A 57539-nucleotide genomic window follows, 5' to 3' on the forward strand; every position below is an offset into this window, starting at 1 on the left:
CCGGCTACTGGGACGAAATCGTCTCGCGGATCGGACCTGGTGTCTCGGAATGAGAAGGGGCGTGGCAGTGTTACGAGACATAACCAGCCTCTTGAAGCCCCCGCACGAGCGGGGATGACCCTGGAGTTTTCGTGTCGCTGCCACCCCTGGTCGAGCCGGCTGCCGAGCTCACCGTTGACGAGGTCCGTCGGTACTCCCGCCACCTGATCATCCCGGACGTCGGGATGGACGGGCAGAAGCGCCTGAAGAACGCCAAGGTGCTCGCCGTGGGCGCCGGCGGCCTCGGGTCTCCCGCTCTGATGTACCTGGCCGCCGCCGGAGTCGGCACGCTCGGCATCGTCGAGTTCGACGAGGTCGACGAATCGAATCTGCAGCGCCAGATCATTCACAGCCAGGCCGACATCGGCCGCTCGAAGGCCGAGTCCGCCAAGGACTCGGTCCTCGGTATCAACCCGTATGTGAACGTCGTCCTGCACGAAGAGCGGCTCGAAGCCGAGAACGTGATGGACATCTTCTCCCAGTACGACCTGATCGTCGACGGTACGGACAACTTCGCCACGCGCTACCTCGTGAACGACGCGTGCGTGCTGCTGAACAAGCCGTACGTCTGGGGCTCGATCTACCGCTTCGACGGCCAGGCCTCCGTCTTCTGGTCCGAGCACGGCCCCTGCTACCGCTGCCTCTACCCGGAGCCCCCGCCGCCGGGCATGGTCCCCAGCTGCGCCGAGGGCGGCGTGCTCGGCGTGCTCTGCGCGTCCATCGGCTCCATCCAGGTCACCGAGGCCATCAAGGTCCTGACCGGCGTGGGCGACCCGCTGGTCGGCCGCCTGATGATCTACGATGCCCTGGAGATGCAGTACCGCCAGGTCAAGGTGCGCAAGGACCCCGACTGCGCGGTCTGCGGCGACAACCCGACCGTCACCGAGCTGATCGACTACGAGGCCTTCTGCGGCGTCGTGTCCGAGGAGGCCCAGGAGGCGGCGGCCGGCTCGACGATCACTCCGGCGCAGCTCAAGGAGTGGATCGACGCCGACGAGAAGATCGAGATCATCGACGTCCGCGAGCCCAACGAGTACGAGATCGTCTCGATCCCGGGCGCCAAGCTGATCCCCAAGAACGAGTTCCTCATGGGCACCGCCCTGGAGAGCCTGCCGCAGGACAAGAAGATCGTCCTGCACTGCAAGACGGGTGTCCGCAGTGCGGAGGTCCTCGCGGTCCTGAAGTCGGCGGGCTTCGCCGACGCCGTGCACGTCGGCGGCGGTGTGATCGGCTGGGTCCACCAGATCGAGCCGGAGAAGCCGGTCTACTAGACCCCACGCGCTTCCACCGGGGGGCCGGGCGGCCGCAACGGCTGCCCGGCCCCCTCGGCATACCACCGCCGGTGCGGGGGCCGGTACCGGCGGTGGGCCCGCCGCCCGGTTTGCCGCGGGGGCCGGCCGGTCGGTCCCGGGGGCCGCCCGGTCAGGAGCAGACCGTGCCCGACGCCGGTATTTTCCCGTCCAGGAAGTACGCGTCCACGGCCTGCTTCACGCACGTGTTGCCGGACGGGTACGCGCCGTGCCCCTCGCCCTTGTACGTCAGGTGCACCCCCACGCCCCGGCCCAGTTCCCCGGCCATCTTCAGCGACCCCTCGAACGGCGTCGCCGGGTCGCCGGTCCCTCCGACGACCAGGATCGGCGCGGCCCCGGGCGCCGACACCTCCGGCGTCTCGTACGCGCCGGGCACCGGCCAGGAGGCGCACCAGCCCGCCAGGTCCCAGGCGAGGTAGGGGCCGAACGCGGGGGAGACCTTGCGGAAGTCCGCCAGGTGCTGGGCCCTGACCTCCTCGGCACTCACCCTGCCCTTGGTGTCGGCACAGGAGATGGCCCGCTGCGAGTGGCTGGCGGTGGAGTAGTGACCCCGCGCGTCCCTGTTGTTGTACGAGTCGGCCAGCCGCAGCAGCGGTGCCCCGTCGCCCCGCTCCGCCGCCGCCAGCGCCTGGGTGAGGGCGGGCCAGCTGCTCTGGCTGTAGAGCGGGGCGATGATGCCGGTCAGCGCCAGGCTCTGGGTGAGCCTGCGCCCGCCGCCCGTCGTGCCGGTGGGCAGCGGCGCCCGGTCGAGAGCGTCGAGGAGCTTCACCACGCGCGCGGTGCCCGCCTTCGGCGACGTACCCCCGGAGCGGAAGTAGTTGTCCAGGGCGCGCTGGAAGCCGAGGGCCTGGTTGCGGGAGTGGCCCACCAGGCCGGCCGACGGGTCGACGACCGCGTCCAGGGTCAGCCGCCCCACGTTCTTCGGGAACAGGTGGGCGTAGACGCCGCCCAGCTCGGTGCCGTACGAGAAGCCGAAGTAGTGCAGCTTGGCGTCGCCCAGCACCTGGCGGAGCACGTCCATGTCGCGGGCCGCCCCGGTGGTGCCCACGTGCGGGAGGATCTTGCCGGAGCGCCGTGCGCAGCCCGCCCCGAACGCCTTCGCGTCGTCGAAGTACGCCTTCTCCTCGGCGGGGGTGTCCGGGGTGGAGTCGAGAGCGAGGGAGGCCTCCGTCGCCGCGTCGTCCCGGCAGACCACCTCCGAGCTCTCCGCGACGCCCCGGGGGTCGAAGCCCACCAGGTCGTACCGCCCGCGCAGCGAGGTGAAGAGGTCGCTCATGCCCGGCAGCGCGGCCACCCCGGAGCCGCCGGGCCCGCCGAAGTTGAACAGGAGCGAACCGATCCGCTTGCCGTCGCCGCCCGTCGCACGGGCCCGGATCAGGGCGATGCCCACCGTCTCGCCCGCCGGTTTCGCGTAGTCCAGCGGGACCTTGGCGGTGGCGCACTGCCACTCGGCGCCCGGCGGCACGGCATCGCTGCCGTGTGCCTTCACCGGGGCCGCGCAGTCCTTCCACGCGAGCTTCTGCCCGGTGACGGCGGCCGGCAGCGCGGACGGGGCGGCGGGCGCGGACGGCGGGGCGGTGGAGGCCCGCCCGCCCGGAGCCCCGGACGCCTCGCGCGTCGGCGCCGGGGCGCTCCCGTCCCCCTGGCCGCACGCCGTCGCGGTGACGGCGGTGGCCACCACCGCCGCCAGCAGGGCCCCCGCCCGTGCGTACCGTGTCCCGCGTCGTGCCATGGCCGGCCCCCGTCGCTCCGCTCCCCGTACCCGCCCCGTGATCGAAAGCAAGTACCCATATCCTAGGGGCGACCACTGACAGTGACCGAAAGCCCGTGCGGTGACTGCTACTCGCAGACCTTCCCGGCCGCCGGAACCTTTCCTTCCAGCAGGTATTCGTCAACGGCCGTCTTCACACAGGCACTTCCGCCGTTGTACGCACCGTGACCCTCGCCCTTGTACGTCAGCTCCACGCCGACGCCCTTGCCGAGTGCGTCCGCCATCTTCCGCGCCCCCTCGTAGGGCGTCGCGGGGTCACCGGTGTTGCCGATGACGACGATCGGAGCCGCGCCCGGGGCGCTCACGTCCGGGGTCACCCACTGGCCGGGCACCGGCCACGTCGAGCAGCCGGACAGGCCCCAGGCCAGGAAGTCGCCGAAGACGGGCGAGGCCTTGCGGAACTCGGCGACCTTCGACTTGGCGTGGGCGAGGTCGTAGCGCTCCTTGGAGTCCACGCAGTTGATCGCCGCGTTGGCGGCCCCGATGTTGCTGTAGGAGCCGTCCTCGTTGCGCCCGTTCATGGAGTCGGCGAGGACCAGCAGCAGTGAGCCGTTGCCGCCGTCCGCCTCGTCGAGGCCCTGCTCCAGGTACGGCCAGAAGTCCTTCGAGTAGAGCGTCTGGACGATGCCGTTGGTGGCCTGGCTCTGGGTCAGCTGCCGGCCGCCGCTCGCCGGGATCGGCTGCTTGTCCAGGCGCTGCAGGAGCGCGACGATGCCCGCCTCGATCTCCGCGGGCGTGCTGCCCTGCAGCTTGCAGTCGTCACCGCGCGCCACGCAGTCCTTGGCGAAGTTCGTCAGCGCCAGCTGGAAGCCCTTGGCCTGCCCCAGTGAGCCCTGCTCGGACGTCTGGGTGGGGTCCACGACCGCGTCGAAGACCGCCCGGCCGACCTTCTTCGGGAACAGGTGGGCGTACACGCCGCCCAGTTCGGTGCCGTAGGAGATGCCGAAGTAGTGCAGCTTGTCGTCGCCGAGCACCTGGCGCATCAGGTCGAGGTCCTTGGCCGCGTTGGTGGTGCCGACGTGCGGCAGTTCGGTGCCCGAGTTCTTCTCGCAGGCCGCCGCGTACTTCTTCAGGCTCTCGGCGTACGCCTTCTCCTCGGCGGCGTCGTCGGGGGTCATGTCCTCGGCGTAGTAGGCGTCGAGTTCCTTGGCGTCCTGGCACTCCACGGGGGCGCTGTTGCCCACGCCGCGCGGGTCGAAGCTCACCAGGTCGTACCGGGAGCGCAGCTTGTCGTAGTCCTTGCCGAAGCCCGGCAGGCCGGTCACCCCGGAGCCGCCGGGCCCGCCGAAGTTGAAGATCAGCGAGCCGATGCGGTTCTTCTTGTCGGCGGCCTCGGCGCGGATCAGCGCCAGTTCGATGCGGTCGCCGTCCGGCTTCGCGTAGTCGCGCGGCACCTGCATCGTGGCGCACTTCCACGGGGTGCCGCCCGGCAGCGGCGACGGCTTCGTCCCTTCGCCCTGTGCGGCACTCGGGGCCGGGCAGTCCTCCCACTTCAGTTCCTGGGCGGAGAGGTCCTGCTTCTTGTCGCCGTCGTCCTTGCCACCGTCCTTGCCGCCGTCGGAACAGCCGGCGAGACAGAGCAGTACGGCGGCGGAGACGGCCAGTGCCGGGGCGCGCAGTGCGGAAGGGGTAGACATGCCCCCCATCGTGCTCCGGGCCGTCCCGGACCGCGCGGCCCGGGGGCCAAGCGGGTGCCGCGGGCGGGCGGCGCGCGGGCCCGCGCCGCCGTACCCGGGGCCCCGGCGCGCCCCTAGAGCGCTCCCTTGCGCGTCAGGCTGTTGAAGAACAGCCAGCCCGGCAGCACCGGCAGCCAGAACGTCAGCAGCCGGTACAGCATCACCGCGGGCGTCGCGATGGACGGCGGCAGCCCGGCCAGCGTCAGCGCGCCGATCAGGGCGCCCTCGACCGCACCCACACCGCCCGGCGTCGGCACGGCCGAGCCCACCGCGTTGGCCGTCAGGAACACCACGGCGACGGTGGCGTAGCTGAGGTGGTCCTCGTCGCCCTGGCCGAACGCGCGGATCGACGCGTCCAGGCACATCACGAACACCACCGTCAGCAGCACCATGCCGCCGATGCCGGTCACCAGCTTCTTCGGCCGCTGGAGCACGTCGAGCATGCGGGGCACCACACCGGCGAACAGCGAGCGCACCCGGGTGACGACGAACTTCCGCAGGAACGGCACCGCCGTCACGATCATCGCCAGCACCGCCGCCGTCAGCAGTCCGGCGATCACCGTCCGGGAGGGGTTCTCCCAGGAGGTCTGCTCGGTCCCGGTCACATAACCGAAGATCATCAGCAGTGAGATGTGGCTGGCGAGGCCGAAGAGCTGTGCCGCGCCCACACTCGCCACGGCGAGGCCCGGCCGTACCCCCGCCCGTTGCAGGAAGCGGGTGTTGAGGGCCACACCGCCGATCGCGGCGGGCGCCACCAGCTTCACGAACGAACCGGCCACCTGCGCCTTGACCGTCTGCCAGAACGACACCTTCTCGGGCACGAAGCCCAGCAGGCTCATCGCCGCCGCCACGTAGCTCAGCGCGGAGAACAGCACGGCCAGTGCCACCCAGCCCCACTTCATCTCGGCGAACGCGTCGGTGATCGGGTTCTTCAGCAGCGAGGAGATCAGGATGTACGCGGCGAAGGCGCCCGCCAGCATGCTGACCAGGGTGCGCGGCTTGATCCGTTCCAGCCGGACCGGCTCGACCGGCGCCTGCGGACGGATCAGCAGCACCTGGTGGCGGATCTGCGTCAGCAGGTCCTCCTCCCGGGCGTCCTCCAGCGCCTCGTCGATGGCCTCCTTCTCGGCCTTCTTCTCCGCGCGCACGGCCTTGCGTCCGGGGACGTCCTCCGCGCCCTTCTCCCGCGCCCTGGCCTCCTTGGCGGCCTGCGAGGCCTCCAGGACCGCCTCGCGCTGCCGCTGCGACCGCTCGCGTCCCAGGCGGCGCAGCGTCGCGCGGGTGGAGCGGCTGAGCGCGATCGGCTGGAGCAGCGGCAGGCTGTCGGCGACCGTGTCGGGGCCGAGCACGTCCACCGCCGCGGCGACGGCCCGCTCCGCGCCCGCGCGCAGCCCCAGGGTCGTCAGCAGCTGCGCCACGTCCATCCGCAGGACGATGTCGCCCGCGGCGATCTCACCGCCGCGCAGATCCGTGATGATCACCGTGCCGGAACGATCCACCAGAATGGCGTCACCGGCCAGCCTGCGGTGTGCGATGCGGCGCGACTGGAGCGCCTTCACCTGGTGCCAGGCGTCCCGCAGCAGCTCGTCGGTGATCTCCTCGTCCGGCAGCGAGTCCAGGGTGCGCCCGCCCAGGTGCTCGTACACGAGCATCACGGCGTCCGGGCCGAGCTCGGAGGTCGCGATCAGCTTGGGGGCGTTGGCACCGGCCGCGATGGCGGCGTACGCGAGCAGCGCCTCCTGTTCGAGCGCCTGCCGCAGGGACTGGATCGAGCGCCGCTGGGTGATGCCGCGCAGGGTCACCCGGCGCCACACCCGGTAGAAGAAGCCGTGCGCCTGCTGCTCGCGGTCCACGACCGTGATGTCGAGCGGCGGGCCGTCCTCCAGGGTGACGATGTAGCGACGGCCGCGGTCGCCCTGGTCGGACAGGTCGAGCGACTCCTCGGCGCGCATCGCCGTCACCGGGCGGAACCCCACGTGCCGCAGCCCGGCGAGCAGGGTCTGCCCGGTGGGCCGCACATTGGGGGAGCCGACCGCGTAGAGCGTCGCGTACGCCACCGTCCAGCCGATCAGCACGGTCACCACGATCGACAGCGGGGTGGTCTGCCCGCCGACCAGCACCGCGAACGCGTTCAGCAGCAGCACCGCCCACAGGGCGACCCGCCAGCGCGGGCGACGGGCCATCCCGACCGCCGTCATGTACGCGATGACCGGGGCGAGATAGCCGTGCACCGGATCGGTGAGCTGGCCGGAGCCGTCGCTGGAGATCCGGGTGAGTGCCTCGCGGATGGCCTCCGGGGCCGGCCCGGAGACCCACAGATCGGTGGCCAGGGCCACCCCGTGCGCGAGGACGGCCGCCAGCACGCCGTCCGCGATCCGCAGTCCGTCGCGTTTGATCAGCCGCTCGATCGCGAAGCCGACGGGGAGGATCAGCACGGCGATGCTGGAGATCAGCCCCGCCAGCCGGACGAAGACCACCGGCGTCTGCTTGGTGCCCTCCAGGATGTCCTTCTCCAGGCCGGAGGCGGTGCCGTGGGCGAACGCGGCCAGCGCGATCACACAGATGATGCCGAGCAGACCGGACAGCAGCCGCACCAGGTCGGCCGGGCGGTGCACCCGGGCGGCGAGCAGCGGCTCGTCGCCCGAGACGCGCTCCACGTGCCCCTCTTCGGCCAGGTCGTCCGCCTGCGCGGAGTCCTCCCCGGGGACCACCCGGGTGGCACCCCCGTGCGGGCCGTCCGATTGCTCCGAACCGGTCCGCCGGGGGTCGTTTCGTGGGCCGTCCGTGTCCGGGTCCGCCTGCGGCTCGTTCGCCTGCGGGGCGTCCGTGTCCGGGCGTGGGACGGCGTCAGGAGCGCCTGCCGCCGGTCGAGGCTGCACGTCCTGCTCCTTCGTCGTCGTCTCTTCTTGGTCTCGTCTCACCAGTCATTGCCCGGATGATGGTGGCATGGCCGGATGCCACGGGGGGCTGCCAGGGTGCAACGCCCGCAATTGCGTCGCACCTCACACGCGCGCGTGGAGCGGGCCGCGGACTGTCGGTGGCGTGCGGCAGGATGGGCCGGATGAGCGAGAGTCCTGCCGGGAGCGAGACGCTCCCGGAGTACGCGGAACGGGTCCTGGCCGTCGCTGAACGGATCCCGCCCGGCCGGGTGATGACGTACGGGGACGTGGCCGAGTGGCTGAACCAGGAGGCGGACCCCGGCGACGGCAGCAGTGGTGAGCGCCCGGCCGGAGGCGGGCCGCGCCAGGTCGGCCGGGTCATGTCGCTGTACGGGGGCGCCGTCCCCTGGTGGCGCGTGGTCCGCTCGGACGGCCACCTGCTGCCCGGCAACGAACTGCGCGCCCTGGAGCAGTACCGGGCCGAGGGCACCCCGCTGCGCACCGCGGGCCCGAGCACCGAGGGCCACCTGCCCCGCGTCGACATGCGGCGGGCCAGGTGGGACGGCAGCACGGAACCGGGCGGCGGCGGGGACGGCCCCTGAGACCGCAGGGACGGCCCCTGGGACCGCGGGGACTTCCGCGCGCCCCGGGACTGCTGCGCACCTCGGGAATTCCGCGCTCTCCGGGAGTGCTGTGCTCCCCGGGACCTCTGCGGTGCCGGGGGCGGGGGCCGGGGCGCGGCGGGTGGTACGGAGGGTGGTACGGCTCACACCGTCCAGCTTCCGCCATCGCGGGCCCGTCCGGGCTGTCCGAGGACCGTACGGAGTACGCGCCCGCGGTGCGGAGCCGCGCGGCCGGGGAGACGGCCCGGGACGGCGCGCGTGCGGAGCCGCTGCGTCCAGTACGTCGCCTGGCGTAGCGTCGACCGCACGCGGTACGTCCGGCTCGCACGCCGCGGCGGCCCCGTGCATCCCGTACCGCACAGTCATCCTCCACGGCCGCAAGGCAACCAGCACACCACCCACCAGGACCGGCGATCCACGTGAGCACCTCCAACTCCTCGGGCCCCACGGGTTCCCCAGGGACCTTCCGGCAGCGGCCGCACCAGCCCTACCGGCAGAAGCGGCAGGGGACCCCGGGCGCGTACCGACTGGTCCGTACCGCCCCGGGAAGAGTGGACCCTCCTCTGCTGGACGCACACCAGCGCGCCGTGGTTGACCACGGGCAGGGGCCCCTGCTCGTCCTCGCGGGCCCCGGCACCGGCAAGACGACGACGCTCGTGGAGGCCGTCGCCGCCCGGATCGCGGCCGGTGCCCGCCCCGAACGGATCCTCGTCCTCACCTTCAGCCGCAAGGCCGCCGTCGAACTGCGCGACCGGATGGCGCTGCGGCTGGGCTCCCGGCAGGCACCGCAGGCCACCACCTTCCACTCGTACTGCTACGCCCTGGTCCGCGCCCACCAGGACAGCGACCTGTTCAGCGAACCGCTGCGGCTGCTGTCGGGCCCGGAGCAGGACGTGGCGGTGCGCGAGCTGCTGGCCGGCGAGATCGACCTGGAGAAGGCCGGGCTGGCCCACGTCAGCTGGCCCGACGAGCTGCGCGCCTGCCTCACCACCCGGGGGTTCGCCGACGAGGTGCGCGCGGTGCTCGCCCGCACCCGCGAACTGGGCCTGGGCCCCGGAGCCCTGCGCGACTTCGCCCGGCGGATAGGACGCCCCGACTGGAAGGCCGCGGCGACCTTCCTCGCCGAGTACCTCGACGTCCTCGACATGCAGGGCGTCCTGGACTACGCCGAACTCGTGCACCGCGCGGTGCTGCTCGCCGAACGCGAGGCGGTGACCGGCCGGCTCGCCGCCTCCTACGACGCCGTGTTCGTCGACGAGTACCAGGACACCGACCCCGCCCAGGTGCGACTGCTGCACGCGCTCGCCGGGGCGGGCCGCACCCTGGTGGCGTTCGGCGACCCCGACCAGTCGATCTACGCCTTCCGGGGCGCCGACGTCGGCGGCATCCTCGACTTCCCGCAGACCTTCCGCCGCGCCGACGGCGGCCCCGCCCGCGTCGAGGTCCTCACCACCTCGCGCCGCTCCGGCGCCGACCTGCTGGCCGCCACCCGCCTGCTCACCCGCCGCATGCCGCTGACCCGGCTGCCGGCCGCCGCCGTCAGGGCGCACCGGGACCTGGCCGCCGTGCGGGACGGCGGCCGGGTCGAGGTCTGCACCTACCCGACGGCCGGTGCCGAACTGGACAACGTCGCGGACATCCTGCGCCGGGCGCACCTGGAGGACGGCGTCCCGTGGAGCGAGATGGCGGTCCTGGTCCGTGCGGGCGGGCGGACCATCCCCGCGGTGCGCCGGGCGCTGACCTCCGCCGGCGTACCCCTGGAGATCGACGGCGACGACCTGCCGCTGCGCCACGAACCGGCGGTGACGCCCCTGCTGACCGCACTGCGGGCGGTCGCGCGGGCGGCGCTGGAGCAGGCGCCGAGAACGCCGTTCACGACGACGGGGGAGGCCGCGGACGAGGCCCTCGCGCGCGTGGCCGAAGCGGCGGCCGAAGGAGCGGCGGACGCGGGCCGGGACCACCCGGACGGGACGGGCCCGGACGGGACGGATCCGGACGAGACGGGTCCGGGCGGCACCGGGGAAGGCTCCGAGGACGGGGCGGCGGACGGGGAAGGCTCCGCGGACGGAACGGCTGCCGTCGACGGCGGCGCGGACCGCGCACGCGTGCCCGGCTGGCTCGGTACGGAGACCGCCGTCGAGCTGCTCTCCTCGCCCCTGGGCGGCATGGACGCCGCCGACCTGCGCCGTCTCGGACGGGCACTGCGCGACGAGGAGCGGGCCGCGGGCAACCGGGTGCCGCCGCCCTCCGACGTACTCCTCGCACAGGCACTCGCCGAACCCGAGCGGCTCGCCGCGCACGACCCCGCCTACGCGCGCGGGGCGCAGGTCCTGGGCACCCTGCTGCGCAAGGCGCGCGAACTGCTCGCAGGCGGCGGCACCGCCGAGGAGGCCCTGTGGACCCTGTGGGACGGCACCGGATGGCCGTCCCGGCTGGAGCGGTCGGCCCTGCGCGGCGGGCCCGCGGGACGCAACGCGGACCGTGACCTGGACGCGGTGTGCGCGCTGTTCGACACCGCCGCGCGCGCCGAGGAGCGGTCCGGGGGGCGCGGCGCGCTCAACTTCCTGGAGGAGGTGGACGCCCAGGACATCGCCGCCGACACCCTCAGCAGGCGCACCGTGCGCGCCGAGGCGGTACGGCTGATGACCGCCCACCGCTCCAAGGGACTGGAGTGGCGCCTCGTCGTCGTCACCGGGGTGCAGGAGGGGCTGTGGCCCGACCTGCGCCGCCGGGGCTCCCTCCTGGAGGCCGACCGGATCGGCCGCGACGGGCTCGCCGAACCCCTCACCCCCGGCGCCCTCCTCGCCGAGGAGCGCAGGCTCTTCTACGTCGCCGCCACGCGCGCGCGCGAGCGGCTCGTCGTCACCGCCGTGAAGGCCCCGGCCGACGACGGCGACCAGCCGTCCCGCTTCCTCACCGAACTGGGCGTCGAGCCGCGCGACGTCACCGGGCGCCCCCGCCGCCCCCTCGCGGTCTCCGCGCTCGTCGCCGAGCTGCGCGCCACCACCGTCGACCCCGAGGCCTCCGAGGCCCTCCGGGACGCCGCCGCCCGCCGCCTCGCCAAGCTCGCCGCGCTCAGCGACGACAACGGACAGCCGATGGTGCCCGCCGCCCACCCCGACTTCTGGTGGGGCCTCAACGAGCCGACGCACAGCACCGTGCCGCTGCGCGACCGCGACCAGCCCGTCGCGCTCTCCGGCAGCGCCCTCGACCAGCTCGCGAACACCTGCTCCCTCCAGTGGTTCCTGGGGCGCGAGGTCAAGGCCGACGCACCCGCCACCGCGGCCCAGGGGTTCGGGAACGTGGTGCACGTGCTGGCCGACGAGGTCGCCTCCGGGCGCACCCCCGCCGACCTGGCCGTCCTCATGGAACGACTGGACTCCGTGTGGGACGCGCTGGCCTTCGACGCGCCCTGGAAGTCCCGGCAGGAGAAGGAGCACGCGCGCGTGGCGCTGGAGCGGTTCCTCCAGTGGCACGTCACCGACCGGGGCGGGAGGACGGCCGTCGCCACCGAGCACGACTTCGACGTGACGCTGGAGGCGGGCGGCGAGTACGAGGTGCGCATCCGCGGTTCGATGGACCGCGTCGAGACGGACGCGCAGGGGCGGGCGTACGTCGTCGACTTCAAGACCGGCAAGTCGGCACCGACCCGCGACGAGGTCGCCCAGCACCCTCAGCTGGCGGTCTACCAGCTGGCGGTACGGGAAGGCGCGGTCGACGGGGTCTTCGGCGGCAGCCGCCCCGAACCGGGCGGCGCCGAACTCGTCCAGCTGCGGCAGGCCGCGACCAAGAAGGACGGCGGCGAGGCACTGCCCAAGATCCAGGCCCAGGAGCCGCTGGCGGGGGAGTGGGTCGGGGACCTGCTGGCCACGGCGGCCGGGCGGGTGCTCGACGAACGGTTCGCACCGAGCACCGGGACGCAGTGCACGCACTGCTCGTTCCGGGCGTCGTGCAGCGCGCAGCCGGAGGGGCGGCAGGTGGTGGACTGAGCGGGACCGGGCACCGGCGGGGAGGAGTGCGGACGCCTGTCGGGCGGGGCGAAGCACCAGTTGGCCGGGACGCGGCGGGCGTCTGCCCGGTGGGGTGAAGTGCCTGTGGCGGGGATGCGGCGGGCGCCTGGCCGGTGGGGTGAAGTGCCTGGTGGCGGGCGTGCGGCGGGCGCTGTCAGTGGGGCCGGATAGCCTTTTCGGGGTGACCACCAGAATCACCGAGCCCGAGCAGCTCAAGCAGCTCCTCGGCATCCCGTTCACCCCGGAGCAGCTGGCGTGCATCACGGCACCCACCGCCCCGCAGGTCATCGTGGCCGGCGCCGGATCGGGCAAGACGACGGTGATGGCCGCCCGGGTGGTGTGGCTGGTGGGCACCGGGCGGGTCGCCCCCGAGCAGGTGCTCGGCCTGACCTTCACCAACAAGGCCGCGGGCGAACTCGCCGAGCGCGTCCGCAAGGCCCTGATCGCCGCCGGCATCACCGACCCCGACGCCCTTCCCCCGGAAGGAGCCTCCCCGGGCTCCCCGCTCGCCGGCGGGGGAGACCCCATGGGCGAACCCCGCATCTCCACCTACCACGCCTTCGCCGGCCAGCTCCTCACCGACCACGGGCTGCGCATCGGCCTGGAACCCTCCGCCCGGCTGCTGGCCGACGCCACCCGCTACCAGCTCGCCGCCCGCGTCCTGCGCGAGGCCCCCGGCCCCTACCCCGCCCTCACCCGGTCCTTCCCCACCCTGGTCAGCGACCTCCTCGCGCTCGACGGAGAACTGGCCGAGCACCTCGTGAGCCCGCAGACCCTCCGCGCGTTCGACACCGAACTGCTGCGCGCCCTGGAGGGCGTCAAGCTCACCAACCCCGACCTGCGCAAGGTCCCCGAGGCCGCCGGGGCCCGCCGGGAACTGCTGGAGCTGACCGTCCGTTACCAGGAGCAGAAGCACCGCCGCGACCTCCTCGACTTCGGCGACCAGATCGCGCTCTCCGCCCGGCTCGCCGCCCTGCCCGAGGTGAGCGAGGCGCTGCGGGGCGAGTTCCGGGTCGTCCTGCTCGACGAGTACCAGGACACCTCGGTGGCCCAGCGGCTGCTGCTCTCCGGACTGTTCGGCGGCGGCACGGGGCACCCGGTGACCGCGGTCGGCGACCCCTGCCAGGCCATCTACGGCTGGCGCGGCGCCTCCGTCGCCAACCTCGACGACTTCCCCGAGCACTTCCCGCACGCCGACGGCCGCCCCGCCGACCGGTACGCGCTCAGCGAGAACCGCCGCAGCGGCGGACGCCTCCTCGACCTCGCCAACTCCCTCGCCGCCCCGCTGCGCGCCATGCACCGCGGCGTCGAGGCCCTGCGCCCCGCCCCCGGCGCCGAGCGCGAGGGCACGGTCCGCTGCGCCCTGCTGCGTACGCACGACGAGGAGATCGAGTGGATCGCGGACTCCCTCGCCCACCTGGTGCGCACCGGCACCGCCCCCGGTGACATCGCCGTCCTGTGCCGCACCGCGGGCGACTTCCCCGCGATCCAGGGGGCCCTGGTGGCCCGGGACGTCCCCGTCGAGGTCGTCGGCCTGTCCGGGCTGCTGCACCTGCCCGAGGTCGCCGACCTGGTCGCGGTCTGCGAGGTCCTCCAGGACCCCGGCGCCAACGCCTCCCTGGTGCGGCTGCTCACCGGCCCCCGCTGGCGCATCGGCGCCCGCGACCTGGCGCTGCTCGGCCGCCGCGCCCGGCTCCTGGTGCACCGGGGGAGCGGCGCGGACGAGGACCCCGACCGCAGGCTGGCGGAGGCCGTCGAGGGGGTCGACCCGTCCGAGGTGATATCGCTCGCCGACGCCCTGGACACCTTCCTGGAATCGGCGGGGGAGGCGGACGACGGGCTGCCGTTCTCGACCGAGGCCCGGGTACGGTTCGCCCACCTGGCCCGGGAACTGCGCGACCTGCGCCGCTCGCTGGCCGACCCGCTCATGGACGTACTGCACCGGGTGCTGCACGTCACCGGGCTCGAAGTCGAACTGTCAGCCTCCCCGCAGGCCCTGGCGGCCCGCCGCCGCGAGACCCTCAACAACTTCCTCGACACGGCCGCCGGCTTCGCCTCCCTCGACGGCGAGGCGACCCTGCTCGCCTTCCTCGGCTTCCTGCGCACCGCCGCCCAGTACGAGAAGGGCCTCGACAACGCGCTCCCCGGCGGCGAGAACACCGTCAAGGTCCTCACCGCGCACAAGTCCAAGGGCCTGGAGTGGAAGGTGGTCGCCGCCCCCGGCCTGGTCAGGGGCACCTTCCCCAGCGAGCGGGCCCGCGACTCCTGGACCTCCCAGGCCAAGGTCCTGCCGCACGCCCTGCGCGGCGACGCCCGGACCCTGCCGGAGATCCAGGAGTGGGACGCCAAGGGCATCAAGCTCTTCAAGGAGCAGATGAAGGCCCACCAGCACACCGAGGAGCTCCGCCTCGGCTACGTCACCTTCACCCGCCCCCGCGACCTGCTGCTCGGCTCCGGCCACTGGTGGGGCCCGAACCAGAAGAAGCCGCGCGGCCCGTCGGAGTTCCTGACCGCCCTGTACGAGCACTGCGCGGCGGGGCACGGCGAGATCGAGGTGTGGGCGCAGGAGCCCGCCGCCGACGAGGACAACCCGGCACTCCAGGAGGCGACGGCCGACCGCGCCTGGCCGCTTCCGCTCGACGACCGCGCACTGGCCCGCCGCCGCCGCGCCGCCGACCAGGTCCGCGCCCACCTGGACTCCCTGCGCGGCACCCCGGAACTCCCCCCGGAGCCCGAGGCGGCACCGGAACCGGCGGCCTGGGACGAGTGGATTCCGCAGGAGGACCCGGAGGGCCGGGAGAGTGCGGAGGACCTCGACCCGCAGTGGTGGCCGTCCCCGGACGACGAGCCCGAACCGGCCGACTGGGACACCCTGCTGACCGAACGCCCGTCGGGGGCCCCGTACCCCGACCGGCCCGGCGCTCCCCGCCCCGACACCACCCGCCACGACCCGCCCCCGCCGACCGCCCCACCGGGCCACGACTCCGTACCCGCCCGCCGGCACCCGGACGAGACCCCTCCGCCCGGCAGCGTCAGCCAGGACCCCGCCCACGACCCCGCGCACGCCCACGACCCCGCCCACGACTCCGCCCGCGTCCCCGCGTCCCGTCCCGCCCCCCGGTCCCAGGGACCCGCCGCCCTCACGCCCGAGGAGGCGCGCGCCGTGGACTCCTGGGACCGGGACTTCGACGCCCTCGCGAGCGAGCTGCGGCGGGCCAGGGCCGGGACCCGGGACGTGCCCGTGCCGCCCGCGCTCTCGGCCACCCAGCTGATGCGCCTCGCCGCCGACCCCGACGGCTTCGCCCAGGAACTGGCCCGGCCCATGCCCCGGCCCCCGCAGCCCGCCGCCCGACGCGGCACCCGGTTCCACGCCTGGGTGGAGTCGCGGTTCGAGGAACTGCCGCTTCCCATGCTCGGCCCCGACGAGCTGCCCGGCGGCGACGAGGACGACGCGGAGATCGCCGACGAGCGCGACCTGGCCGCGCTGAAGGAGGCGTTCGAGCGGACCCCGTACGCCCGCCGCACCCCGTACCGGACCGAGACCCCGTTCCACCTCACCCTCGCGGGCCGGGTGGTCCGCGGCCGGATCGACGCCGTCTACCAGGACGAGACCAGCGGTACGTACGAGATCGTCGACTGGAAGACCAGCCGCACCCGGGCCGCCGACCCCCTCCAGCTCGCGATCTACCGGCTGGCCTGGGCCGAGCTGCACGGGCTGCGCCCGGAAGAGGTGCTCGCCACATTTCTGTACGTGCGCAGCGGGGAGACCGTCCGCCCGCGGCACCTGCCGGGGCGCCGGGAGTTGGAGCGCATCCTGTCCGGAGAGCCCTCCGACGCCGTCGGCGACAGGGGGCGGGAGCCCCGGCCGGGACGGTCCACGACCCGGGCGCCGGACGCCGCACCCCCACCGGAGAGTTAGGCTCAAGGTCATGAGCGACACCCCGGACAGCGCCGTCCGTACGTACATCGACCAGCACCGCACCGCCTTCCTCGCGGACCTCGCGGAGTGGCTCCGCATCCCCTCAGTCTCGGCCCAGCCCGAGCACGCCGAGGACGTACGGCGCAGTGCCGACTGGCTGGCCGCGAAGCTCGCGGAGACCGGCTTCCCGGTCACCGAGGTGTGGCCCACGGACGGTGCCCCGGCGGTGTTCGCCGAGTGGCCCTCCGGAGACGAGGACGCCCCGACCGTGCTGGTCTACGGCCACCACGACGTCCAGCCCGCCGCCCGCGAGGACGGCTGGCACACGGAGCCGTTCGAGCCGACCACCGTCGACGGCCGGATGTACGCGCGCGGTGCCGCCGACGACAAGGGCCAGGTGTTCTTCCACACCCTCGGCGTCCGCGCCCACCTCGCCGCCACCGGCCGCACCGCCCCCGCCGTCAACCTCAAGCTGCTGATCGAGGGCGAGGAGGAGTCCGGCTCCCCGCACTTCCGCGCGCTGATCGAGGAGCGCCGCGAGCGCCTCGCCGCGGACGCGGTGATCGTCTCCGACACCGGCATGTGGGCCGAGGACACCCCGACCGTCTGCACCGGCATGCGCGGCCTGGCCGACTGCGAGATCACCTTCCGCGGCCCCGACCAGGACATCCACTCCGGCTCGTTCGGCGGCGCGGTGCCCAACCCGGCGACCGTGGCCGCCCGGGTGGTCGCCGCCCTGCACGACGAGGACGGCCGCGTCACCGTCCCCGGCTTCTACGACGGCATCGCCCCGCTCACCGACCGCGAGCGCGAACTCTTCGCCGAGCTGCCCTTCGACGAGGACCAGTGGCTGCGCACGGCCAAGTCGTACGCCACCCACGGCGAGGCCGGGTACTCCACCCTGGAGCGCATCTGGGCCCGCCCGACCGCCGAGGTCAACGGCATCGGCGGCGGCTACCAGGGCCCCGGCGGCAAGACGATCGTCCCCGCCTCCGCCGAGCTGAAGCTCTCCTTCCGGCTGGTCGCGGGCCAGGACCCGGACAAGATCGAGCAGGCGGTACGGGAGTGGGTCGCCGCCCGCGTCCCGGCCGGCATCCGGCACGAGACCGTCTTCGGCGCCGCCACCCGCCCGTGCCTGACCCCGCTGGACCACCCCGCCCTGCAGTCCGTCGTACGGGCCATGGGGCGCGCCTTCGGGCAGCAGATCCGCTTCACCCGCGAGGGCGGGTCCGGTCCGGCCGCCGACCTCCAGGACGTGCTCGGTGCGCCGGTGCTCTTCCTGGGCATCTCCGTACCTTCCGACGGCTGGCACGCGCCCAACGAGAAGGTCGAGCTCGACCTGCTGCTCAAGGGCGTCGAGACCACCGCGTACCTGTGGGGCGACCTCGCCGCACAGCACCACGGCTGACCAGCAGGACCGCCCGGCGGACGGACCGCAGCCCGGTCCGCCGAGCGGAGCAGGACAACCGCTGAGCAGAACAGAATCCCGATCCACCCGGGGGAGTTGGAAGCACCTGTGAGCACCAGCACCAGTACCACCGCCGGAACCAACGGCACCGGCGGCACCGCCGACGACAACGGCGCCACCGGCCCGAACGACGGCACCACCGCGACCGGGGGACCGGCACCGGACCGTCCCCTCGCGCTCGCCGCCGCCAGCGGCATCGACCGCGCCGCCCACCACCGCATGGACGAGGCGTGGCTGGCCGCCGCGTGGAGCCACCCCTCCACCCGGGTCTTCGTCGTCTCCGGCGGCCAGGCCCTGATCGACGACACCCCCGACGGCCGCACCGAACTGGTCATGACCCCGGCCTTCGAGGCCCCTCTCACCGAGACCCACCGCTACTTCCTGGGCACCGACGAGGACGGCGTCAGCTACTTCGCGCTCCAGAAGGACACCCTGCCGGGCCGGATGGACCAGTCGGCGCGTGCGGCGGGCCTGCGCGAGGCGGGGCTGCTGCTCCCGCCCCGCGACGCCGGGCTGATGGTGCACGCGGTCGCGCTGGAGAACTGGCAGCGGCTGCACCGCTTCTGCTCCCGCTGCGGCGAGCGCACCGTCATCGCCGCCGCCGGGCACATCCGCCGCTGCCAGGCGTGCGGCGCCGAGCACTACCCGCGCACCGACCCGGCCGTGATCATGCTGGTCACCGACGACGAGGACCGCGCGCTGCTGGGCCGCCAGGTGCACTGGCCGGAGGGCCGCTTCTCGACGCTGGCGGGCTTCGTCGAGCCGGGCGAGTCCATCGAGCAGTCGGTGGCCCGCGAGGTCTTCGAGGAGGCGGGCGTCACCGTCGGAGACGTCGAGTACGTCGCCAGCCAGCCCTGGCCGTTCCCCTCCAGCCTGATGCTCGGCTTCATGGCCCGTGCGACCAGCTCGGAGATCAATGTCGACGGTGAGGAGATCGAGGAGGCCCGCTGGTTCTCCCGCGACGACCTGGCCGCCGCGTTCGCCTCCGGCGAGGTGCTGCCGCCGTACGGCATCTCCATCGCGGCCCGCCTCATCGAGCTCTGGTACGGCAAGCCGCTGCCGAAGCCGGGCCACGCGGCCTGAGGCACCCGGACGCACGAGAACCGCCGCCCGCTTCACGCCGGGCGGCGGTTCTCTCGTAACTTCCGGTGCTCCCGGTGCCCCTGGTGCTCCCGGAGCTGCCGGTGCTCCCGGTCAGGCGGCGGCCAGTGCCTGCTTGACCTGGGCGAGCGACGGGTTCGTCATCACGGACTCGGAGCCGGCCTCGGACACCACGAGCAGCGTCGGGACGGTCTGGTTGCCACCGTTGGCCTTCTCGACGAACGCGGCCGAGTCGGCGTCGTGCTCGATGTTGACCTCGGTGTACGCGATGCCCTCACGGTCCATCTGGCTCTTGAGGCGGCGGCAGTAGCCGCACCACGTGGTGCTGTACATCGTCACGGTGCCCGACATGTCCCTCTTGCTCCTCTGTTTGGCTGGGGTGTCACGTACTTGTCCGTACTTCCCAGTCACTCGAACGTACGCGACCCCGACCCCATTCCCGCATTAGTACGACCACTCCACGCCCCCTGTGGACAACCGCCGCAGCAGTCCCGGCGAACCTGGCAGCATGGCAGGGTGACAGCAGCAACGCACTCCTCCCTTTTCCCGCAGGTCCCGGAGACGGCCGACGCGGTGCTCGACGGGCTCGACCCCGAGCAGCGCGAGGTCGCCACCGCCCTGCACGGTCCGGTGTGCGTCCTGGCCGGAGCGGGTACGGGCAAGACCCGCGCGATCACCCACCGGATCGCGTACGGAGTGCGGCTGGGCACCTTCGAGGCGAACAGCATGCTCGCCGTGACCTTCACCACCCGTGCCGCGGGCGAGATGCGCGGCCGGCTCCGCCAGCTCGGCGCGGGCGGCGTCCAGGTCCGCACCTTCCACGCCGCCGCCCTGCGCCAGCTCCGCTACTTCTGGCCCAAGGCCGTCGGCGGCGAGCTGCCACGCCTGATCGAACGCAAGGTGCAGCTGGTCGCGGAGGCCGCCGGACATCTCGGCATCCGCCTCGACCGCGGTGAGCTTCGGGACGTCACGGCCGAGATCGAATGGGCCAAGGTCACCCAGATCGTCCCCGGCGACTACCCCGCCGAGATCGCCAAGGCCCACCGCGAAGCGCCCCGCACCCCGTCGGAAATCAGCCAGATCTACGCGATGTACGAGCAGCTCAAGCGCGAGCGCTCGGTCATCGACTTCGAGGACGTGCTGCTGCTCACCGTCGGCATCCTCCAGGACCAGCACCTGATCGCCGACGAGTTCCGCCGCCAGTACCAGCACTTCGTCGTCGACGAGTACCAGGACGTCAGCCCGCTCCAGCAGCGGCTGCTCGACCTGTGGGTGGGCGACCGCGACAGCCTGTGCGTGGTCGGCGACGCCAACCAGACGATCTACTCCTTCACCGGCGCCACCCCCGACCACCTCCTCAACTTCCGCACCCGCCATCCGGACGCCACCGTCGTCAAGCTGATCCGCGACTACCGCTCCACCCCCCAGGTCGTCCACCTGGCCAACGGCGTCCTCGCCCCGGCCACCGGGCGCGCCGCCGAACAGCGGCTGGAGCTGATCTCCCAGCGCGAGCCGGGCCCCGCCCCCGTCTTTCGCGAGTACGGGGACGAGCCCGCCGAGGCGGAGGGCACCGCCCGGCGCGTCCGCGACCTGATCGCCGCGGGCGTCCCGGCCGGCGAGATCGCCGTGCTGTACCGGATCAACGCCCAGTCCGAGGTGTACGAGCAGGCCCTCGCCGACGCCGGGGTGCCCTACCAGCTGCGCGGCGCGGAGCGGTTCTTCGAGCGGCCCGAGGTGCGCGAGGCGATCGCCGCCCTGCGCAGCGCGGCCCGCTTCGGCCGCAACGACGCCCTGCTCGACGGTGTCGACGGGCTGCCCGCACAGGTCCGCGCCGTGCTCAGCGGCAACGGCTGGAAACCGACCCCGCCGGCCGGCTCCGGCGCGGTCCGCGACCGCTGGGAGTCGCTGGCCGCGCTGGCCCGCCTCGCCGAGGACTTCGCCAAGGCGCACCCCGGCGCCACCCTCGACACCCTGCTCCAGGAACTCATGGAGCGCGACGCCGCCCAGCACGCGCCCACCGTCCAGGGCGTCACCCTCGCCTCGCTGCACGCGGCGAAGGGACTGGAGTGGGACGCCGTGTTCCTGGTCGGCCTCACCGAGGGCATGATGCCGATCACCTACGCGAAGACCGAGGAGCAGCTGGAGGAGGAGCGCCGGCTGCTGTACGTCGGTGTCACCCGGGCCCGGGTCCACCTCGGCCTGTCCTGGGCGCTCTCCCGCTCGCCCGGCGGCCGACCCCACCGCACCGCCAGCCGCTTCCTGAAGGGCCTGCGGCCCGGCTCGGGCAGTCAGGTCGCCCGTGCCGCCGCGGGAAGCGCCGCAGGCGCGACGGGGGCCGCTCCCGGCACCAAGCCGCGCACCTACCGCGGGCCGATCCGGTGCCGGGTGTGCGGCAGGACCCTCATCGACGGCGGCGAGATGAAACTCAGGCGCTGCGAGGACTGCCCCTCCGACATGGACGAGGGCCTGTACGAGCGGCTGCACGACTGGCGCGAGCGGCAGGCCGGCCGGGCCGGGCTGCCCGGGTACTGCGTCTTCACCGACAAGACGCTGATGGCGATCGCCGAGGCGCAGCCCGAGGCCGAGGGCGACCTCGCCATGATCGCCGGAGTCGGCGTCCGCAAGACCAGGCTGTACGGGACCGAGGTTCTGGCTCTCTGCGCAGGCCAGGAGCTGGAGGAGGACCCGGGCGAGGACTGAGGAAAACTCGTCGAAAAAATAGTTTGCGCTTCTCCCGCAAGGCCCCATAGGTTCTTAACCACGGGAACAGCGGCTCTTCTCTGAGGCCCTGTTTTCGTGCTGTACTTATCCGAATACGCGTGTTCCAGCTCCGGCCGGGACCCCTAGACGCCGAGAGGAGGCGATTCCAGTGACCAGCTCCATCACCTTCACCAAAATGACCGATCACTCGGTCTCCGCCGCCTGCACTCTCGGCTCTTCGATCATTGCCGCCGCCTCTGCCGCTTCGCTGCGTGGCACCGGTCTGTCCGGCCTCGCTGCCGTCAGCCCGGCGTCCCTGGCGAGCCTCCCCGTCCGGGAGGGCAATGAGCGACCGACCGAGGCACCGGAAGCAGCAGTAGCGAAGGCACAGGCCAAGGCCTATGCGTTTGCGGCGACCGGTGCCGGATCCAAGACGCGGACGACGCAGCAGCACCAGCACAAGATGTGGGCCTTCCGTGGGCTCGAACCCTGGAGTGATCCAGTCTGATCGACGATCAGACCGGCGCCTTCAGGGCCGCGGAACCCCACCCGGGATCCGCGGCCCTTCTGTTTTTCCCGAACGGGAAGCACGGAGCGAAGGGGCCTCGGGACCAAGAACCACCCGGTACCCACCAACAACCGGTCAACAGGCCGGCACGAACAGACGAGGAATCCACCACCGTGCAACTCGACACGCACGCCCCGTCCGTACCGACTTCCCACCCGATCCCGCCGCCCGGCTCCACGGAGGACCCGACCTTGACTCCCCTCACCGCGCTCACCGCGCTCGACGACGCCATCGAGAACCTCGGCGTGCCCGTCCCCTGCCGTTCGTACGACCCGGAGGTCTTCTTCGCCGAGTCCCCGGCCGACGTCGAGTACGCCAAGTCGCTCTGCCGCACCTGCCCGCTGGTCGAGGCCTGCCTCGCCGGTGCCAAGGAGCGCCGCGAGCCCTGGGGCGTCTGGGGTGGCGAGCTGTTCGTCCAGGGCGTGGTCGTCGCCCGCAAGCGTCCGCGTGGCCGTCCGCGCAAGAACCCGGTCGCGGCATGAACATCACCGGCACAGGACCCATCGACCGCCCCCACACGCACGATCCCCAGAAGCAGGACCCGATGACCCCCACCACGTACGAGCCGTCCGGCTCGGCAACCTCGACCGTCAGCACCATCGGCGCGAACGCCTCGCGTCAGAACAGGACCCGCGAGATGCAACTCATCCCAGAAGCCTTGGCCCGTGCGCATATGCAAGAGCGCATGCAGGAAGCCGAAGCGGAACGCCAGGCCGTGCGCCTGGTCGCCGCCCGGCGGATGCAGCGGCGTGCGGAGCGCGTGTCGCTCCGGGCGCGGCGGGCGCTGGCCATGGCGGTCATGCAGTAGTCGACCGCCGCGGTCAGCCGTAGCACGCACAACGACGAAGGGGCCGGTCCCGGTGGACCGGCCCCTTCGGCATGCCCGGGGCCGCACCGCAGGCAGCGGCGGCGCGGCGGTGCGTGGCGGGGGAGCGGGGCTATCGTCGAGGGGTGGAATCGCAGAACGAGTTCTCCGGGCGGACGGGCCCCGACGACGAGGGCGGCGACGACGGCGCGGAGCGCGTGGTGTGCGCCCGGTGCGGTGCCGTCGCCCAGGGACCCCCGGTGACCTGGACCCTCTCCGTGGAGAACGGCAGCCGACGCCACTACTGCGTCGACTGCGCCCGCACCCACCTCCGGGCGATCGAGGGCCGCCTCGACTCGTCCTGGTGGTGAACCGGGGCCCTGACTACTCGGCCCTGGACTGCGGCGTCTCGGTCTCCGTCTCCTCCTCGTCGGCGAGGAAGCCCGGCAGCCACACCTCCAGTTCGTCGCGCAGCCGCACCGTCGCACCCAGCTGACAGAGCACCCCGATGGTGCTGAGCGTGACCCGGTGGATCAGCAGATAGGCGGGCGGCAGATTCAGCTGCTTGCCCAACTGGTGTGCGGGGGAGCGGACATCCGCTATCCGGCCGGCCTGCTGACGCAGCCAGCCGCGGGTGAAGGTGAACTCCTCGGCCAGCGCCGGTTCGATGATCGGCACCAGGTAGTCCAGCACCGCGCCCGGGTCCAGCTCGATGTCCTCCTTGACGAACCCCTCGTCGCAGAGCATCGCGTACACCGCGTCGGCATCGCCCTCCAGCGTCATCCGCAGCGAGTCGCCGATCGTGCGCGGCAGTCCGCCGGGCAGCCGGTCCACGGTCCCGAAGTCCAGCACCCCCAGCCGCCACGCCCCTTCACCGGACTCCCCGTCCCCGGTCCCGTCGTCCCCGGTCCCTTCGTCCCCGTCCTCGCCCGGTACGGCGGGCAGCAGCCGGAAGTTGCCCGGGTGCGGGTCCGCGTGCAGCAGCCCGGTGCGGGCCGGTCCGGAGAACAGGAAGCGGGCCAGCAACTGCCCAGCCCGGTCCCGCTGCTCCTGGGTGCCGTCGGAGATGATCTCGGCCAGCGGGATGCCGTCCATCCACTCGGTGACCAGGACCTGGTCGCACTGGTGCACCACGTCCGGCACCACCACGTCCGGGTCGTCCGCGAACTCCGCCGCGTGCTCGCGCTGGGCCCGCGCCTCCAGCTCGTAGTCCAGCTCCTCCGACACCCGGTCGCGCAGCTCCGCGATCAGCGGCTTGATGTCCATGCCCGGAATCAGCGGACCCAGCAGCTTCGCGAACCGGCCCAGCTGGTTCAGGTCGGACAGCAGTGCCTCACCGGCCCCCGGGTACTGCACCTTGACGGCCACCGTCCGCCCGTCGTGCCACACCGCCCGGTGCACCTGCCCGATGGACGCGGCGGCCGACGGCTTGTCCTCGAACTCCTGGAACAACTCCCGCCAGTCCTCGCCCAGCCGCTCCACCAGTACCGCGTGCACCGTGCGCGTCGGCATCGGCGGTGCGGCCTCCTGGAGCTTGGTCAGCGCCGCCCGGTAGGGGCCCGCGACCTCCTCCGGCAGCGCGGACTCGAAGACGGACAGCGCCTGCCCGAACTTCATCGCCCCGCCCTTCAGCTCTCCCAGCACCTTGAAGAGCTGCTCCGCCGTACGCTGCTGCAGTTCCCGGCCGACGATCTCGGCGGACTTGCCGCCGATCCGCTTGCCGAGGCCCCAGGCGGTCCGGCCGGCGAAGCCCAGCGGCAACGCGGCCAGCTTGGCGGTACGGGTTACCGCCTTCCGGGGAAGATCAGACATGCGCCCCTCCAAATCCCAGACAGCCGCGCCGCACGGACCCCGTGACAGTGCCCTTGGACGGCGCCTACCCGGCCATTGTGTCGTGCGGCATCAAGCCCCCCGAGGCCACGTCCCCCTCCGCGTCCTCATCCGGCTCCCCACCAGCACCGCAACCGCAGTCACGGCGCGCCACGAGGTGGTGCGAGCGCCAGTCGAGAAGGGGGAGCGCCGTCTCCCAGCGGGCCCCGGTGCTCGACGGCAGCTCACCGTCCAGGAACGCCAGCGCGTGCGCGGCGGCCAGCCCCGCCACCGCGGTCGCCAGCGCGACGTCGCAGGCCCCCGCCCCGCCGTCCGCCCCGGCACGGCGCCCCGAGCGCCACTGGGCGAGCATCCTGGGCCACCCGGGATCCAGCTCCCTGCGCGCCAGTGCCAGACACCCGGCACATGCCGTCCCGCCCGGCAGCACCAGCGGCCCCACCACCCCCGTCGCCTCCATCACCCCCGCGTACAGATGCGGAACGCCGGACGCCATCCACGGTTCCGCCGTCGCGGGATCCGGCACGTACGCCGCCAGCCCGTCCCGGGGTGCCACCACGACCAGTGACAGCCCCGGCCCGCCGTCCCCGCCCGGCTCCGCGGGACCTGCCCGCGCCCGTGGCGCCCGCCCGGGGGCGCACCGCCGCACCGCCTGCCCGGCGGCGGCGTCCCGCCGCACCCCGACCGCATCGGCCGGCATCCCGCCGGGCGCCACGTCCCAAGGCTCCACCGTGCCGCCGTCCAGCACATCGACCCGGCCCACCCCCGAGGCGGCGAGCACCGAGGCGAGCGTCGCGCCGACCCGCCCCGCGCCGCGCACCTGCACCCGCGCCGACCCGCGCGCCGCGAGCCGCCGGGCCCCGCCGCCCGGCTCCGGATGCACCACGTCCAGCGAGGCCAGGTCCGGCCGCAGCCGGTCCAGCACCCCGGCCCGGCTCCGCAGCGCGTCCGCCGCCGGGCCGCCCGCCGCGACGTCGTCGATCAGTCCCGCCGCGGCGAGCCGCTCCACCACACCGTCCACCTGCCCCTCCCGCAGGCCCAGCGCGGCCCCCTCCGCCCGCAGCAGCGGTATGCCGCGGGTCCCGTCCAGCAGGTCGAGCAGATTGCCGGTCGCCGTGTCCACCGGTCCCACCAGCACCGCGTGCGCGGCCGTCACCCCGAACTGCACGCTCTGCCGGTCCCGCCAGGCCCGCCGCAGCGCAGGCTTCACCCTCGGATGCATCTGCGTCCCTCCCGTTCCCCGCCCGTGTCCGTTCTCCGCGTCGCCGCTCCGGTCCCGCGAACTCCACGATGCGGCGTTCCGCCCGGTCGTGCCGAAAGTTGTCCACAGGGCGGGGCATTAGTCGTACAAGTGGTGGCCCCGCAGGACACGACCGGTGCGGTTCCGGCCGGAAGCGCCCGGAGGCAGGACTTCCGTCGCGTACAGCGGGTAACGTCGGGGCGTGCCAGCCGACCCCTCCCCCCGCTTCGCCGTCGAGGTCCGCAGGAGTGCCCGACGCAGCCGCACCGTCTCCGCGTACCGCGAGGGAGACCGCACGATCGTGCTCATCCCGGCCCGGATGTCGGAGGCCGAGGAGCAGCGCTGGGTGGGCGTGATGCTCGACAAGCTCGCCGCCCAGGAGAGCAGGCGCACCCTCGGCGACGACGACCTCACCGAGCGGGCCGGACGGCTCTCCGGCCAGTACTTCGAGGGCCGGGCCCGCCCCGCTTCGGTGCGCTGGGTGACCAACCAGAACACCCGCTGGGGCTCGTGCACCCCCGCCGAGGGCAGCATCCGCCTCTCCCACCGACTCCAGGGCATGCCGGAGTACGTGATCGACTACGTGCTCCTGCACGAGCTGGCCCATCTGCTCGTGCCCGGCCACGGCGCCCCCTTCTGGCGGCTCCTGGAGGCGTACCCGCGCACCGAGCGGGCCCGCGGGTACCTCGAAGGTGTGGTCGCCGCCGACCGCCTCCCGCACCTGCCCAGGACGCGCGGCGAGTAACTCTCCGTGCGGCCCGCGGCACTTCCCCGGGCGCGCGGCACCGGGTGTCCCCGCCCGGCACGCGGCGATCTGTACCGACTGTGTACCGGCTTGCCTCACTGTCGGAGATAGCGGTTAGCCTGGCGCGACGTATCCACATTCGGGACGGGGGACGGTCGTTACGTATGGCCAGGGACTTCCAACGCGGCCACAAGGCCAAGATCAGTGACCTCACAGCGGGGACGGATCTGTACGTAGGCGTGCAGATCGGCGGTCCCGGGCTGACCTTCGACATCAGCTGCTTCGGCCTCGACGCGAACGAGCAGCTGACCGACGACCGGTATTTCATCTTCTTCAACCAGCCCAAGTCGCCCGAGGAGTCGATGCAGCTCCTGGGTCCGCAGGCCGGTGACACAGAGTCGTTCCGCGTCACCCTCGACCGCATCCCGCAGCACATCCAGAAGCTGTCCTTCACCGCCACGATCGACGGCGCGGGACAGATGTCGCAGGCGGGCCCCGGGTACGTCCGGATCGTCGCGGGCGGCGAGGAGGTCGCCCGGTACTCCTTCAACGGCTCGGAGTTCACCACCGAGCGCGCGGTGATGCTCGGCGACTTCTACCTCAAGGACGTGTGGCGCTTCGCCGCCGTCGGGCAGGGTTTCGACGGCGGTCTGGAAGCGCTGCTGAAGAACTTCGGCGGCGAGGTCGCCGAGGAGGAGCAGCCCGCCGCCCCGGCCCCGCAGCAGGGCGCCACCCCCGGATTCGCCCCGCCCGCCCAGGCCGGAGTGCCGCCGCAGCCCGCCCCGTCCTTCGGCGCCCCGGCCCAGCAGCACGCACCGCAGGCCCCCGCGCCCCAGGCCCCGGCACCCCAGGCCCCCGCGCCGCAGCCCCCCGCGCCCCAGCCCCCGGCCCCCGCCGTCCCGTCGGTGCACGCCGCGCAGACCATAGCGGCACCGCTGCACCCGCAGGGCCAGCAGCCCTACGGCCAGCCGCCGCACGCACCGCAGGCACCCCAGCCGCCCCAGCAGTTCGGCCAGGTCCCCGGACAGCAGAGCCAGGGCGGCCAGTACGGCTACCCGCCGGCCGCCCCGGCCCCGGCTCCGCCCGCCCCCGGCCCGTACGGCCAGCCGCAGCACCACCAGCCCTACGGCCAGCAGCCGCCGCACGGCCAGCAGCCCTACGGTCAGCAGCAGCCCGGGATGCCCCCGCCCGGCATGGGCCAGCCCGGAATGCCGCCGCAGGGCATGGCGCCGCAGCCGGCCGCCCCCGGTCTCCAGGCAGCCCTGCAGAAGTACCGCGAGACCCCCACCGGCCAGCGCTGGACCCCGCAGAACGAGCAGCTCATGCGGGTCGACCTCGGCAACAACGGCACCCCCGTCCTCGCCCGCCAGGGCAGCATGGTGATGTACCAGGGCAAGGTCGACTTCAGCTACAAGGGCGCCGGGTTCAAGGGCCGCGTGATCGGCAACGCCACCGGCCAGGAGATGCAGCTGATGCGCTGTACCGGCCAGGGCCAGGTCTTCTTCGCCGAGAACGCCTCCCACCTGCACCCCATCGAGCTCCAGGGCGACGGCATCTGCGTCTCCGCCGAGAACGTCCTCGCGTTCGACGAGACCCTCCAGCACGAGGTCCGCCGCATCGAGGGCCACGGCATCCCCGGCGGCGCGCTCTTCACGATGATGTTCCACGGCACCGGCACCGTCGTGGTGAAGACCCAGGGCGTCCCCGTGGTCCTGCCGGTCACCCCCACCACCTTCGCCGACAGCAACGCCATCGTGGCCTGGTCCGCGGCGTCGCAGGTGATCCTCTCCAGCCAGGTCAGGCTGCGCCGCCAGGCGTTCCCCGGGCACAGCGGAGAGACCGTGAACCTCCAGTTCCGGGGAGCCCCCGGGAACTTCATCGTCGTCCAGCCGTACGAGGTCTGAGGGAGCCCGAAGATATGAACCAGCAGCTCGCGGGCTACGCCCCGACACCCGTGGCGGCCCGTATGGAGAACCACGGCCGCTCCATGGTCAAGATCGCCATGGTCACCGGCCAGGACGTGTACGCGCGCACCGGCTCGATGGTCGCCTACGAGGGCTTCGTCCAGTACGAGCCCAACCCGCCGGCGGTCCGCCAGATCGCCTCGCAGTGGATCACCGGCGAGGGCGCGCCCGTCATGAAGTGCTCCGGCGACGGCCTGCTCTACCTCGCCGACTACGGCGCGGACGTCGTGGTGATCAACCTCAACAACGACTCCCTCTCCGTCAACGGCACCAACCTCCTGGCCTTCGACGCCTCCCTCCAGTGGGGCGTCGAGCGGGTCAAGGGCCTGGCCAAGTTCGCGGGCCAGGGCCTGTGGAACGTCAAGGTCTCCGGCTCCGGCTGGGTCGCGCTCACCTCGCGCGGCACCCCGATCGTGGTCGACTGCGGACGCGGCGAGGACGAGACGTACGTCGACCCCGACGCCCTGGTCGCCTGGTCCCCGAACCTCAAGGTCAAGGGCAAGCGCAGCTTCAAGGCGTCCTCGCTGATCGGCCGGGGCAGCGGCGAGGCCTACCAGATGGCGTTCTCCGGCGAGGGCATCGTCGTCGTCCAGCCGAGCGAGGACAGCTCGGACCGCCTGCGGATCAGGCACTGAGGGGGATACGGAACATCATGCAGAGCCCGCTTTTCGGCTACACGGAACAGCAGTCCACCGAGCGCTACACCGCGCAGAACCCGCAGCTGCTGCGGGTCGCCCTCACCGGCCACGACGACGTCCTCGCCCGCAAGGGCAGCATGGTCGCCTACCAGGGGCTGATGGAGTTCGACGGCGAGTACGTCTCGCAGCAGCAGCAGCGCGCCCGCGCCAACACCGGCGAGGGCCTGGACCTGATGCGCTGCTCCGGGCAGGGCACCGTCTTCCTCGCCAACCTCGCCCAGTACATCCACGTGGTGGACGTCGACCAGGACGGCCTCACCGTCGACAGCAGCTACGTGCTGGCGCTCGACTCCGCACTGCACACCGAGGTCGTCGCGGTGGACAGCCAGTACGGGATCTCCGGCTCCGGCAAGTACCAGATGAACATCTCCGGCCGCGGCAAGGTCGCCCTGATGACCTCGGGACAGCCGCTGATGATGCAGGTCACGCCCGACCGCTACATCAGCTGCGACGCGGACGCGGTGGTCGCCTGGTCGGCGTCGCTGCGGGTGCAGATGCAGGCCCAGACGCACTCGGCGGGCGTACGCCGCCGGCGCGGCAGCACCGGTGAGGGCTGGGAGCTGAGCTTCCTCGGCCAGGGCATCGTGCTGGTCCAGCCAAGCGAGGTCATGCCGCCGCAGAACGCGGTGATCGGCCAGGGCATGGCCGCCCAGTACGGCATGGGCCAGCAGGGCGCCCACGGCCAGAACCAGAACAACGCCTGGAACTGATACGCGGACAAGAAGTAAGGGGCGGCCTCCAGGAGGCCGCCCCTTACTCATGGGATCGCGCCGCAAGCGCTACAGCGCCGCGCGCGCCCGCTCCACCAGCCGTACGACCGACTCGTCGGCGACCGCCGCGACCTCGTCGTAGCCGAACCAGCGCAGGTCGTCCGACTCGTCGCTGATCGCCTCGACGGCACCGGCCGGGGCCAGTGCCACGTACTGGAGATCCAGGTGCCAGTGGCACGGTGCCGGAATCGGGTGCCGGTCCAGGCGCACCGGACCGCCCGGCAGCAGGGTCAGACCGGGGATCCCGGACTCCTCGGTGGCCTCCCGCAGCGCCGCCTCCGCGACCGTGGTGTCACCCGGCTCGCAGTGACCGCCCATCTGGAGCCACATCTTCAGCTTCTTGTGCAGCGTCAGCAGCACCCGCCCGCGCTCCGGGTCCACCACCAGCGCGCTGGCCGTGAGGTGGCCGGCGTGGCACGCCTTCCACATCCCGTCCGGGTGCGCCGCGAGGTGGTCCAGGTACTGCTGGCGCAGCTCGGCCTGGTCCTCGTACCCCTTGAGGACGAGGACCGCGTCGTCGTGCAGGGTCACTTGGCGCCGTCACCCTTCCCGTCGGAGTCCTCGTCGCCCGCGTCGTCCTTCGTCAGGTTCGGCTTCTCGCCCGACGCGGAGCCGGACGCGGAGCCGGTCGCGCCGCCCGCCGCCTCGCCGAGCATCTTGTCCAGCTCGGAGAAGTCCATCTGCTCGCGGTGCACGAACCCGTCCGGGTCGTCCAGGTCAGCCGCCGTCGGCAGCATGTCCGGGTGCTCCCACAGCCCGTCGCGGCCCTCGTGACCCCGCGCGTCGGTGAGCGAGGCCCACAGGCGGGCGGCGTCCCGCAGCCGGCGCGGACGCAGCTGCATGCCCACCAGCGTCGCGAAGGTCTGCTCGGCCGGACCGCCGGAGGCCCGCCGCCTGCGCAGCGTCTCGCGCAGCGCGTCGGCCGAGGTCAGCCGGGGCTTCGCGGCCTCGTGCACGACCGCGTCCACCCAGCCCTCGACCAGCGCCAGCGCCGTCTCCAGACGGGCCAGGGCGGCCTTCTGTGCCGGGGTGTCCTCCGGCTGGAACATGCCCTGCTGGAGCGCCTCCTGCAGCTGCTCGGGGTTGGACGGGTCGAGCCCGCCGACCGCCTCCTCCAGCTTCGAGGTGTCCACGGTGATCCCGCGCGCATAGCCCTCGACCGCACCGAACAGGTGCGAGCGCAGCCACGGCACGTGGGCGAAGAGCCGCTGGTGGGCGGCCTCGCGCAGGGCCAGGTACAGCCGGATCTCGTTCTTGTCGACGCCCAGGTCCTTGCCGAACGCGTCCACATTCAGCGGCAGGAGCGCGGCCTTGCCTGCCGGCCCCAGCGGCAGACCGATGTCCGTGGACCCGGTCACCTCACCCGCCAGCACACCGATGGCCTGCCCGATCTGCTGGCCGAACATGGCGCCGCCCATCGAGCGCATCATGCCGATCAGCGGGCCCGCCATGGCCTGCATCTCCTTGGGCATCACATCGCCCATGGCCGCGCCGACCCGCTCCGCGACCGGGTCCACCAGCTGCTGCCACGCGGGCAGCGTCGCCTCGACCCACTCGGCCCGGCTCCACGCCACGGCGGTGGTCGCGCCCGAGGGCAGCGAGGTCACGTCGTCCAGCCAGTGGTCGGCCAGGCGCACGGCCTCCTCGACCGCGGACCGCTCGCCGGGGCTCACGCTGGCGTCCTTGGTGCCGTCGGAGGTGCCCTGGGCGACGGTCTGCCGGGCGATGTCCTTGGCCATGTCCCAGTTCACGGGACCGCCCTCGTAGCTCAGCATCTGGCCGAGCTGCTGGAAGGCGGCACCCAGGTCGTTCGGGTTCATGGAGCCGAACATGGCGGCGAAGGGATTGTCACCGCCCATCCCGCCCATGCCGGGCAGTCCGCCGAACCCGAAGGGGTTCTGCGGATCACCGGAACCCTGCCCACCACCGGCAGGGTCCTTCTTCTTGCCGTCGCCGTCCTCCGGCTCCTCCGGCGGAAGGCCGAATCCGAATGGGGTGTCACTCACGGGTTTCCTCGGCTCGTAGGGCCGCCGGCTCGTGCCGACGGCGGCTGCCCGACATCACCACCCAGCGTAGACACCACAACCGGATTCCGGTCTCGGTGCTCCGCCGACCCGGGGCCTGCGGCAGGATGGACGCCACCTGGTCCGTACGCGCCAACTCGCGTACGTACTGAAGACAACCGCTGGAGACGCCCGGTGAGTTCCCCAGATCCCAAGGTTCGAGCAACAGATTCAGAGGTTCGCGCAGCGCGAAACCGTTCAACCCCCGCCACCCGCGGCCCGGTCGTCGCGGTCACCGGTGCCGCGTCCGGTGTCGGCGCCCTGCTGACCGCGCGGCTCGCCGCCTGCGAGGAGATCAAGCAGGTCGTCGCGATCGACGAGCGGCGCGGCGAGAGCGCCGAGGTGCAGTGGCACATCCTCGACGTCCGCGACCCGGCCATCGCCGAGAAGCTGCGCGGCGCCGACGTCGTCGTCCACCTCGCCCTGGACCTCGACCTGGAGACCGACCCGGCCGCCCGCACGGCGTACAACGTGCGCGGCACCCAGACGGTCCTCACCGCGGCCGCCGCCGCGGGGGTGCACCGGGTCGTGCTGTGCACCTCCGCCATGGTCTACGGCGCCCTCCCGGACAACGACATCCCGCTCTCCGAGGACGCCGAACTGCGCGCCACCGCGGAGGCCACCGGGGTCGGCGACCTGCTGGAGGTCGAGCGCCTGGGCCGCCGTGCCCCGCGCGCCCACCCCGGCCTCAACGTCACCGTGGTCCGCCCCGCGGTCCTCGTCGGCGGCACGGACACCGCCCTCACCCGCTACTTCGAGTCGCCGCGCCTGCTGGTCGCCGCCGGATCCCGCCCGACCTGGCAGTTCTGCCACGTCGAGGACCTGGTCAGCGCCCTGGAGTACGCCGTCCTGGAGAAGGTCGAGGGCGAACTGGCGGTCGGCTGCGACGGCTGGCTGGAGCAGGAGGAGGTCGAGGAACTCAGCGGCATCCGCCGGATGGAACTGCCCTCCGCCGTCGCGCTCGGCGCCGCCGCCCGGCTGCACCGCATCGGCCTCACCCCGTCCCCGGCGGGCGACCTCGCGTACACGATGCACCCCTGGGTGGTCAGCGTCTCGCGGCTGCACGACGCGGGCTGGCGGCCCCGCTGGACCAACGAGGAGGTGCTCGCCCAGCTCCTGGAGGAGGTGGCGGGCCGGCACACCGTCGCGGGCCGCCGACTCGGCCGCAAGGACGCCACGGCGGCCGGTGCCGCCGGTGCGACGGTCGCCCTGCTCGGTACGGCGGCACTGGTGCGCCGCGCCCGCAAGGCCCGCCGCCGCATCTGAGGGGGCACCCGCCGGGCGCGCCCGCGCCTGGGCTCCGGTACGGCTCCCGCCGGGCGGCGCCCGCGCCTGGCTCCGGCGCGTCTCCCGCAGCCCAGCTGTAGGAGGCCACAGGCGCCACGCGCGCGTGCCGGTGGATAGCTCTATTCCGCGTTGTCGTTCCGGTGCGGCACGATGGGCACATGGCAGGCACCTCCAGCACCCCCGCGTCCACCGACCCGTCCACCCACCCGGGCGAACGGGCGGCGCAGGATCCGATCCGGCTGCTCGCGATCCGCGACACCCCGCTCTCCCTGGACGAGGTGTTCCGGGCCGCGGGCGACGACGCGGCGGGCGGCACCGCCCTGTTCGTCGGCACCGTGCGCAACCACGACGGGGGCGCCGACGTCGACGCGCTGGGCTACTCCTGCCACCCGAGCGCGGAGGCCGAGATGCGCCGGGTGGCCGAGCAGGTCGTCGCGAAGTTCCCGGTGCGGGCGCTGGCCGCCGTCCACCGGGTGGGCGACCTCGCGGTGGGGGACCTGGCGGTCGTGGTGGCCGTCTCCTGCCCGCACCGCGCCGAGGCCTTCGACGCCTGCCGGATGCTGATCGACAACCTCAAGCACGAGGTGCCGATCTGGAAGCACCAGACGTTCTCGGACGGTACCGAGGAGTGGGTCGGGGCCTGTTAGCAAGCCCCCCGCCGGGCAATTGTCCTGGGCAAACGCCCGCGAACACGGCTCATTGACACCGCACCGATTTGCGTAACCCGACCCCTGGCCCGAGCGTTGAAGCAGCCGATAGTTAATCTGCTGATCGGCTGGCTGCGATCGTCCGGATTGTTCAGCGGTCGCTCACTGGGTCGGGAGGTCGGAATGGCTGCACTTGCCTGGCTGTTGATTCCGCTTTTTGCGGCCGTCGGCGCTGCGATATGGGGTAGTTGGGCTGCCCGCAATCGCACCACCGGCGATGTCGCCGAGCTCGCCGGCTACGAGAAGTTCCGCGAAGCCATGCAGAAGTCCCACTCCGGTTCCGACGCCGCCTGACGGGGGCTCCCGGAGCGCGGGAACCCGTACGAGAGAGCGCCCGAGCCCCGTACGGACCGGCCCCAGCGGTGCACGTCCGGGCCCGTCCCGTACTGTCGTTCCATGCCACGCCGCACTGCGACGATGCTCGCCTCCACCCTCGTTCTGATCGCACTTCTCTGCGCGGGCGTCCTCATCAAAGTGCCCTACTCGGAGATGTCCCCGGGCCCGACGGTGAACACCCTCGGCGAGGCCGGTGGCGAACCGGTCCTGCAGATCTCCGGCCACAAGACGTACCCGACGACCGGTCACCTCAACATGACCACGGTCCGCGTCACCGGCGCCGACTACTCCATGAACCTCGTCGAGGCGGTCGCCGGCTGGCTGGCGCACGACAGCGTCGTCGTCCCGCACGACACGCTCTACCCGGACGGCAAGACCGAGGAGGAGTCCTCGCAGGAGAACGCCGAGGAGTTCAGCCAGTCCCAGGAGAGCGCCAAGGTCGCCGCCCTCAAGGCGCTGAAGCTCCCCGTCGCCACCCGCGTGGTCGTGGCGAGCGTCGTCAAGGACAGTCCCGCCGAGGGCAGGCTGCACGCCGGCGACGTCATCAAGGAGGTCGACGGCAAGAAGGTCACCGAGCCGGGCGACGTCTCCCAGCTGGTCACCCGGCGCAAGCCCGGCGAGAAGGTCGTCTTCACCGTCGTGCCCGCCAAGGACGCGGCCGCCGCGGAGAAGGCCCACAAGGACCCCACCACCTCGGAGAAGGTCTCCGTCACCACGAAGCGGGCCGAGGACAACGGCCGGGCGATCGTCGGCATCCAGGCCGGGACCGACCACACCTTCCCGTTCACCATCGACATCAAGCTGGCCGATGTGGGCGGCCCGAGCGCGGGCCTGATGTTCTCGCTCGGCATCGTCGACAAGCTGACCCCGGGCGACATGACGGGCGGCAGGTTCGTCGCCGGCACCGGCACGATCGACGAGAAGGGCAAGGTCGGCCCGATCGGCGGCATCCAGATGAAGCTGGTCGGCGCGCGCAAGGCGGGCGCCGAGTACTTCCTGACCCCCGCCGAGAACTGCGCCACCGCCGCGGCCGACGTCCCGGACGGGCTCACCCTGGTCAAGGTCAACACCATCGACGACGCGCTCAAGTCGATGGAGGGCATCGGCAAGGGAGCCACGGCCGGCCTGCCGAAGTGCGCCAAGGGCTGAGCGTCCCCAGGGTCCGGACGCCGGGGCGGCAGGGGCGGGCGCCCCTCGCCGCCCCGGCGCGGGGGTTACGACTCGAAGGTCGCGGCCAGCGCCTCGGCCAGCCCCGGCACCAGGTCCGGGCCCGTCAGCACCTCGTTCGGCGAGTCCTTCTCGCGCAGCCGGATCGCCGACTCGCGCGCCCCGCCCCGCAGCACCGCCACCGTCATCCGCACTTCCTGGCGGTCCGGGTGCGCGGCGACCCACTTGGTGAGCTGCTTGCCCTTCATGCCCTCCGGCACGGACGCCTCCGCCGACGGCGGCAGCATCAGCCGCTCCACCGTCAGGGCGCAGCCGGCCACCGAGCCGGGCCAGGCGATGGTGCCGAGGAACTCGTCCAGGGCCTTGCCGCGCGGGATCTCCTCCTGCTCGATCGGGGTGAACCCGGCGGCGCTCGCCGCGTCGATGCCGAGCTGCGAGGCGAGCCCCGGTTCCTGCTTGCGCAGCTTCGCCGTGTCGACCAGGGCGAACAGCCGGGCGGGCTTGTCCCAGCCGAGGCCCGACGCGTATTCGTCGATTTCCAGCACGGCCCGGGTGAGCGGGCTCGCGGCCATCGGCGTGCCCGGCGCGGGCATCGAAGGGGTGTGGTCTGAGGGGGAGGAGTTGGACATGGTGAATATCCTGCCTCCTTCGGCCCCCAAAGCGGGAACTGAGTAAAGCTTCAGTAAGTTGCATAGGTACGGCCCTTACGATCGCGGGGCCGGCTCCACCCAGTAACAGACCGCTTTACACCGCAAACAACACAGCGAACTTCGAGGTGCGCACGTTGGCTTTCCAGATGCCGGACCGCGGCGGAGGCCCGACCGGGCCACGGATCAGAGTGGGCCGGCCCTCCCGGCGCGCCCGGACCCTGCTCATGACGTTGGGCGTCCTGGCCGTGCTGGCCATGGCGTTCGTCATGTTCGCGGGGTTCTGGACCGACTGGCTCTGGTATCGATCGGTCAAGTACTCGTCCGTCTTCACCACCACCCTGTGGACCAAGGTCGGCCTGTTCGTCGTCTTCGGTCTGCTCATGGCAGCCGCCGTCGGCGTCAACATCTGGCTGGCGCACCGGCTGCGGCCGCCGCTCAGCGCGATGTCGATGGAGCAGCAGAGCCTCGACCGCTACCGGATGGGGCTCGCGCCGTTCAAGAAGTGGGTGCTGATCGCGATCACCGCCCTCGTCGGGCTGATCGCCGGAGCCTCCGCCTCCGGCCAGTGGCGCACCTGGCTGCTGTCGGTCAACGGAGTGCCCTTCGGGCAGAAGGACCCGCAGTTCGGCCTCGACGTGGCGTTCTACGCGTTCGACCTGCCGTGGTACCGCTTCCTGCTCGGCTTCGGGTTCGCCGCCGCGGTGATCTCGCTGGTCGCCGCCGCCCTGGTGCACTACCTGTACGGCGGACTGCGGCTGACCAGCCCCGGCGCGCGCGCGACCGCCGCCGCCACCGGGCACCTCTCGGTCCTGCTCGGCATTTTCGTCGCCCTGAAGGCCGTCGCGTACTGGCTCGACCGGTACGGGCTCGCGGTGAAGTCCAGTGACTTCAAGGCCACCGGCAACTGGACGGGCCTGCGCTACGTCGACGCCAACGCCTACCTCCCGGCCAAGACGATCCTGTTCTGCATCGCCGTCATCTGCGCCGTGCTGTTCTTCGCGACGCTGTGGCGCCGCACCTGGCAGCTGCCGGTCATCGGCTTCGGCCTGATGGTGCTCTCGGCGATCCTGATCGGCGGGCTCTACCCGGCGATCGTGCAGAAGTTCCAGGTCCAGCCGAACGAGCAGGCCAAGGAAGCGCCGTACATCGAGAAGAACATCGACGCGACGCGCAAGGCGTACGCGATCGACGGCGCCAAGGTCAGCGACTACAAGGGCGGCGGCGAGGGCGGCGACAACGCGAAGCTGCGCAAGGACGCCGACACGGCGGCCAGCTACCGCCTGCTCGACCCGAACGTGGTCTCCCCGACCTTCCGCCAGCTCCAGCAGGAGCGGAAGTACTACCAGTTCCCGCAGACCCTCGACGTGGACCGCTACAACGGTCAGGACACCGTCATCGGCCTGCGCGAGCTGGACCTCAAGGGCATCCCGAAGCGCAACTGGATCAACGACCACTTCACCTACACCCACGGTTACGGCGCGGTCGCGGCCAAGGGCACGTCCGTCAACGCGGACACCGAGGGCGGCCCGAACTTCACCGAGGCCGGCCTGCCCTCCGCGGGCAACCTCGGCACGTACGAGCAGCGGATCTACTACGGCGAGAAGACCGAGCAGTACTCGATCGTCGGCGGCCCGCAGCAGGAGCTCGACTACGAGAAGAACGGCGAGCCCACCAAGACCACCTCGTACAAGGGCAACAGCGGCGTCAACCTCTCCAACCCGCTGAACCGCGCGGCCTACGCCGTCGCCTTCAGCGAGCCGCAGATCCTGTACTCCGGTGCCATCGGCGAGGGCTCGCGGATCCTCTACAACCGCACGCCCAAGCAGCGCGTCGAGGCGGTCGCCCCCTGGCTGACCATCGACGGCGACGCCTACCCGGCGATCATCGGCGACCGGATCCAGTGGATCGTCGACGCCTACACCACGACCAACGGCTACCCGTACGCGTCGCGCACGACGCTCGGCGACACCACGACGGACTCGTTGACCAACAACCAGCGCGCCGTGGTCGCCCAGCAGAACCAGGTCAACTACATCCGCAACTCGGTGAAGGCGACCGTCGACGCGTACGACGGCTCGGTCAAGCTCTACGAGTGGGACGAGAAGGACCCGGTCCTCAAGACCTGGAAGAGCGCGTTCCCGGGCACGGTCGAGGACAAGACCAAGATCCCGCCGAAGCTGATGGAACACCTGCGCTACCCGCAGGACATGTTCAAGGTCCAGCGCGAGCTGCTCACCCGCTACCACGTCGAGGACCCCGCCACGTTCTACGCGGGCTCCGACGCCTGGCAGGTCCCGGACGACCCGACGACCGACGCCAAGGGTGCGGTGCCGCCGTACTACCTGAGCCTGAAGATGCCCGGGGACACGGCGCAGAAGTTCTCCCTGACGACGACCTTCACACCCAACGGACGCCCCAACCTCGGGGGGTTCATGGCGGTCGACGCCGATGCCGCGAGCAAGAGCTACGGCACGATAAAGCTGCTGAGGGTGACGCAGGACGTCCCGGGGCCGCAGCAGGTGCAGAACCGGCTCAACTCCAACTCCGACGTCGCGGAGTTCGTCCGCAACATGAAGGGCGCCAACTCGGACATCGAGTACGGCAACCTGCTGACGATCCCGCTCAACGACGGGTTCCTGTACGTCGAGCCGGTGTACGCACAGGGCAACAACGCCCAGTACCCGCTGCTGAAGAGGGTCGCCGTGTCGTACGGCAAGGAGACCGTCTTCAAGAACTCCCTGACGGAGGCGCTCAACGCGGTCTTCGGCGACAAGGGAGCGGAGACGCCACCGGACCAGGGCGACGGCACCACCAAGCCCCCGGCGACCGGCTCGGGCGCGCTCCAGAAGGCCATCGCGGACGCCCAGGCGGCGTACGAGGAGGGCGAGAAGGCGCTCGCCAAGCAGGACTGGGCGGCCTACGGCAAGGCCCAGGACAAGCTGCAGGAGGCCCTGCAGCGGGCGGCGGACGCGGAGAAGGCCGCCCCGCCGGCCAAGCAGGACTCGAAGACCCCGAAGGATCCGAAGGCCACGCCTGATCCCAAGGAGTCGACGGACCCCGCGAAGAACGAGTAGCCGCAGGTCACAGCGGCAGTTCCGGCAAGTGTCGCGGAACTGCCGCAGCCCGCGTCGTGGTACGGTTGCCCGACAACGACGCGGGGTGGAGCAGCTCGGTAGCTCGCTGGGCTCATAACCCAGAGGTCGCAGGTTCAAATCCTGTCCCCGCTACTGAAGACGAGGGCCCGGATCCATTGAGGATCCGGGCCCTCGTCGTGTGCGAGGGGCGGCCCTCGCAGGATGTCCCGACACCGAATGTGTTTGACTTGTCGCCCTGTGGGCATGTCGACAAAACGCTGTAGTGACCTCAAGGGCTGCGGTATACCAGGTGTACCGGGGTTGCGGGTGGTGCGACGATGAAAACTATGGGGGACAGGGCAACTCTGTTGGAGACGGGGCAGGTTGAGACAGGGCACACCGAACCGGGCCGGCCGGAACTGAGAAGGACCGACGACGGCACCGACACCGCCACGGCGGAGGACGAGGCACGCCACCGGATCGCCGCCGCGGCGGGCGACGCCGAGTCCATGAGCGTCCTCGGCTCCCTGCTGCTGCGCCGCGGCGACCTCGACGGCGCCGAGCCCTTCCTGCGCGCCGCCACCGCGGAGGGCGACCGGGCCGCCGCCAACAACCTCGGAGTCCTGCTGCACCAGCGCGGCTACGCGGAGGAGGCCGCCGGCTGGTGGCGCGTCGCCGCCGTGGCCGGATCCGCCCCCGCCGCCCACGCCCTGGGCCGCCACTACCGCGAGCGCGGCGACGAGCCAGCCGCCGAGTACTGGCTGCGCCAGTCCGCCGAGCACGGCCACGCCCTGGGCGCCTACGCCCTCGCCGACCTGCTGGAGCACCGCGGCGACGTCGGCGCCGAGCGCTGGCTGCGCGCCGCCGCCGAGCAGGGCCACCGCGAGGCCGCGTACCGCCTCGCCCGCCTCCTGGACCGCAGGGCGGGCACCCCCACCGGCGGCGGAGCCGCCGCCGACGTCGCCAGCCGGCGCGGCATCACCTGGGACACCGACCCGCGCATGCTGCACACCGACCCCGCGGCCACCGGCGAGAAGCCCCCGGAGCTGGAGGCCGAGCAGTGGTACCGGCAGGCCGCCGCGCGCGGCCACCGCCGTGCCGCCCTGCACCTCGGCGTCATCCTGGAGGCCCGCGGCGAGCTCAAGGAGGCCGGGCGCTGGTACCTGACCTCCGCCAAGGACGGCGAACCGCGCGCGGCCTGCGCGCTCGGCTTCCTGCTGCGGGACGCGGGCGACGAGGAGAGCGCCGCCGTCTGGTGGCTGCGCGCCGCCCAGGACGGCGACGGGAACGCGGCGAACGCGCTGGGCGCCCAGCACGCCGCCCGCGGCGAGCAGCAGACCGCCGAGCGCTGGTACCGGGCCGCCCTGGACGCCGGGGACATCAACGGGGCCTACAACCTCGGGCTGCTCTGCGCCGCCCAGGGGCGCACCCCGCAGGCCGAGCAGTGGTACCGGCGCGCCGCCTACGCCGGCCACCGGGAGGCCGCCAACGCCCTGGCCATCCTGCTGCTCCAGGGCGGCGACCCCTCCGGCGCCGAGCCCTGGTTCTCCAAGGCGGCCGAGGCGGGCAGCGTCGACGCCGCCTTCAACCTCGGGATCCTGTACGCGGGCCGCGGGGACGAGGAGGGCGCGCTGGAGTGGTACGAGCGGGCCGCCGCCGCCGGGCACACCGAAGCGGCGCTCCAGGTCGGCATCGCGCTGCTGCGCGAGGGTGACGAGGGCGACGCGGAGATCCACCTGCGGCGGGCCGCCGGCGGCGGCAGCTCCGAAGGAGCCTTCCGGCTCGGCATGCTGCTCGACTCCCGGCAGCCGCCGCCCGGACCGCCCGTCCTCGGGGAGCCGGTCGACGAGAAGTCCGAGTGCGAGGAGTGGTACGAGCGGGCCGCCGAGCAGGGGCACCGCCGCGCCCAGGTCCGGGTCGGCATGCTGGCGGCCGGGCGGGGCGACATGAAGGGCGCCGCGCGCTGGTACCGGGAGGCGGCCGAGGCGGGCAGCCTCGGCGGGGCCTTCAACCTCGGGCTGCTGCTCGCCCGGGAGGGCCGCGAGCCCGAGGCGCAGCTGTGGTGGACGCGTGCCGCCCACGCCGGGCACGGGCGCGCGGCGCTGCGGCTGGCGCTGCTCGCGGCCCGGCGGGGGGAGCTGGGCGAGGGCGAGCGCTGGTGCGTACGGGCCGTGGAGCTGGGACCCGCGGAGGTCGCGGAGCGCGCGGCCCGGCTGCGGGACGCCTTGCAGCAGGAACTGACGGCGTAGCCGCGGGCGCGGGCGCGGGGCTCCGCGGGGTGCGCCGGGCTATGGATTTGCGCTGGTCGGGGGTGGGGCGTAGGCTTGGGTCTACCGACGCGGGGTGGAGCAGCTCGGTAGCTCGCTGGGCTCATAACCCAGAGGTCGCAGGTTCAAATCCTGTCCCCGCTACTGAAGGCCTGAGGCCCGGAACTCGAAAGAGTTCCGGGCCTCAGGTTTTTTGCGTGCCGGTGCGGGCCGCGCGTGTCTGTGCGTGAGCCGGGTGCGGGTGAGCCGAGTGTGCGTGGGCCGGGCGGTGGGGCCGCCCGGCCGGTGCCGGGTGCGGGTGCTACGCGCAGTTGGGGCAGATGCCCCGGTAGGTGACCTCGACGTCGGAGATGGTGAAGCCGAAGCGCTCCGTGTCCGGGAGGTCGGTCAGGGGGTTGCCCGCCGGGTGCACGTCGCGGATGGCGCCGCAGCGGGCGCACACCAGGTGCTGGTGGGGGCGGTGCGCGTTCGGGTCGTACCGCTTGGCGCGGCGGTCCGTGGAGACCTCGATGACCTCGCCGAGGGAGACCATCTCGCCCAGCGTGTTGTACACCGTCGCGCGGGAGATCTCCGGCAGCTTGGCGACGGCACGCGCGTGCACTTCGTCGGCGGTCAGGTGCATGTGGTCCCCGTCGAGGACCTCGGCCACGACGCGACGCTGTGCGGTCATGCGCCAGCCACGCCCGCGCAGTCGTTCCAACAGGTCACTCATGCCAACCAGCCTAACAGCGGGGGACCGTAATCCCGAACGGGTGTGAATCTGGATGCTCGCTTGACTTAGACAATGTCCATTGTAGGATCGGAACTGGCGATACGCCAGGGACAGGACATGCGTCGGCAACGGCGCAGCAGCAACGACGCAGGAGGCGCACGTGACGTCGCAGGGACCGCTCACCACCGAGGCCGGCGCGCCGGTCGCCGACAACCAGAACAGCGAGACGGCGGGCATCGGCGGGCCGGTTCTCGTCCAGGACCAGGCACTGCTGGAGAAGCTCGCGCACTTCAACCGCGAGCGCATCCCGGAGCGCGTGGTGCACGCCCGCGGCGCCGGTGCGTACGGCACCTTCACGCTCACCCGCGACGTCTCGCAGTGGACGCGCGCCAAGTTCCTCTCCGAGGTCGGCAAGCAGACCGAGACCTTCCTGCGCTTCTCGACCGTCGCCGGCAACCTCGGCTCCGCCGACGCCGTCCGTGACCCGCGCGGCTTCGCGCTGAAGTTCTACACGGAGGAGGGGAACTACGACCTGGTCGGGAACAACACCCCCGTCTTCTTCATCAAGGACGCCATCAAGTTCCCGGACTTCATCCACACGCAGAAGCGCGACCCCTACACGGGCTCGCAGGAGGCCGACAACGTGTGGGACTTCTGGGGCCTGAGCCCGGAGTCCACCCACCAGGTGACCTGGCTCTTCGGCGACCGCGGCATCCCGGCCACGCTGCGCCACATGAACGGCTACGGCTCGCACACCTACCAGTGGAACAACGCCCAGGGCGAGGTCTTCTGGGTGAAGTACCACTTCAAGACCGACCAGGGCATCAAGAACCTCACCGCCGACGAGGCCGCCAAGCTCGCCGGCGAGGACCCGGACAGCCACCAGCGCGACCTCCGCGAGGCCATCGAGCGCGGCGAGTTCCCGTCCTGGACGGTGCAGGTGCAGATCATGCCGGCTGCCGAGGCGGCGACGTACCGCTTCAACCCGTTCGACCTCACCAAGGTGTGGCCGCACGAGGACTACCCGCCGATCGAGATCGGCAAGCTGGAGCTGAACCGCAACCCGCAGAACATCTTCGCCGAGGTCGAGCAGTCGATCTTCAGCCCCGCGCACTTCGTGCCGGGCATCGGCCCGTCCCCGGACAAGATGCTCCAGGGCCGTCTCTTCGCGTACGGCGACGCCCACCGCTACCGCGTCGGCATCAACGCCGACCACCTGCCGGTGAACCGCCCGCACGCCACCGAGGCGCGCACCAACTCCCGTGACGGCTACCTCTACGACGGCCGCCACAACGGCGCCAAGAACTACGAGCCGAACAGCTTCGGCGGCCCGTTCCAGACGGACAAGCCGCTGTGGCAGCCGGTCGACGTCACCGGTGCGACGGGCAACCACGAGGCCCCGAGCCACGCCGAGGACAACGACTTCGTGCAGGCGGGCAACCTCTACCGTCTGATGTCCGAGGACGAGAAGGGCCGCCTGATCGACAACCTGGCGGGCTTCATCGCGGGCGTCTCGCGCGACGACATCGCCGAGCGCGCGGTCGGCAACTTCCGCCAGGCGGACGGCGACTTCGGCAAGCGCCTGGAGGCCGCGGTCCAGGCCCTGCGCAGCAAGTAGGCACGGCACGGCCGGCGGCTGCCGGCCGGGACGGGCCGAGGCCGGTGTGCCGGACCCCCTCGGGGGCCCGGCACACCGGCCTCTTCGTGGTGCGGTGACGGCAGGGGCCCGGCCCCGCTCCCGGTCAGCCCGCGAGGGAGGCCGGGTGGCGGCGGCTGGGGGCCCAGCAGCGGATGATGTCGCGGACCGAGACGACCCCGACCGCCTCGCCCTGTTCGTCCAGCACGATCAGATGGCGGAAACCGCCGTGCGCCATGGCCTCGGCCGCGTCCTCCAGGGTCCAGGCGGGGGACGCGAAGACGACGTCGGTGGTGGTGTGGGCGCCGGCGGTTTCCAGGTCGGGGTCCTGGCCGGCGCCGATCGAGACGAGCAGGTCGCGCTCGGTGAGGATGCCGAGTCCACTGGTGTCGGTGTCGAGGACGATGGCCGCCCCGACGTGCCGGGTGGACATCAGCCGGGCGGCCTGGCGGAGGGTGTGGGCGGGGCCGATGGTGAGGACCATCGTGCTCATGGCATCGCGTACGAGCATGGACTTGAGCCACCTCCAGGGGGTGAACTCCCCTCTCCGTGCGGACGGTTCGGCTGAGCGGCCCGCGCGAGAAAGGATTCACAAGTTCACAAGTGGGTGAACTTTCAGAGTGGCAGGCCCGCGAGGGGTCAACAAGGGGGAGGTAGAGGCAAGTTGAGGGGCGCGTAAAAGAACGTCACACGCCCCTCAAGTGGCTCAGGTGTCCTGCCGGAGTGCTCAGCGGCCCCGGTTGAGGTAACCGAGCAGGTCCGGGTGGAGCAGGCCGTTGGAGGCCGCCGCGTTGCCGCCGTCGACCCCGGGAACACCGTCCAGGCTGGTGAAACTGCCGCCGGCCTCCTCCACGATGATCGCGTTCGCCGCCATGTCCCACAGCGACAGCTCGGGCTCGGCGCAGATGTCCACGGAGCCCTCGGCGACCATCATGTACGGCCAGAAATCGCCGTAGGCACGGGTCCGCCAGCAGGCCCGGGTCAGGTCCATGAACCCGTCCAGCCGGCCCTGCTCCTCCCAGCCGGTGAGCGAGGAGTACGCGAAGGAGGAGTCGGCCACGCTCTCCACCTTGGAGACCTGGATGCGGCTCGCGGAGGTCAGACTGCGGCCGGTGTACGCGCCCAGGCCCTTCGCGGCCCACCAGCGGCGGCCCAGCGCGGGCGCCGAGACCAGGCCGACCACCGGACGGTAGCCGCCCTCGCCCGCCTCCATGAGGGAGATCAGGGTGGCCCAGACCGGGACGCCGCGCACGTAGTTCTTCGTACCGTCGATGGGGTCGATCACCCAGCGGCGCGGGCCCGTGCCCTGGAGGCCGTACTCCTCGCCGAGGATCGCGTCGCGCGGGCGGGCGCGGTGCAGCTGGCCGCGGATCAGTTCCTCGGCGGCCTTGTCGGCCTCGGTCACCGGGGTCATGTCCGGCTTCGTCTCGACCTTGAGGTCCAGGGCCTTGAACCGGTCCATGGTCTGGGCGTCGGCGCCGTCGGCGAGGACGTGGGCGAGGCGCAGGTCATCGTGATAGTCGGGCATGCACGCCACAGTATCGACCGCGCTCCGGCGGCGGCCATACGGGACCGCGGGCGGCGGGGCGCGGACGCAGGGCGGGGCCGGGCCGCCGCCCCGTGCGGGCACCCTTGACAGTGAGTGACGGGCCGTCAACGCTGGCACCGGGAGGTGACGTCGTGCCCACTGCCCGGGAAGCCCTGTTGGACGCCGCCTATACGTCGCTCGCGGTGCGGCCGTGGTCCGCGGTGCGCATGGTCGACGTTGCCGCCGCGGCCGGGGTGTCCCGGCAGACCCTCTACAACGAGTTCGGCAGCAAGGACGGGCTGGCGCGGGCCCTGGTGCGGCGGGAGGCGGACGGCTTCTTCGCGGGCGTCGACCGGGTGCTCGCGGAGCGGGCCGGTACGGACACCGACCGGCTGGTGGGGGTCGCCGAGTGGATCGTACGGGCGGCCGGGGTGAACCCGCTGGTGCGTGCGCTGCTCTCCGGCTGCTGGCCCGAACAGCTGCCCTCCGGACGCGCGGCGCGCACGGCCCCGGCGCCGGGCGCGGGCGCGGCCCAGCGGCGGGCGGACGGAGGAGTGCCGGGCGTCGGGGACGTGGTGGCGGCCGTCCGGGAGCGGGCGGGGGCGGCGATCGAGGGGGACCGGCCCGTCGAGATGGTGGTGCGGGTGGCGGTCTCCTGGGTGGTGGCACCGGGACCCGACGGCGGCGTCGGGGAGTTCCTGCGCGGCGTGCTGGGGGCCGGGCCGGGCGGCTGACGCGGGCGACCGGTGCGCGGCCCGTGAGGTGCCCAGGTGCCCAGGTGCGTCAGGTGGCGGAGATCCGGTGCGCGGAGCCCCGTACGCCGGGAGTCAGTGCGACGATCCGGAGAGCTGGAGGCCGATCACGCCGATGATCACCAGGGAGATCGAGACCAGCTTCAGGGTCGAGACCACGTCGTCCAGGAAGATCATTCCGTAGATCGCGGTGCCCGCCGCGCCGATACCGGTCCACACCGCGTACGCGGGGCCCACGTCCAGCTTCTTCAGCGACAGGGTCAGCAACCCGAAGCTGCCCAGCGCGAACGCCGCGAAGGCGATCGTCGGCCAGAGTCTGGTGAAACCGTGCGACAGCTTGAGGCAGACGGCGAAGCCGGTTTCCAGGATCCCGGCCACCACCACTAGCAGCCACGCCATTGAATGCCTCCCGTGTCAGCCCGCCTCGGTGACTGCTTCGCCTCGCTTGGTGTGATTATGCCTTTACCAGAGGGACGCCAGGGCAAACGCGTTCGGTTCAGTCGCCCTCGCGCCGTTCCCGGGTGGCGAGCAGCCGGCGCAGCGAGTACAGCCGGGCCGGATCCGCGTGACCGTCCGCCACCCACTTCTCCAGGGCGCACTCCGGCGCGTTCTCGTCGTGCGTACAGCCGCGGGGGCATTCCTCCGTCCCCGGCTCCAGGTCCGGGAAGGCGTGGATGACGCGCGAGGGGTCCACGTGGTGCAGGCCGAAGGACCGTACGCCCGGGGTGTCGATCACCCAGCCGGACTCGCCCGCCAGGGGGAGCGCGAGCGCGGAGGTGGTGGTGTGCCGGCCGCGTCCGGTGACCGCGTTGACGTGCCCGGTGGTGCGCCGGCGCTCCTCGGGGACGAGCGTGTTGACCAGGGTGGTCTTGCCGACGCCGGAGTGGCCGACGAAAGCGGTGACCCGGCCGTCCAGGTGCTCGCGGACCATGTCGCGCGCCGCCCCGTTCTCCAGCTCCTCGCGGCTGGTGACGACGTACGGAACCCCCAGCGGGACGTACATCTCCAGCAGTCCGTCGGCGGGCGCCAGGTCGGACTTGGTGAGCACCAGGAGCGGCGTCAGACCCCCGTCGTACGCGGCGACCAGGCAGCGGTCGATCATCCGCGGGCGCGGTTCCGGGTCGGCGAGGGCGGTGACGATGGCGAGCTGGTCGGCGTTGGCGACCACCACCCGCTCGAACGGGTCGTCGTCGTCGGCGGTGCGGCGCAGCACCGAGGAGCGCGGTTCGATGCGGACGATCCGGGCCAGGGTGTCCTTGGCGCCCGACAGGTCCCCGACGATCCCCACCCGGTCACCGACCACCGCGGCCTTGCGGCCCAGCTCACGGGCCTTCATGGCCACCACGGTGCGGTCCTCGACGAGGCAGGTCAGCCGGCCCCGGTCCACGGTGAGGACCATGCCCTGCTGGGCGTCCTCGTGCTTGGGCCGGATGTGGGTGCGGGGGCGGTTGCCCTTGCGGTTGGGGCGGACGCGGATGTCGTCCTCGTCGGGGTTCTTGCCGTAGCGGCGCATGGTCCTCGCCCGCCCGTCAGTTGCCCGCGAGCATGTCGGACCACATGGCCGGGAAGTCGGGCAGGGTCTTGGCGGTCGTCCCCACGTTCTCGATCTGCACACCCGCGACGGCCAGGCCGAGGATCGAACCGGCGGTCGCCATCCGGTGGTCGTCGTAGGTGTGGAAGACGCCGCCGTGCAGCGTGCGCGGCCGGATGTGCAGGCCGTCGGCGGTCTCGGTGACGTCACCGCCGAGCTCGTTGATCTCCTTGGTCAGGGCGGCCAGCCGGTCGGTCTCGTGCAGCCGCAGGTGGGCGACGCCGCGCAGGGTGGACGGGGAGTCGGCCAGGGCGGCGACCGCGGCGATGCCCGGGGTCAGCTCGCCGACCTCGCTCAGGTCCCAGTCGATGCCGTGCACGGTGCCCGTGCCGGTGAACGTCAGGCCGCGCTCGGTCAGCTCGCAGGACCCGCCCATCGCCGTGAAGATCTCGCGCAGCGCGTCGCCCGGCTGCGTGGTGTGCTCCGGCCAGTCCGGGATGGTGACCCGGCCGCCGGTGATCAGGGCCGCCGCCAGGAACGGCTGCGCGTTGGACAGGTCCGGCTCCACCGTCAGGTCGCGGCCGAGCAGCGCGCCCGGGGTGACCCGCCAGACGTTCGCCTCGCCCCCCGACTCGGGGGTGTCGACCTGGGCGCCGATGGTGCGCAGCATGTCGACGGTCATCCGGATGTGCGGCAGCGAGGGGAGCGTGGGGCCCGTGTGACGGACCTCGACGCCCTGGTTGAAGCGCGGGGCCGACAGCAGCAGGGCGCTCACGAACTGGGAGGACGACGACGCGTCGATCTCCACCCGGCCGCCGTCCAGGGCGCCGCCGCCGAAGACGGTCAGGGGCAGCGCGCCCCGGTTGTCGTCGTCGATACGGGCGCCCAGGGTGCGCAGCGCCGTGATGACCGCCCCGAGCGGACGCTCGTAGGAACGCGGGTCGCCGTCGAACCGGATCGGGCCGTCCGCGAGCGCGGCGACGGGCGGCAGGAAGCGCATGACCGTACCCGCGTTGCCGACGTCGACGGTGGCCGGGCCGCGCAGGCCGGAGGGGATGATCCGCCAGGCCTCGCCGGTGGTGCCGGACCCGTCGGCGGTGGAGCTGGAGGGCACCGTCTCCTCGATGCCCACGCCCATCGCGCGCAGCGCCTGCGCCATCAGCAGGGTGTCGCGCGAGCGCAGCGGACGGCGCAGCCAGCCGGGCTCGGCCGCCAGCGCGGCGAGCACGAGCGCACGGTTGGTGACCGACTTGGAGCCGGGCACGGTGACCGTCGCGTCGACGGCCCCGCTCGCGTGAGGGGCGGGCCAGAGGGCAGGGTGCACGGCGCTTTCGGTCATGACCCTCACTTTAATGGCTCTTGGGAGGGCCGGATCTTGATCGAATCCGGTCGGACGGCCCGTATGGCCCCGGTCGGGCGGCTCCTACAGCCCCAGCAGCCAGCGACCGCCGCCGAGCAGTGCGCACAGCGAGACGACGTGGAACATCAGCAGCCACATCAGCGGCGGTACGTGGGTGAGCCTGGCCAGCTGGTCCGCGTCGGAGTCGGGCGCCCCGCCGTGCCTGCGCTTCGACTGCAGCTCGAAGGCCGGCCGCACCCCGCCCAGCAGCAGGAACCACACGGCCGTGTAGGCGAAGGCGGCCTGGACCTCGGGGCCGGTCAGCCAGGACACCAGCAGGAACGCGGCGCCGGTGAGCACCACCGTCAGCACCCCGTACGCGTTGCGGATCATCACCAGCATCGCGACGAGCAGCGCGGTGGCCAGCCACAGGAAGAGCGTGATGTGGTCGGCGGCCAGCAGCCACGCCCCGCCGAGTCCGAGCAGCGGCGGGGCGGTGTAGCCCGCGGCTGCGGTCAGGATCATGCCTATGCCGGTGGGCTTGCCCCGGCTGAGGGTGAGGCCGCTGGTGTCGGAGTGCAGCCTGATGCCGGTGAGGGTGCGCCCGGTGAGCAGTGCGATCAGTCCGTGGCCGCCCTCGTGGGCGATGGTGATCGCGTTGCGGGACAGCCGCCAGAGCGGGTGCGGTACGACGACGAGCAGGGCGAGCGCGGCCGTCGCGTACAGCAGCCAGGTCTCGGGTTCGGGCTGGGTGCCGGTCAGCCGGTCCCACAGGGAGCCCATGTCGGTGGCACCGAGGACCAGGGCGGAGGAGACGCCGGTATTGAGGGTGTCCATTTTTCGGGCGGCTCCTTGAAGGCAGTACGGGCGTGGCAGTGTGACAAGTATGTGTGGACGGTTTGCGGTGAGCCGGGGGGCCGAAGACCTCGCCGGACTCTTTGAGGTGGAGAAGTGGGATCCGGCCGAGAGCTTCGTGCCGGACTGGAACGTGGCGCCGACGAAGAACGTGCCGGTGATTCTGGAGCGTCCTGTGAAGGACGCAGCGGATCCCCGTCCGGTTCGGCAGCTGCGGAGTCTGAAGTGGGGGCTGGTGCCGTCCTGGGCGAAGACGCCCGACGGCGGCGCGCGGATGATCAACGCCAGGGCCGAGACGGTGCACGAGAAGCCGTCGTTCCGGCGGGCGTTCGCCACCCGGCGGTGCATCGTCCCCGCGGACGGCTATTACGAGTGGGTGACCGGCGCCGCGGAGCGGGGGCTGGAGGAGGAGGGAAAGAAGAAGCGGGCCCGCAAGCAGCCGTACTTCGTGACGCCCGCCGGGGGCGAGGTGATGGCGATGGCCGGGATCTACGAGTTCTGGCGCGACCGGACCCTGCCGGACGAGCACGAACTGGCCTGGTGGGTGACCTGCTCGATCATCACCACCGAGGCCGAGACGACGCCGCTGGCCGGGGGACCGGCGGGCGAGGGCGGCCCTGCCTCGCTGTCGGAGATCCATCCCCGGATGCCGCTGCTGCTGACGCCCGACAGGTGGGCGAGCTGGCTTGACCCCTCCCTCACCGAGCCGGAGGAGGTACGGGGGCTGCTGGTGCCGCCCGCGGCGGGCCTGGTGCGGGCCTACCCGGTGGGGACGGCGGTGAGCAACGTCCGCAACAACGGGCCGGAGCTGCTGACGGAGCTGGCGGGACCGGAGGTCGGCACGCTGTTCTGAGGCGGTGCCGGTCCGCGCGGCCCCGTTCCGCACAGGTGCCCCGTACGCGCGGGGTTCCCCGCGTCCCCGGTGGGGGCGCGGCAGGATGGGGGCATGGAGCGAGTGGTGGGTGTGGAGACCGGGGCCGGAGAGGCCCGGGTGCATTGGTACCGGGCGAAGCGGGCCTGGGGCGTGCTCGCCCTCGGGCACGGGGCGGGCGGCGGCGTCGAGGCCAGGGACCTGCGGGCCCTGGCCGAAGCCCTCCCCGGCGAAGGGATCGGCGTGGCCCTCGTCGAGCAGCCCTGGCGGGTGGCCGGGAAGAAGCTCGCCCCCGCACCGAAGACGCTGGACACCGGGTGGCGCGGCATCTGGCCCCTGCTGGCCGAGGAGGGGCTGCCGGTCTTCGCCGGGGGCCGCAGCGCGGGTGCCCGGGTGGCCTGCCGCACCGCCGCGGAACTCGGCGCCGCCGGGGTCGTCGCGCTCAGCTTCCCGCTGCACCCGCCGGGGAAGCCCGAGAAGTCCCGGCTGGCGGAACTGACCGGCGCGGGCGTGCCCACCCTCGTCGTCCAGGGCGGCAACGACCCCTTCGGCCGGCCCGCCGAGTTCCCGCCCCTGGGCGGGTCGATGGTGGAAGTGCCGTACGGCGACCACGGGTTCGCGGTGCCCAAGCGGGCGGAGATCAGCCAGGAGGAGGCCCTCCGGGTGATCACCGAGGGCGTGGGCAAGTGGCTGATGGGGCGCAAGGGCCGCTGAGGCCGGTCCGGCGGGCCGGGAATGCGGAGCGGCGGACCACTGTTGTCGCAAGCGTCCGACGTAGAAACGAGAGGGAGTTCGCCGCATGGGTTCCACCATCTGCCCGCGCCGCCCGCAAGCCTCTGACCTGGAGTGGACGGTGCTTTCCGCGGCGAAGACCGTACCCGCTCAGGCAGCGGGGAAGCAGGGTGGTCGTCTATCCTCCGAGTCGAGCGGGTCCGCATTCGGGCTCGCCACGGCGCTGAAGGAGGTGGGTCCGGTCACTGGGACCGACGCAGGGACCGAAGCCGGCCACGCGGAGGAGACCACCGCCGAGCGCAACGCGCGCTTCGAGCGGGACGCGCTGGGCTTCCTCGACCAGATGTACTCCGCCGCGCTGCGCATGACGCGCAACCCGGCGGACGCGGAAGACCTGGTGCAGGAGACCTACGCGAAGGCGTACGGGTCCTTCCACCAGTTCCGCGAGGGGACCAACCTCAAGGCCTGGCTCTACCGGATTCTCACCAACACGTTCATCAACTCCTACCGCAAGAAGCAGCGCGAGCCGCTGCGCAGCGCTTCGGAGGAGATCGAGGACTGGCAGCTGGCCCGTGCCGAGTCGCACATGTCGACCGGTCTGCGCTCCGCCGAGTCGCAGGCGCTGGACCACCTGCCCGACTCGGACGTGAAGTCCGCGCTGCAGGCGATCCCGGAGGAGTTCCGCATCGCCGTGTATCTCGCCGATGTCGAGGGGTTTGCCTACAAGGAAATCGCGGACATCATGGGGACACCGATCGGGACGGTCATGTCCCGGCTGCACCGGGGACGCCGTCAGCTGCGCGGCATGCTGGAGGACTACGCCCGCGAGCGCGGTCTGGTGCCGGCCGGTGCCGGAGCGGCGTCCGGGGAGTCGAACGACGCGAAAGGCTCGGGCTCATGAGCTGCGGAGATCCGCACGAGACGGACTGCTCTGAGGTGCTCGACCATCTCTACGAGTTCCTCGACAAAGAGATGCCGGACGGCGAGTGCACCAAGTTCGAGGAGCACTTCGAGGAGTGCTCGCCGTGCCTGGAGAAGTACGGCCTGGAGCAGGCCGTGAAGAAGCTCGTCAAGCGGTGCTGCGGCTCCGACGACGTGCCGGTCGACCTGCGCTCCAAGGTGCTCGGCCGGATCGACCTGATCCGGGCCGGACAGGCCGTGCCCGAGCAGGACGTGGCCGCACCCGACCTGCTCGCCCCGCAGCCCGGCCCGGCTCCGGCCGCGTCCGAGGCGGCCGCCGCCGCGGTCAACGAGCAGGCCAAGAAGTAGCCGGACGGCGACCGGAGGCCACCGCCGCCGCACCGGACCGCCACGCGCACGCACCCAGGCCGCCGGTTCCCGGCCCGTCGTCACTCGATGGGGGGAACCGGCGGCCTTTGCGCGTTCGGCGGCCCACAACTCGCTAGCCTGACGGACGATTTGGCTACGGCGCCGCAGCGGAGCGGACCGACGGGTTGCGGGGGAACGGGTGCGAGCGTTACCGGCGGCAGCTCGGGTCTGTGTCCTGGGCACCGTGATCGTCGCGGCCCTCGCCGTCCTGACCGGCCTCGACCGCACCCCCTGGGACGCGGTCGCCCTGCTGGCCGCCCTCTACGCCGCGTGCGAGCTGCTGCCCCGCTGCAACCTGCTGCGGATCACCGTGCCGGCCGGCTCCGGGGCCTTCTTCCCCGTCCCGCTCGCCGCCGTCTTCCTGCTGTCGCCCTCGGCCGCCGCCCTGGTCGCCGTGCCCGGCGCGCTCCTCGGGCGGGTCACCCGCACACCGGCAGGCCCGCGCCGGGTGTGGCGGGCGGCCCAACTGGCCCTCGCGGTGTGGACCGGAGCCTGGCTGTGGGGCGCGCTGGGCGGGCCCGGCGAAAGCGGCGGCCCCCCGGCCTTCCCGTACGCACTCCTGCCCGCGGGGGCCGCGGTGGTCGGCTTCTGCGCCGTACTGACCCTCCTCGACGGCGCGATCCTGGTCGCGGCCGAGCGGATGCCGGTACGGACCGCCTGGCACGGCCTCTTCGTGCGCTCGCTGGCCCCGCACGGGGTGCACGGCCTGGCCGGACTGATGATGGCCGTGCTGTGGCGCAGCCCGTACGGGCCGTCCGCCGCCCTCTTCGTCCTCCTGCCGATGTACCTCTCCTGCTGGGTCTTCGCCCAGTACCAGCGCGAGCACGACGCCCACCAGACCACCATCCGCGCACTCGTCCAGGCCGTCGACCTCAAGGACCGCTACACGCGCGGCCACAGCGAACGGGTCGGCCGGGCCTCCGCCATGATGGCCGCCGAGCTCGGCATGGACGAGGAGCGGCGCGAAGCGCTCCGGTTCGCCGGGATCCTGCACGACGTGGGCAAGCTCGGGGTGCCGACCCGGCTGCTCCGCAAGGACGGACCGCTGACCCCCGAGGAACGGCGGGTCATCGAACTCCACCCGGAGTACGGGCACGAGATGGTGCGCGGCATCGGCTTCCTCGGGGACGCGCGCGCGGCGATCCTGCACCACCACGAACGGATGGACGGCAGCGGCTACCCGTACGGGCTGGCCGGGGACCGGATCCCCGAGTTCGCCCGGGTGGTGGCCGTGGCGGACGCCTTCGACGCGATGACCTCCACCCGCTCCTACCGCAGGGCCCGCCCCGTCGAGGCGGCCGTGGCGGAACTGGAGCGGTGCGCGGGCACCCAGTTCGACCCCCGTATGGTGGCCGCACTGGTCGCCGCGCTGGACCGCGAGGGCTGGAACCCGGCGGTGACGGCCGACGAGGAGGCCGTCGGGGCGACGGCGGCCGGCCCCGGGGAGCCCGCGGGAGCCCCCGACCCGACCGCGCCGCCCCGTCGCCGCGGCGAAGGGCCGCCCGCGGACGGCTGCCGGCCGGGACCCGGCCCCGAACCCCTGCCCGTCCCCAGGACACGGCCCCGCACCGGGGCGAGATCCAGGACCCCGCACGAGCCGGAACCGGCACAGGGGACGAAGCAGGGCACGAAGCAAGGCACGAAACAGGGGGCGAACGGGGGAACGAAGCAGGGGACCAAGCAGGGGACCAGGGCCAGGTCGCAGCTGGAGCAGGCGTCGGGCTGGAGCCTGTGCTCGGGACGCCTCCCCGCCCCGCTGCTCTCCCTCCTGCCGCTCTCCGTCCCTCCGCACTCCGACACCCCCTTCCCCGCCTCCCCCCTGCCCGCACCGCCCCTGCCGACGCCGCCCCGGCCCGCACCCGTCACCCCGGCGACCCGCGACGAACGGGCCGAGCCGAAGCGCCGGAAGAGCTGAGCGCCGTGGCGGTGGCCGGACGGACGGTGGCCGGACTGCTGGCCCTGGGCGCGGTGGCCGAGGTCCTGCGCACGGGCCCGGCACAGCCGGGCATCGCGGTGGCCTTCGCACTGCTCATCTGGGTCGGGGAGGTGGCGCACCGCGGCGGTGAGCCCGCACCGCTCGGCACCGCCGGAGCACTCGCCTACGCACTGCTCGGACACTGCGCCGGGACACCCACCACGCACGGCGTCCCCCAGGTGGTGGCCGTGACCGCGGTGGCGCTGGGCGCCGGGGCCGCGACCCGCCGGGCACGCGGGCGCCGCTGCGCGGAGTGGCCCCCGGGCGGACCGGGCGCCGCCTCCGCCCGGGGACCCGCAGCGGACCGGGCGGCCCGGCAACTGCTCACCGTGGCGTTCGCGGCCGTCTGCTTCCAGCCGCTGTACAACTCCGGACTCGTGGAGGAACTCGTCGGCCACGGCCCCGGCTTCGCCCTGCTGCTCGTGGTGTTCCTGGTGCTGACGGGGCTGTGCGACGCGGTGCTCGGCGCCGCCTTCGCACGGGCCAGGACCGGGCACCCGTACGGGCCGCTGCTCCGCGACGAGGTGCGCGCGCTGCGCGGCATCGGGGCTGCGGTGTGCGCGAGTTCGGTCGTGATGGCGCTGGCCGTCGCCGTGGTGGGGCTGTGGGCGCTGGCGGTGTTCTGCGTGCCGCTGCTGCTCACCCAGCTGTCGTTCCGGCGGTACGCGGAGGTCAGGGACACCTACCGGCAGACCATCGCCTCGCTCGCCAGGGCCACCGAGATCGCCGGCTACACCCGCCCCGGGCACGCCCGCCGGGTGGCCCTGCTCGCCGCCGCGGTCGGCCGCGAACTGGGTCTCTCCGGAAAGGACTTGACGCTGCTGGAGTACGCGGCCCTGATGCACGACATCGGCCAGCTCTCGCTCGTCGACCCCGTTCCGGCCGGCGCCACCGCCCTGCTGCCCGTCCAGGACCAGCGGCGCATCGCGCTGCTCGGCGGCGCGGTCGTCCGGCAGACCGGGGTGCCCGAGGAGGTCGCGGAAGTGGTGGAGCGGCAGGCGGATCCGTACCGTGACCAGCCGCTCACCGCCCGCATTGTCCGTACCGTCAACGCGTACGTCGATCTCTCGGGGGAATGCGGGGGAGGTCCGGCCGGCCCGCTGGACGCGCTGGAAACGCTGCGTGCGGGCACCGGATGCGACTACCAGAGCGAGGTCGTGGAATCCCTGGCGCGTGTCCTCGCACGCGGAGTCGCCCTGCCCCCACCTGGGTAACCAGTGGGTAATGAGCGGGGCTCCAGCCGGGCATGGTTGGATGCGAAGAGAGCCCCTGGCAGCCACGGCGCAGCCAAGAGCACGGCAGGGGAAGTGAGCCAACCGGCAGGCGGGAATCGTGAGGATCTTCGGGAAGGTACGGCATCGGCCCTCCGCCTCGTGGCGGCAGGCCACGGACCGCGCGTTCACGCTGATCGGCGACGGTCGGTACGAGGACGCGGGGGCGCTCCTGACACGCGCGGCGGATCTCGAACCCTGGCTCTCGGAGTCCTGGTTCAATCTGGCGCTGCTGCACAAATTCCGGCACGATTGGGACCAGGCGCGGGCCGCGGGCCTGCGTGCCGTCGCGCTGCTCGACCGCGAGACCGGCGCTCCCGACTGGTGGAACGTCGGGATCGCCGCCACCGCGCTCCAGGACTGGCCGCTCGCGCGCCGGGCCTGGCAGGCGTACGGGCTGAAGGTGCCCGGCGCCCCCACCGAGAGCGGCGAACCCCTCGGCATGGAGCTGGGCAGCGCCGCGGTGCGGCTGTCGCCCGAGGGCGAGGCGGAGGTGGTGTGGGGCCGCAGGCTGGATCCCGCACGCATCGAGGTGCTGTCGATCCCGCTGCCGTCCTCCGGGCGGCGCTGGGGCGAGGTCGTGCTGCACGACGGGGTGCCGCACGGGGAGCGGGTGACGGCCGCGGGGCCCTCCTTCCCCGTGTTCGACGAGATCGAGCTGTGGGCACCGTCCCCGGTACCGACCTGGGTGGTCCTCCTGGAGGCCGCCACCGAGGCCGACCGGGACGCCCTGGAGCGCCTCGCGGCGGACGCCGGCTTCGCCGCCGAGGACTGGTCGTCCTCCGTGCGGCTGCTGTGCCGCACCTGCTCGGAGTCGCGGATGCCCTCCGACGAGGGCGACGGCGAGCAGCACCTGGACCCGCACGACCACAGCGAGCCCGGCCACCCCGGCCCGCTCGGCCACCGGACGAACGGGGACCTGTGGGTGCCCGAGCGCGAGTGCGGCCTCGCCGCGCCGCCCGGACTGGTGCGGGGCCTGCTCGACGGATGGGTCGCCGACAGCCCGGACAGCCGGGAGTGGCGGGATCTCGAAGAGGTCTGCTGAGCGGACGCGGCCGGTGCCCGTAGGCTGTACGGGCACCGATTCCGGTGCGGCGGTCGGTTTTGAGGAAGGCGTACGGCGGACATGGCGCAGCAGCAGCAGGTCGACGAGCAGGTCGGTAACGGGTTCGTCGTGGATACGGAGGACTGCGAGGCCCGCGAGCTGGCGTACCGCGAGCGCGGCACCGCCCGCCCGATCACGGTCGTCGGCAACCCGGTGCTGCACCACGAGTGCCGGGACGTCACCGAGTTCGACGACAAGCTCGCCTCCCTCATCGACGACATGTTCGCCAGCCAGAAGGC

Annotated in this window: 47 protein-coding genes, 2 tRNA genes and 1 pseudogene (2 of these 50 cut by a window edge); 34 read left to right on the forward strand and 16 right to left on the reverse strand. The window is 72.6% G+C overall.

Features of this window, described 5'->3' with window-relative positions; all coding sequences use genetic code 11:
• Nucleotides 1-53, forward strand: partial view of a spherulation-specific family 4 protein gene (locus ACFYVL_RS13720; protein ID WP_389244058.1) — the 3' end only. The gene continues 760 nt to the left of window position 1, outside the view; 53 of the gene's 813 nt are visible here — the last part of the coding sequence; the start codon falls outside the window, past its left edge; its stop codon occupies nt 51-53.
• A 78-nt stretch (nt 54-131) separates the two neighbouring features.
• On the forward strand, nt 132-1310 hold the full coding sequence (gene moeZ, locus ACFYVL_RS13725; protein ID WP_389244060.1) for an adenylyltransferase/sulfurtransferase MoeZ: 1179 nt from the start codon (nt 132-134) through the stop codon (nt 1308-1310).
• Between the two features lie 151 nt (nt 1311-1461).
• Here the strand turns inward: moeZ and ACFYVL_RS13730 are convergent, their stop codons facing one another.
• The 3 genes from ACFYVL_RS13730 to ACFYVL_RS13740 all read right to left on the reverse strand — a co-directional run bounded on the left by ACFYVL_RS13730 (nt 1462) and on the right by ACFYVL_RS13740 (nt 7675).
• Nucleotides 1462-3081 (reverse strand): alpha/beta hydrolase, encoded by a 1620-nt coding sequence (locus ACFYVL_RS13730; RefSeq protein ID WP_389244062.1) that lies wholly within the window; start codon nt 3079-3081, stop codon nt 1462-1464.
• Between the two features lie 107 nt (nt 3082-3188).
• The gene (locus tag ACFYVL_RS13735; RefSeq protein WP_389244064.1) at nt 3189-4757 is read right to left on the reverse strand and encodes an alpha/beta hydrolase; all 1569 of its coding nucleotides are present in this window, start codon (nt 4755-4757) and stop codon (nt 3189-3191) included.
• A gap of 113 nt (nt 4758-4870) precedes the next feature.
• A complete protein-coding gene (locus tag ACFYVL_RS13740; protein WP_389244066.1) occupies nt 4871-7675 on the reverse strand; it encodes a lysylphosphatidylglycerol synthase domain-containing protein in 2805 nt (934 codons plus the stop codon).
• 182 nt (nt 7676-7857) lie between these two features.
• Here ACFYVL_RS13740 and ACFYVL_RS13745 point away from each other — a divergent pair, with 182 nt between their 5' ends.
• From ACFYVL_RS13745 to nudC, 5 genes are all read left to right on the forward strand, one after another.
• Nucleotides 7858-8277, forward strand: a complete 420-nt coding sequence (locus tag ACFYVL_RS13745) for an MGMT family protein (RefSeq protein WP_389244068.1) — start codon at nt 7858-7860, stop codon at nt 8275-8277.
• A gap of 440 nt (nt 8278-8717) precedes the next feature.
• Nucleotides 8718-12287 carry an ATP-dependent helicase gene (locus ACFYVL_RS13750; protein WP_389244070.1) on the forward strand — a complete coding sequence of 1190 codons (3570 nt, stop codon included), beginning with the start codon at nt 8718-8720 and terminating at the stop codon, nt 12285-12287.
• Between the two features lie 202 nt (nt 12288-12489).
• On the forward strand, nt 12490-16227 hold the full coding sequence (locus ACFYVL_RS13755) for a UvrD-helicase domain-containing protein (protein ID WP_389244072.1): 3738 nt from the start codon (nt 12490-12492) through the stop codon (nt 16225-16227).
• 10 nt (nt 16228-16237) lie between these two features.
• On the forward strand, nt 16238-17635 hold the full coding sequence (locus tag ACFYVL_RS13760; RefSeq protein WP_389244074.1) for a dipeptidase: 1398 nt from the start codon (nt 16238-16240) through the stop codon (nt 17633-17635).
• Nucleotides 17636-17890: 255 nt separating this feature from the next.
• Entirely contained in the window at nt 17891-18778 is an 888-nt protein-coding gene (nudC, locus tag ACFYVL_RS13765) for an NAD(+) diphosphatase (RefSeq protein WP_389244222.1), read from the forward strand.
• Nucleotides 18779-18889: 111 nt separating this feature from the next.
• Here the strand turns inward: nudC and ACFYVL_RS13770 are convergent, their stop codons facing one another.
• On the reverse strand, nt 18890-19147 hold the full coding sequence (locus ACFYVL_RS13770) for a mycoredoxin (protein WP_389244076.1): 258 nt from the start codon (nt 19145-19147) through the stop codon (nt 18890-18892).
• Between the two features lie 165 nt (nt 19148-19312).
• Here ACFYVL_RS13770 and ACFYVL_RS13775 point away from each other — a divergent pair, with 165 nt between their 5' ends.
• The 5 genes from ACFYVL_RS13775 to ACFYVL_RS13795 all read left to right on the forward strand — a co-directional run bounded on the left by ACFYVL_RS13775 (nt 19313) and on the right by ACFYVL_RS13795 (nt 23240).
• Nucleotides 19313-21496, forward strand: a complete 2184-nt coding sequence (locus ACFYVL_RS13775; protein ID WP_389244078.1) for an ATP-dependent DNA helicase UvrD2 — start codon at nt 19313-19315, stop codon at nt 21494-21496.
• A 196-nt stretch (nt 21497-21692) separates the two neighbouring features.
• Nucleotides 21693-22004: a hypothetical protein gene (locus ACFYVL_RS13780; protein ID WP_389244224.1), complete on the forward strand. Its 312-nt coding sequence runs from the start codon at nt 21693-21695 to the stop codon at nt 22002-22004.
• Nucleotides 22005-22177: 173 nt separating this feature from the next.
• Nucleotides 22178-22546 (forward strand): WhiB family transcriptional regulator, encoded by a 369-nt coding sequence (locus ACFYVL_RS13785; protein WP_389244080.1) that lies wholly within the window; start codon nt 22178-22180, stop codon nt 22544-22546.
• A complete protein-coding gene (locus ACFYVL_RS13790; protein WP_389244082.1) occupies nt 22543-22872 on the forward strand; it encodes a hypothetical protein in 330 nt (109 codons plus the stop codon). Before ACFYVL_RS13785 ends, ACFYVL_RS13790 begins: the two co-directional genes overlap by 4 nt.
• Before the next feature lie 143 nt (nt 22873-23015).
• On the forward strand, nt 23016-23240 hold the full coding sequence (locus ACFYVL_RS13795; RefSeq protein WP_389244230.1) for a hypothetical protein: 225 nt from the start codon (nt 23016-23018) through the stop codon (nt 23238-23240).
• 13 nt (nt 23241-23253) lie between these two features.
• Here the strand turns inward: ACFYVL_RS13795 and ACFYVL_RS13800 are convergent, their stop codons facing one another.
• Both ACFYVL_RS13800 and ACFYVL_RS13805 read right to left on the reverse strand, forming a co-directional pair.
• A complete protein-coding gene (locus tag ACFYVL_RS13800; protein ID WP_389244084.1) occupies nt 23254-24681 on the reverse strand; it encodes an ABC1 kinase family protein in 1428 nt (475 codons plus the stop codon).
• A gap of 64 nt (nt 24682-24745) precedes the next feature.
• Complete coding sequence (locus ACFYVL_RS13805; protein WP_389244086.1) at nt 24746-25918, reverse strand: ThiF family adenylyltransferase; 1173 nt, start codon at nt 25916-25918, stop codon at nt 24746-24748.
• Between the two features lie 220 nt (nt 25919-26138).
• Here ACFYVL_RS13805 and ACFYVL_RS13810 point away from each other — a divergent pair, with 220 nt between their 5' ends.
• From ACFYVL_RS13810 to ACFYVL_RS13825, 4 genes are all read left to right on the forward strand, one after another.
• Nucleotides 26139-26681, forward strand: coding sequence for a M48 family metallopeptidase (locus ACFYVL_RS13810; protein WP_389244089.1), 543 nt, complete (start codon nt 26139-26141; stop codon nt 26679-26681).
• Between the two features lie 164 nt (nt 26682-26845).
• Nucleotides 26846-28585 (forward strand): TerD family protein, encoded by a 1740-nt coding sequence (locus ACFYVL_RS13815; protein WP_389244092.1) that lies wholly within the window; start codon nt 26846-26848, stop codon nt 28583-28585.
• A gap of 14 nt (nt 28586-28599) precedes the next feature.
• Nucleotides 28600-29280: an AIM24 family protein gene (locus tag ACFYVL_RS13820; RefSeq protein WP_389244094.1), complete on the forward strand. Its 681-nt coding sequence runs from the start codon at nt 28600-28602 to the stop codon at nt 29278-29280.
• A 17-nt stretch (nt 29281-29297) separates the two neighbouring features.
• Nucleotides 29298-30053 carry an AIM24 family protein gene (locus ACFYVL_RS13825; RefSeq protein ID WP_389244096.1) on the forward strand — a complete coding sequence of 252 codons (756 nt, stop codon included), beginning with the start codon at nt 29298-29300 and terminating at the stop codon, nt 30051-30053.
• 69 nt (nt 30054-30122) lie between these two features.
• Here ACFYVL_RS13825 and ACFYVL_RS13830 read toward each other — a convergent pair whose 3' ends face one another.
• Together ACFYVL_RS13830 and ACFYVL_RS13835 are read right to left on the reverse strand one after the other, a co-directional pair.
• Nucleotides 30123-30644, reverse strand: a complete 522-nt coding sequence (locus ACFYVL_RS13830; protein WP_389244098.1) for an NUDIX hydrolase — start codon at nt 30642-30644, stop codon at nt 30123-30125.
• Nucleotides 30641-32119: a zinc-dependent metalloprotease gene (locus tag ACFYVL_RS13835; RefSeq protein WP_389244101.1), complete on the reverse strand. Its 1479-nt coding sequence runs from the start codon at nt 32117-32119 to the stop codon at nt 30641-30643. Before ACFYVL_RS13835 ends, ACFYVL_RS13830 begins: the two co-directional genes overlap by 4 nt.
• A 192-nt stretch (nt 32120-32311) precedes the next feature.
• Here ACFYVL_RS13835 and ACFYVL_RS13840 point away from each other — a divergent pair, with 192 nt between their 5' ends.
• The 4 genes from ACFYVL_RS13840 to ACFYVL_RS13855 all read left to right on the forward strand — a co-directional run bounded on the left by ACFYVL_RS13840 (nt 32312) and on the right by ACFYVL_RS13855 (nt 35655).
• A complete protein-coding gene (locus ACFYVL_RS13840) occupies nt 32312-33442 on the forward strand; it encodes an SDR family oxidoreductase (RefSeq protein WP_389244104.1) in 1131 nt (376 codons plus the stop codon).
• 179 nt (nt 33443-33621) lie between these two features.
• Nucleotides 33622-34110 (forward strand): molybdenum cofactor biosynthesis protein MoaE, encoded by a 489-nt coding sequence (locus ACFYVL_RS13845; protein ID WP_389244106.1) that lies wholly within the window; start codon nt 33622-33624, stop codon nt 34108-34110.
• A 183-nt stretch (nt 34111-34293) separates the two neighbouring features.
• Complete coding sequence (locus ACFYVL_RS13850) at nt 34294-34464, forward strand: hypothetical protein (protein WP_389244109.1); 171 nt, start codon at nt 34294-34296, stop codon at nt 34462-34464.
• Between the two features lie 102 nt (nt 34465-34566).
• Nucleotides 34567-35655, forward strand: a complete 1089-nt coding sequence (locus ACFYVL_RS13855; RefSeq protein ID WP_389244111.1) for a PDZ domain-containing protein — start codon at nt 34567-34569, stop codon at nt 35653-35655.
• Nucleotides 35656-35720: 65 nt separating this feature from the next.
• Here the strand turns inward: ACFYVL_RS13855 and ACFYVL_RS13860 are convergent, their stop codons facing one another.
• Nucleotides 35721-36302, reverse strand: a complete 582-nt coding sequence (locus ACFYVL_RS13860; protein ID WP_389244113.1) for a PPA1309 family protein — start codon at nt 36300-36302, stop codon at nt 35721-35723.
• Between the two features lie 167 nt (nt 36303-36469).
• Between ACFYVL_RS13860 and ACFYVL_RS13865 the strand changes: the two genes are divergently transcribed.
• The 4 genes from ACFYVL_RS13865 (at nt 36470) to ACFYVL_RS13880 (ending at nt 41808) form a co-directional block, all read left to right on the forward strand.
• Nucleotides 36470-39397, forward strand: coding sequence for a UPF0182 family protein (locus ACFYVL_RS13865; RefSeq protein ID WP_389244226.1), 2928 nt, complete (start codon nt 36470-36472; stop codon nt 39395-39397).
• 79 nt (nt 39398-39476) lie between these two features.
• A tRNA-Met gene (locus tag ACFYVL_RS13870) sits at nt 39477-39550 on the forward strand.
• 194 nt (nt 39551-39744) lie between these two features.
• The gene (locus ACFYVL_RS13875; protein ID WP_389244115.1) at nt 39745-41646 is read left to right on the forward strand and encodes a tetratricopeptide repeat protein; all 1902 of its coding nucleotides are present in this window, start codon (nt 39745-39747) and stop codon (nt 41644-41646) included.
• 88 nt (nt 41647-41734) lie between these two features.
• Nucleotides 41735-41808 (forward strand) — tRNA-Met (locus ACFYVL_RS13880).
• Between the two features lie 157 nt (nt 41809-41965).
• Here ACFYVL_RS13880 and ACFYVL_RS13885 read toward each other — a convergent pair.
• Nucleotides 41966-42376, reverse strand: a complete 411-nt coding sequence (locus ACFYVL_RS13885) for a Fur family transcriptional regulator (protein WP_389244117.1) — start codon at nt 42374-42376, stop codon at nt 41966-41968.
• A 160-nt stretch (nt 42377-42536) separates the two neighbouring features.
• Here ACFYVL_RS13885 and ACFYVL_RS13890 point away from each other — a divergent pair, with 160 nt between their 5' ends.
• Nucleotides 42537-43994 (forward strand): catalase, encoded by a 1458-nt coding sequence (locus tag ACFYVL_RS13890; protein ID WP_389244119.1) that lies wholly within the window; start codon nt 42537-42539, stop codon nt 43992-43994.
• A 124-nt stretch (nt 43995-44118) separates the two neighbouring features.
• On the opposite strand, the gene ACFYVL_RS13895 is transcribed toward ACFYVL_RS13890, so the two are convergent.
• Both ACFYVL_RS13895 and hisN read right to left on the reverse strand, forming a co-directional pair.
• Nucleotides 44119-44523: a cyclic nucleotide-binding/CBS domain-containing protein gene (locus tag ACFYVL_RS13895; RefSeq protein WP_389244121.1), complete on the reverse strand. Its 405-nt coding sequence runs from the start codon at nt 44521-44523 to the stop codon at nt 44119-44121.
• A gap of 216 nt (nt 44524-44739) precedes the next feature.
• Nucleotides 44740-45540 (reverse strand): histidinol-phosphatase, encoded by an 801-nt coding sequence (gene hisN / locus ACFYVL_RS13900; protein WP_389244124.1) that lies wholly within the window; start codon nt 45538-45540, stop codon nt 44740-44742.
• 152 nt (nt 45541-45692) lie between these two features.
• On the opposite strand from hisN, the gene ACFYVL_RS13905 reads away from it, so the two are divergent.
• Nucleotides 45693-46274, forward strand: a complete 582-nt coding sequence (locus ACFYVL_RS13905) for a TetR/AcrR family transcriptional regulator (RefSeq protein ID WP_389244127.1) — start codon at nt 45693-45695, stop codon at nt 46272-46274.
• Between the two features lie 93 nt (nt 46275-46367).
• Here the strand turns inward: ACFYVL_RS13905 and ACFYVL_RS13910 are convergent, their stop codons facing one another.
• The 4 genes from ACFYVL_RS13910 to ACFYVL_RS13925 form a co-directional block, all read right to left on the reverse strand.
• Complete coding sequence (locus ACFYVL_RS13910) at nt 46368-46691, reverse strand: DMT family transporter (RefSeq protein ID WP_389244129.1); 324 nt, start codon at nt 46689-46691, stop codon at nt 46368-46370.
• Nucleotides 46692-46788: 97 nt separating this feature from the next.
• Nucleotides 46789-47805, reverse strand: coding sequence for a ribosome small subunit-dependent GTPase A (gene rsgA, locus ACFYVL_RS13915; RefSeq protein ID WP_389244132.1), 1017 nt, complete (start codon nt 47803-47805; stop codon nt 46789-46791).
• Between the two features lie 16 nt (nt 47806-47821).
• Nucleotides 47822-49162, reverse strand: a complete 1341-nt coding sequence (aroA, locus tag ACFYVL_RS13920) for a 3-phosphoshikimate 1-carboxyvinyltransferase (protein WP_389244135.1) — start codon at nt 49160-49162, stop codon at nt 47822-47824.
• Nucleotides 49163-49246: 84 nt separating this feature from the next.
• Entirely contained in the window at nt 49247-49945 is a 699-nt protein-coding gene (locus tag ACFYVL_RS13925) for a M50 family metallopeptidase (protein WP_389244228.1), read from the reverse strand.
• A 103-nt stretch (nt 49946-50048) separates the two neighbouring features.
• On the opposite strand from ACFYVL_RS13925, the gene ACFYVL_RS13930 reads away from it, so the two are divergent.
• The 8 genes and pseudogenes from ACFYVL_RS13930 to def all read left to right on the forward strand — a co-directional run.
• The gene (locus ACFYVL_RS13930; protein WP_389244137.1) at nt 50049-50870 is read left to right on the forward strand and encodes an SOS response-associated peptidase; all 822 of its coding nucleotides are present in this window, start codon (nt 50049-50051) and stop codon (nt 50868-50870) included.
• A 93-nt stretch (nt 50871-50963) separates the two neighbouring features.
• Entirely contained in the window at nt 50964-51602 is a 639-nt protein-coding gene (locus tag ACFYVL_RS13935) for an alpha/beta family hydrolase (protein ID WP_389244139.1), read from the forward strand.
• 250 nt (nt 51603-51852) lie between these two features.
• Nucleotides 51853-52521 carry a sigma-70 family RNA polymerase sigma factor gene (locus ACFYVL_RS13940; protein ID WP_384358528.1) on the forward strand — a complete coding sequence of 223 codons (669 nt, stop codon included), beginning with the start codon at nt 51853-51855 and terminating at the stop codon, nt 52519-52521.
• On the forward strand, nt 52518-52889 hold the full coding sequence (gene rsrA, locus ACFYVL_RS13945; RefSeq protein WP_389244141.1) for a mycothiol system anti-sigma-R factor: 372 nt from the start codon (nt 52518-52520) through the stop codon (nt 52887-52889). The genes ACFYVL_RS13940 and rsrA overlap by 4 nt, the downstream gene beginning before the upstream one ends.
• A 199-nt stretch (nt 52890-53088) precedes the next feature.
• Nucleotides 53089-54432, forward strand: a pseudogene (locus ACFYVL_RS13950) (HD-GYP domain-containing protein); the annotation flags it as partial.
• Nucleotides 54433-54869: 437 nt separating this feature from the next.
• Nucleotides 54870-56138 (forward strand): HD domain-containing protein, encoded by a 1269-nt coding sequence (locus tag ACFYVL_RS13955; protein ID WP_389244143.1) that lies wholly within the window; start codon nt 54870-54872, stop codon nt 56136-56138.
• 118 nt (nt 56139-56256) lie between these two features.
• Entirely contained in the window at nt 56257-57240 is a 984-nt protein-coding gene (locus tag ACFYVL_RS13960) for a tetratricopeptide repeat protein (RefSeq protein ID WP_389244145.1), read from the forward strand.
• 81 nt (nt 57241-57321) lie between these two features.
• On the forward strand, nt 57322-57539 hold the 5' portion of the coding sequence (def, locus tag ACFYVL_RS13965; protein ID WP_389244147.1) for a peptide deformylase. It continues 415 nt past the right edge of the window; only the first 218 of its 633 coding nucleotides appear in the window; the start codon lies at nt 57322-57324; its stop codon lies beyond the right edge, outside the window.

The sequence above is a fragment of the Streptomyces sp. NPDC004111 genome (assembly GCF_042874215.1).
In the GTDB taxonomy this organism is placed as follows: Bacteria; Actinomycetota; Actinomycetes; order Streptomycetales; family Streptomycetaceae; genus Streptomyces.

What these genes read in the sequence shown, in the direction of transcription:
- ACFYVL_RS13885 (WP_389244117.1), bottom strand. Translation starts at nt 42,376, where the DNA reads ATGAGTGACCTGTTGGAACGACTGCGCGGGCGTGGCTGGCGCATGACC.
- ACFYVL_RS13780 (WP_389244224.1), top strand. Translation starts at nt 21,693, where the DNA reads ATGACCGATCACTCGGTCTCCGCCGCCTGCACTCTCGGCTCTTCGATC.
- ACFYVL_RS13910 (WP_389244129.1), bottom strand. Translation starts at nt 46,691, where the DNA reads ATGGCGTGGCTGCTAGTGGTGGTGGCCGGGATCCTGGAAACCGGCTTC.
- ACFYVL_RS13925 (WP_389244228.1), bottom strand. Translation starts at nt 49,945, where the DNA reads ATGGGCTCCCTGTGGGACCGGCTGACCGGCACCCAGCCCGAACCCGAG.
- ACFYVL_RS13800 (WP_389244084.1), bottom strand. Translation starts at nt 24,681, where the DNA reads ATGTCTGATCTTCCCCGGAAGGCGGTAACCCGTACCGCCAAGCTGGCC.
- ACFYVL_RS13815 (WP_389244092.1), top strand. Translation starts at nt 26,846, where the DNA reads ATGGCCAGGGACTTCCAACGCGGCCACAAGGCCAAGATCAGTGACCTC.
- ACFYVL_RS13895 (WP_389244121.1), bottom strand. Translation starts at nt 44,523, where the DNA reads ATGCTCGTACGCGATGCCATGAGCACGATGGTCCTCACCATCGGCCCC.
- ACFYVL_RS13935 (WP_389244139.1), top strand. Translation starts at nt 50,964, where the DNA reads ATGGAGCGAGTGGTGGGTGTGGAGACCGGGGCCGGAGAGGCCCGGGTG.
- ACFYVL_RS13860 (WP_389244113.1), bottom strand. Translation starts at nt 36,302, where the DNA reads ATGTCCAACTCCTCCCCCTCAGACCACACCCCTTCGATGCCCGCGCCG.
- ACFYVL_RS13805 (WP_389244086.1), bottom strand. Translation starts at nt 25,918, where the DNA reads ATGCATCCGAGGGTGAAGCCTGCGCTGCGGCGGGCCTGGCGGGACCGG.
- ACFYVL_RS13845 (WP_389244106.1), top strand. Translation starts at nt 33,622, where the DNA reads ATGGCAGGCACCTCCAGCACCCCCGCGTCCACCGACCCGTCCACCCAC.
- hisN (WP_389244124.1), bottom strand. Translation starts at nt 45,540, where the DNA reads ATGCCCGACTATCACGATGACCTGCGCCTCGCCCACGTCCTCGCCGAC.
- ACFYVL_RS13760 (WP_389244074.1), top strand. Translation starts at nt 16,238, where the DNA reads ATGAGCGACACCCCGGACAGCGCCGTCCGTACGTACATCGACCAGCAC.
- ACFYVL_RS13790 (WP_389244082.1), top strand. Translation starts at nt 22,543, where the DNA reads ATGAACATCACCGGCACAGGACCCATCGACCGCCCCCACACGCACGAT.
- ACFYVL_RS13745 (WP_389244068.1), top strand. Translation starts at nt 7,858, where the DNA reads ATGAGCGAGAGTCCTGCCGGGAGCGAGACGCTCCCGGAGTACGCGGAA.
- ACFYVL_RS13850 (WP_389244109.1), top strand. Translation starts at nt 34,294, where the DNA reads ATGGCTGCACTTGCCTGGCTGTTGATTCCGCTTTTTGCGGCCGTCGGC.
- ACFYVL_RS13730 (WP_389244062.1), bottom strand. Translation starts at nt 3,081, where the DNA reads ATGGCACGACGCGGGACACGGTACGCACGGGCGGGGGCCCTGCTGGCG.
- ACFYVL_RS13735 (WP_389244064.1), bottom strand. Translation starts at nt 4,757, where the DNA reads ATGTCTACCCCTTCCGCACTGCGCGCCCCGGCACTGGCCGTCTCCGCC.
- ACFYVL_RS13875 (WP_389244115.1), top strand. Translation starts at nt 39,745, where the DNA reads ATGGGGGACAGGGCAACTCTGTTGGAGACGGGGCAGGTTGAGACAGGG.
- ACFYVL_RS13770 (WP_389244076.1), bottom strand. Translation starts at nt 19,147, where the DNA reads ATGTCGGGCACCGTGACGATGTACAGCACCACGTGGTGCGGCTACTGC.
- ACFYVL_RS13855 (WP_389244111.1), top strand. Translation starts at nt 34,567, where the DNA reads ATGCCACGCCGCACTGCGACGATGCTCGCCTCCACCCTCGTTCTGATC.
- ACFYVL_RS13825 (WP_389244096.1), top strand. Translation starts at nt 29,298, where the DNA reads ATGCAGAGCCCGCTTTTCGGCTACACGGAACAGCAGTCCACCGAGCGC.
- ACFYVL_RS13865 (WP_389244226.1), top strand. Translation starts at nt 36,470, where the DNA reads ATGCCGGACCGCGGCGGAGGCCCGACCGGGCCACGGATCAGAGTGGGC.
- rsgA (WP_389244132.1), bottom strand. Translation starts at nt 47,805, where the DNA reads ATGCGCCGCTACGGCAAGAACCCCGACGAGGACGACATCCGCGTCCGC.
- ACFYVL_RS13930 (WP_389244137.1), top strand. Translation starts at nt 50,049, where the DNA reads ATGTGTGGACGGTTTGCGGTGAGCCGGGGGGCCGAAGACCTCGCCGGA.
- aroA (WP_389244135.1), bottom strand. Translation starts at nt 49,162, where the DNA reads ATGACCGAAAGCGCCGTGCACCCTGCCCTCTGGCCCGCCCCTCACGCG.
- ACFYVL_RS13820 (WP_389244094.1), top strand. Translation starts at nt 28,600, where the DNA reads ATGAACCAGCAGCTCGCGGGCTACGCCCCGACACCCGTGGCGGCCCGT.
- rsrA (WP_389244141.1), top strand. Translation starts at nt 52,518, where the DNA reads ATGAGCTGCGGAGATCCGCACGAGACGGACTGCTCTGAGGTGCTCGAC.